This window comes from Methylobacterium radiodurans (genome assembly GCF_003173735.1).
Classification (GTDB): domain Bacteria; phylum Pseudomonadota; class Alphaproteobacteria; order Rhizobiales; family Beijerinckiaceae; genus Methylobacterium; species Methylobacterium radiodurans.
This window is the reverse complement of sequence record NZ_CP029551.1, coordinates 5,393,146-5,450,816: the sequence shown is the minus strand read 5'-3', so window position 1 is coordinate 5,450,816 and position 57,671 is coordinate 5,393,146. Positions and strand designations below refer to the sequence as shown.

General features: G+C 70.5%; 44 protein-coding genes (1 of these 44 running past the window's edge). 24 read left to right on the top strand and 20 right to left on the bottom strand.

Features of this window, described 5'->3' with window-relative positions; translation table 11 throughout:
* The 4 genes from DK427_RS25505 to DK427_RS25490 form a co-directional block, all read right to left on the bottom strand.
* Positions 1–353, bottom strand: partial view of an ankyrin repeat domain-containing protein gene (locus DK427_RS25505; RefSeq protein WP_109953829.1) — the 5' portion only. The gene continues 172 nt to the left of window position 1, outside the view; 353 of the gene's 525 nt are visible here — the first part of the coding sequence; the start codon lies at positions 351–353; its stop codon lies beyond the left edge, outside the window.
* 79 nt (positions 354–432) lie between these two features.
* The gene (locus tag DK427_RS25500; protein WP_109953828.1) at positions 433–1,158 is read right to left on the bottom strand and encodes a di-trans,poly-cis-decaprenylcistransferase; all 726 of its coding nucleotides are present in this window, start codon (positions 1,156–1,158) and stop codon (positions 433–435) included.
* A 48-nt stretch (positions 1,159–1,206) separates the two neighbouring features.
* Complete coding sequence (locus tag DK427_RS25495) at positions 1,207–1,569, bottom strand: transcriptional regulator (RefSeq protein WP_109953827.1); 363 nt, start codon at positions 1,567–1,569, stop codon at positions 1,207–1,209.
* On the bottom strand, positions 1,556–2,173 hold the full coding sequence (locus DK427_RS25490; protein ID WP_109953826.1) for a hypothetical protein: 618 nt from the start codon (positions 2,171–2,173) through the stop codon (positions 1,556–1,558). Before DK427_RS25490 ends, DK427_RS25495 begins: the two co-directional genes overlap by 14 nt.
* A 248-nt stretch (positions 2,174–2,421) precedes the next feature.
* On the opposite strand from DK427_RS25490, the gene DK427_RS25485 reads away from it, so the two are divergent.
* The 4 genes from DK427_RS25485 (at position 2,422) to gyrA (ending at position 6,771) form a co-directional block, all read left to right on the top strand.
* Positions 2,422–2,727 carry a hypothetical protein gene (locus DK427_RS25485; protein ID WP_245930719.1) on the top strand — a complete coding sequence of 102 codons (306 nt, stop codon included), beginning with the start codon at positions 2,422–2,424 and terminating at the stop codon, positions 2,725–2,727.
* A gap of 178 nt (positions 2,728–2,905) precedes the next feature.
* Complete coding sequence (locus DK427_RS25480; protein WP_109953825.1) at positions 2,906–3,577, top strand: trna delta -isopentenylpyrophosphate transferase; 672 nt, start codon at positions 2,906–2,908, stop codon at positions 3,575–3,577.
* A 43-nt stretch (positions 3,578–3,620) separates the two neighbouring features.
* Positions 3,621–3,917 (top strand): hypothetical protein, encoded by a 297-nt coding sequence (locus tag DK427_RS25475; RefSeq protein WP_109953824.1) that lies wholly within the window; start codon positions 3,621–3,623, stop codon positions 3,915–3,917.
* Positions 3,918–4,050: 133 nt separating this feature from the next.
* Complete coding sequence (gyrA, locus tag DK427_RS25470; protein ID WP_109953823.1) at positions 4,051–6,771, top strand: DNA gyrase subunit A; 2,721 nt, start codon at positions 4,051–4,053, stop codon at positions 6,769–6,771.
* 293 nt (positions 6,772–7,064) lie between these two features.
* On the opposite strand, the gene DK427_RS25465 is transcribed toward gyrA, so the two are convergent.
* Positions 7,065–7,445: a DUF6180 family protein gene (locus DK427_RS25465; RefSeq protein ID WP_109953822.1), complete on the bottom strand. Its 381-nt coding sequence runs from the start codon at positions 7,443–7,445 to the stop codon at positions 7,065–7,067.
* Between the two features lie 224 nt (positions 7,446–7,669).
* Here DK427_RS25465 and coaD point away from each other — a divergent pair, with 224 nt between their 5' ends.
* From coaD to DK427_RS25445, 4 genes are all read left to right on the top strand, one after another.
* Positions 7,670–8,173, top strand: coding sequence for a pantetheine-phosphate adenylyltransferase (gene coaD / locus DK427_RS25460; RefSeq protein ID WP_109953821.1), 504 nt, complete (start codon positions 7,670–7,672; stop codon positions 8,171–8,173).
* 44 nt (positions 8,174–8,217) lie between these two features.
* Positions 8,218–8,766: a peptidylprolyl isomerase gene (locus DK427_RS25455; protein ID WP_109953820.1), complete on the top strand. Its 549-nt coding sequence runs from the start codon at positions 8,218–8,220 to the stop codon at positions 8,764–8,766.
* Between the two features lie 142 nt (positions 8,767–8,908).
* Positions 8,909–9,238 carry a hypothetical protein gene (locus tag DK427_RS25450; RefSeq protein WP_342772538.1) on the top strand — a complete coding sequence of 110 codons (330 nt, stop codon included), beginning with the start codon at positions 8,909–8,911 and terminating at the stop codon, positions 9,236–9,238.
* Between the two features lie 94 nt (positions 9,239–9,332).
* Complete coding sequence (locus DK427_RS25445; RefSeq protein ID WP_066923421.1) at positions 9,333–9,791, top strand: peptidylprolyl isomerase; 459 nt, start codon at positions 9,333–9,335, stop codon at positions 9,789–9,791.
* 289 nt (positions 9,792–10,080) lie between these two features.
* On the opposite strand, the gene mobA is transcribed toward DK427_RS25445, so the two are convergent.
* The 3 genes from mobA to DK427_RS25430 all read right to left on the bottom strand — a co-directional run bounded on the left by mobA (position 10,081) and on the right by DK427_RS25430 (position 12,214).
* Positions 10,081–10,698, bottom strand: a complete 618-nt coding sequence (mobA, locus tag DK427_RS25440; RefSeq protein WP_109953818.1) for a molybdenum cofactor guanylyltransferase MobA — start codon at positions 10,696–10,698, stop codon at positions 10,081–10,083.
* Positions 10,695–11,828: an Mrp/NBP35 family ATP-binding protein gene (locus DK427_RS25435; RefSeq protein ID WP_109953817.1), complete on the bottom strand. Its 1,134-nt coding sequence runs from the start codon at positions 11,826–11,828 to the stop codon at positions 10,695–10,697. Before DK427_RS25435 ends, mobA begins: the two co-directional genes overlap by 4 nt.
* A gap of 107 nt (positions 11,829–11,935) precedes the next feature.
* Positions 11,936–12,214, bottom strand: a complete 279-nt coding sequence (locus DK427_RS25430) for a hypothetical protein (protein ID WP_109953816.1) — start codon at positions 12,212–12,214, stop codon at positions 11,936–11,938.
* Between the two features lie 157 nt (positions 12,215–12,371).
* Here DK427_RS25430 and DK427_RS25425 point away from each other — a divergent pair, with 157 nt between their 5' ends.
* From DK427_RS25425 to DK427_RS25390, 8 genes are all read left to right on the top strand, one after another.
* On the top strand, positions 12,372–12,875 hold the full coding sequence (locus DK427_RS25425) for a pyridoxamine 5'-phosphate oxidase family protein (protein WP_109953815.1): 504 nt from the start codon (positions 12,372–12,374) through the stop codon (positions 12,873–12,875).
* Between the two features lie 146 nt (positions 12,876–13,021).
* On the top strand, positions 13,022–14,314 hold the full coding sequence (gene pncB / locus DK427_RS25420; protein WP_109953814.1) for a nicotinate phosphoribosyltransferase: 1,293 nt from the start codon (positions 13,022–13,024) through the stop codon (positions 14,312–14,314).
* Between the two features lie 100 nt (positions 14,315–14,414).
* Positions 14,415–15,173 carry a LamB/YcsF family protein gene (locus tag DK427_RS25415; RefSeq protein WP_109953813.1) on the top strand — a complete coding sequence of 253 codons (759 nt, stop codon included), beginning with the start codon at positions 14,415–14,417 and terminating at the stop codon, positions 15,171–15,173.
* 138 nt (positions 15,174–15,311) lie between these two features.
* Positions 15,312–17,279, top strand: coding sequence for an AI-2E family transporter (locus DK427_RS25410; protein WP_109953812.1), 1,968 nt, complete (start codon positions 15,312–15,314; stop codon positions 17,277–17,279).
* An 83-nt stretch (positions 17,280–17,362) separates the two neighbouring features.
* Complete coding sequence (gene hisN / locus DK427_RS25405) at positions 17,363–18,151, top strand: histidinol-phosphatase (protein WP_109953811.1); 789 nt, start codon at positions 17,363–17,365, stop codon at positions 18,149–18,151.
* 72 nt (positions 18,152–18,223) lie between these two features.
* Positions 18,224–19,375 (top strand): hypothetical protein, encoded by a 1,152-nt coding sequence (locus DK427_RS25400; protein ID WP_109953810.1) that lies wholly within the window; start codon positions 18,224–18,226, stop codon positions 19,373–19,375.
* Positions 19,376–19,511: 136 nt separating this feature from the next.
* The gene (locus DK427_RS25395; protein WP_109953809.1) at positions 19,512–20,918 is read left to right on the top strand and encodes a YcjX family GTP-binding protein; all 1,407 of its coding nucleotides are present in this window, start codon (positions 19,512–19,514) and stop codon (positions 20,916–20,918) included.
* A 20-nt stretch (positions 20,919–20,938) separates the two neighbouring features.
* Entirely contained in the window at positions 20,939–21,970 is a 1,032-nt protein-coding gene (locus DK427_RS25390; protein WP_109953808.1) for a YcjF family protein, read from the top strand.
* A gap of 69 nt (positions 21,971–22,039) precedes the next feature.
* Here DK427_RS25390 and DK427_RS25385 read toward each other — a convergent pair whose 3' ends face one another.
* From DK427_RS25385 to DK427_RS25355, 7 genes are all read right to left on the bottom strand, one after another.
* The gene (locus DK427_RS25385) at positions 22,040–22,270 is read right to left on the bottom strand and encodes a hypothetical protein (protein ID WP_245930718.1); all 231 of its coding nucleotides are present in this window, start codon (positions 22,268–22,270) and stop codon (positions 22,040–22,042) included.
* A gap of 83 nt (positions 22,271–22,353) precedes the next feature.
* Complete coding sequence (locus tag DK427_RS25380; protein ID WP_109953807.1) at positions 22,354–22,905, bottom strand: RBBP9/YdeN family alpha/beta hydrolase; 552 nt, start codon at positions 22,903–22,905, stop codon at positions 22,354–22,356.
* A gap of 38 nt (positions 22,906–22,943) precedes the next feature.
* Complete coding sequence (locus DK427_RS25375) at positions 22,944–24,083, bottom strand: apurinic/apyrimidinic endonuclease family protein (protein WP_109953806.1); 1,140 nt, start codon at positions 24,081–24,083, stop codon at positions 22,944–22,946.
* A gap of 135 nt (positions 24,084–24,218) precedes the next feature.
* Positions 24,219–25,034: a hypothetical protein gene (locus DK427_RS25370; protein ID WP_109953805.1), complete on the bottom strand. Its 816-nt coding sequence runs from the start codon at positions 25,032–25,034 to the stop codon at positions 24,219–24,221.
* A 54-nt stretch (positions 25,035–25,088) separates the two neighbouring features.
* On the bottom strand, positions 25,089–25,469 hold the full coding sequence (locus tag DK427_RS25365) for a DUF3618 domain-containing protein (protein WP_109953804.1): 381 nt from the start codon (positions 25,467–25,469) through the stop codon (positions 25,089–25,091).
* Positions 25,470–25,474: 5 nt separating this feature from the next.
* On the bottom strand, positions 25,475–25,885 hold the full coding sequence (locus DK427_RS25360; RefSeq protein ID WP_109953803.1) for a phage holin family protein: 411 nt from the start codon (positions 25,883–25,885) through the stop codon (positions 25,475–25,477).
* A 4-nt stretch (positions 25,886–25,889) separates the two neighbouring features.
* On the bottom strand, positions 25,890–26,390 hold the full coding sequence (locus DK427_RS25355; protein WP_109953802.1) for a hypothetical protein: 501 nt from the start codon (positions 26,388–26,390) through the stop codon (positions 25,890–25,892).
* A 322-nt stretch (positions 26,391–26,712) separates the two neighbouring features.
* On the opposite strand from DK427_RS25355, the gene DK427_RS25350 reads away from it, so the two are divergent.
* The 7 genes from DK427_RS25350 to glgB all read left to right on the top strand — a co-directional run bounded on the left by DK427_RS25350 (position 26,713) and on the right by glgB (position 46,495).
* Positions 26,713–28,134: an alpha,alpha-trehalose-phosphate synthase (UDP-forming) gene (locus DK427_RS25350; protein ID WP_109953801.1), complete on the top strand. Its 1,422-nt coding sequence runs from the start codon at positions 26,713–26,715 to the stop codon at positions 28,132–28,134.
* A 39-nt stretch (positions 28,135–28,173) separates the two neighbouring features.
* On the top strand, positions 28,174–30,270 hold the full coding sequence (glgX, locus tag DK427_RS25345; protein ID WP_109953800.1) for a glycogen debranching protein GlgX: 2,097 nt from the start codon (positions 28,174–28,176) through the stop codon (positions 30,268–30,270).
* Positions 30,271–30,587: 317 nt separating this feature from the next.
* Positions 30,588–32,393 carry a malto-oligosyltrehalose trehalohydrolase gene (treZ, locus tag DK427_RS25340; protein ID WP_109953799.1) on the top strand — a complete coding sequence of 602 codons (1,806 nt, stop codon included), beginning with the start codon at positions 30,588–30,590 and terminating at the stop codon, positions 32,391–32,393.
* Positions 32,390–37,288 (top strand): malto-oligosyltrehalose synthase, encoded by a 4,899-nt coding sequence (locus DK427_RS25335; RefSeq protein ID WP_109953798.1) that lies wholly within the window; start codon positions 32,390–32,392, stop codon positions 37,286–37,288. The genes treZ and DK427_RS25335 overlap by 4 nt, the downstream gene beginning before the upstream one ends.
* A 140-nt stretch (positions 37,289–37,428) precedes the next feature.
* Positions 37,429–40,806 carry a maltotransferase domain-containing protein gene (locus DK427_RS25330; RefSeq protein ID WP_109953797.1) on the top strand — a complete coding sequence of 1,126 codons (3,378 nt, stop codon included), beginning with the start codon at positions 37,429–37,431 and terminating at the stop codon, positions 40,804–40,806.
* A gap of 151 nt (positions 40,807–40,957) precedes the next feature.
* Entirely contained in the window at positions 40,958–44,218 is a 3,261-nt protein-coding gene (gene treS, locus DK427_RS25325; RefSeq protein ID WP_109953796.1) for a maltose alpha-D-glucosyltransferase, read from the top strand.
* Positions 44,219–46,495, top strand: a complete 2,277-nt coding sequence (gene glgB, locus DK427_RS25320) for a 1,4-alpha-glucan branching protein GlgB (protein WP_109953795.1) — start codon at positions 44,219–44,221, stop codon at positions 46,493–46,495.
* A gap of 168 nt (positions 46,496–46,663) precedes the next feature.
* Here glgB and glgA read toward each other — a convergent pair whose 3' ends face one another.
* Complete coding sequence (gene glgA, locus DK427_RS25315; RefSeq protein WP_109953794.1) at positions 46,664–48,190, bottom strand: glycogen synthase GlgA; 1,527 nt, start codon at positions 48,188–48,190, stop codon at positions 46,664–46,666.
* A 208-nt stretch (positions 48,191–48,398) separates the two neighbouring features.
* The gene (locus DK427_RS25310) at positions 48,399–49,985 is read right to left on the bottom strand and encodes an alpha-amylase family glycosyl hydrolase (protein ID WP_109953793.1); all 1,587 of its coding nucleotides are present in this window, start codon (positions 49,983–49,985) and stop codon (positions 48,399–48,401) included.
* A 320-nt stretch (positions 49,986–50,305) separates the two neighbouring features.
* On the opposite strand from DK427_RS25310, the gene DK427_RS25305 reads away from it, so the two are divergent.
* Positions 50,306–52,852 carry a glycogen/starch/alpha-glucan phosphorylase gene (locus tag DK427_RS25305; protein WP_109953792.1) on the top strand — a complete coding sequence of 849 codons (2,547 nt, stop codon included), beginning with the start codon at positions 50,306–50,308 and terminating at the stop codon, positions 52,850–52,852.
* A 290-nt stretch (positions 52,853–53,142) separates the two neighbouring features.
* Here DK427_RS25305 and DK427_RS25295 read toward each other — a convergent pair whose 3' ends face one another.
* The 3 genes from DK427_RS25295 to DK427_RS25285 form a co-directional block, all read right to left on the bottom strand.
* The gene (locus DK427_RS25295; protein ID WP_109953790.1) at positions 53,143–54,072 is read right to left on the bottom strand and encodes a ferredoxin reductase domain-containing protein; all 930 of its coding nucleotides are present in this window, start codon (positions 54,070–54,072) and stop codon (positions 53,143–53,145) included.
* 30 nt (positions 54,073–54,102) lie between these two features.
* Positions 54,103–54,411, bottom strand: a complete 309-nt coding sequence (locus DK427_RS25290; RefSeq protein WP_245930717.1) for a hypothetical protein — start codon at positions 54,409–54,411, stop codon at positions 54,103–54,105.
* A gap of 200 nt (positions 54,412–54,611) precedes the next feature.
* Positions 54,612–57,485, bottom strand: a complete 2,874-nt coding sequence (locus DK427_RS25285) for a sensor domain-containing phosphodiesterase (RefSeq protein ID WP_109953788.1) — start codon at positions 57,483–57,485, stop codon at positions 54,612–54,614.
* Positions 57,486–57,671 lie beyond the last annotated feature (186 nt).

Genomic DNA, 57,671 nt, shown 5'->3' with positions numbered 1-57,671 from the left:
GTGCGGCTGCCGTCGCCGGTGCCGTCCACCTGCGCGCCGTGGTCGAGCAGCATCCGGGCGATCTCGATCTCGCCTTTGAAGGCGGCTCCCGCGAGCGGGGTCTGGCCGCGATCGTTGGCGAGTTCCGGGTCGCCGCCGGCCTCCAGGATCACCCGTACGGTCTCGGGCTGCCCGTTATAGGCGGCGAGCATCAGGAGGCTGTCGCCCTTGTCGTTGCGCAGGTTCGCCGGAAGGCCCTGGCCGAACAGCTCGGCTAGCTCCGCGGCGTGGCCCATGCGGGCGTACTGGAAAACGCGTCCCGCGAAGGCGAGCGTGGCGTCGTCGAGGGGGGGCGGCGGCTGGTCGGCGGACATCGGGGCCCTCGCGGGTCTGATCGGATGCCCGCGGATCTGGCGTCCGACCCGTCCGCTGTCCAGGCGTTTCCGCCCCGCCTCAGGCCGCGGTCGCCACCTTCGGCGGATTCAGGCCGCCGTAGCGGCGGTCGCGCCGGGCGAACTCGGCGATCGCCTCGGCGAGGTCGGCCCCTCCGAAATCCGGCCACATCCGATCGGTGAAGTGCAGCTCCGCGTAAGCCGCCTCCCAGAGCAGGAAGTCCGAGAGCCGCTTCTCGCCGCCGGTGCGGATCAGCAGGTCCACTTCGACCGGCGAGCCGTGCATCTCGCCCGCGACCAAGCGCCCGAACGCCTCCCGGGAGGTCTCCGGGTCGGCGAGCCTTGCGGCGGCCGCGATGATCGCGTCGCGGGCCGAGTAGTCGACCGCGATGCGCAGGTGCAGCCGCGTGCCGGCGGCGGTTGCCGCCTCGGCCGCCGCGATCGCCTCCGGGATGCCCCCGGGCAGCCGGTCGCGCCGGCCGATCACGCTGAGCCGCGTGCCGGTGCGGGCAAGGTGCGCGGTCTCGTTGCGCAGGTAGGAGCGCAGCAGGCGCATGAGCGCGCCGACCTCGTCGGCCGGGCGCTGCCAGTTGTCGCTGGAGAAGGCGTAGAGGGTGAGCGTGCCGATGCCGAGATCGGGACAGGCTTCCGCCGTCGCCCGGATCGCCTCGACGCCGCGGCGATGGCCGGCGAAGCGCGGCAGGCCGCGCGCCGTCGCCCAGCGCCCGTTGCCGTCCATGATGATCGCCGCGTGCAGGCCAGGTCGCGGTTCGGCCGGGCTGGGCATCGTCGGGGTCTCTCCGGTCGTGAGGGGGCGGCGGGTTCGGTCTTGGGTTCAGGCGGTCCTGAGATCGGGGGCCGGCCCCGCGGCCTCGGCCGCGTCGCGCACCACCTGTTCCAGCACCGCGAGGTATTCGAGGAAGCGCGCGCGCCCGGCCGGCGTCAGCCGGCAGAGCGTCTGCGGCCGGTTGTGGGCGTGGCCCTTCTCCAGGCTCACCAGCCCGGCTTCCTGCAGCACCGCGAGGTGGCGGCTGAGATTGCCGTCGGTCAGGTTGCAGAGCCGCTTCAGGTCCGGGAAGGGCAGGCCCTTCGGATGCCCCACCAGCGAGGTCAGCACGCCGAGCCGCGCCTTCTCGTGGATCGTCCGGTCGAGGCCCTCGTAGGAGAACCGGCCGTCCTCGTCGTCAGAGAGCGGCATCGTCGCCCCGCGTCGCCCGATGGAGGATCACGGCGAGCCAGCCCTGGCCCACGAGGTAGGGCAGGCCCATCAGCCAGGGGGAGAGGGCGTGGCTGGTGCTGGCGAGCGCGAGCCCGCCGAGGCCGGCGAGCAGGTACCACGCCGCCACGCTCTGCACGCTGCGCGGCAGGATCCGGGCGGAGGCGAACAGGCCGAGCCCCGTGAGCACCTGCCAGAGGCCCGGCAGCATCCAGGCCGCCTCCGGCGCGAAGCGCCCGATCACCAAGCCCAGGCAGGCGCCGGCACCGGCAGTCGGCAGGAACACCTCGATGGCGTTCCAGATCATCGCGTCGGCGAGACCCGAATGGATCCGGCGCGAGCGCCGCACCGTCTCGATGCCGACGAGCGCGAAGGCGACGAGCGCCGCGCCGACCCAGATGGTGAAGAACATCAGAGGCCGGGCATCCGGATCGCCGAGCCAGAGAGCCTGGGCGCCCGCCACCAGCAGGGCGACGAACCCTGTCGCCGCCACGGTCGCGGCGCCGAGGCCGCGGAAGGCCTCCTCGCGCGCGAGCTGGCTGCGGATCGCCACGATGTCCGCCAGAGCCCTGTCGAGGTCGCGCATGAGCCATACCCCCGGTGCGGCCTGCTTTGCATCGCAAAGTATGTCGCTGGCCGCGCGCTGGCAAGTGTATGCCCGCATACGCCCGGACGGGTTGCGGGATGAAGCCCTCTTCCGGGTTACGCCGCCCGGCGCGGACCCCGCCCGTGCTCGCGTCCATATTTACCGCGGCGTCGGCGAGGCTATGTATTCACGCGCCGCCGACGTGCGAAAATGGTGAATAAGAACATAAGAAGATTGGAGGACGACTGATGAAGTGCCTGTTTCGCTCTGTTCTCGTCGCGGCCGCGATGCTCCCGGTCGCCGCTCAAGCGGCCGCCCGGCTCAAGCTCGACGACAAGGCCTCGCTCTGGCCACGGGCCGGCATGGAGGAGAAGATCGACTTCACCAACCGGATGGGCAAGTCGATGACGCAGCTCTCCCCCGACCTCAGCAACCACTACTTCATGCGCTGCCTGGAGGAGACGGCCAATGTCGGCGACACGAAGGGGCTGACTCGGGGCGACCTCGTGCGGACCTGCGTCTCACTGCACATGGGCCGCGACGGGCAGAACTAGCGGGCCGGCCTCCGAGCGTGCGGCCGGGGTCCTGCGGCCGCCGCACCCGTGCGGAGACGCTCGCAACGCGCCCGCGGAGCCCCTTGCAAGCCTGTGGATAACACCCCATAACGGTGAGAACAAAAGAGGAACATATGGCCACGCTTCCGCGGCGTGGCCGGCCCCGAGGTGAGAGCCCATGCGAACCGCCGACAAGCAGATCGCCGACACTCTGGTGCGCTACGGCGAGCCCTTCGCCGGCAACGTCTGGCGGGTGCAGGGCACGGCGGTGATCTACCACAAGACATTGGAGCGCATCGCCGCGCAGGCGGGCATCCGCTTCGACCCGCCGACGATCATTCGCGCCGAGCGCGACGAGGCGGTTGTGCTGGTCACCGGGCGCCTGCCGGGCGCCAAGGCCGGGACCGAGCGGGTCGAGTGGTCGATCGGCGAGGCGCTGGTGAACGTGAACTACCGCGTCTCGGGCAAGCAGGCCGCCTACGTCTACGCCATGGCCGAGAAGCGGGGGAAGGACCGCGTCATCCTCAAGCTGATCGAGCTGCACGGCCTCGTCTATTCCGAGGAGGAGGCCGACGAGTTCCGCGGCGGGCGGCTCGCCGAGGTGCAGGTGGTCGGCGACGATTTCGAGGCCCCTGCCTTCGACGAGGTGACGGAGGCCGAGGCCGACCTGAAGCGGGCGATCGACGCCACCGACACCATCAACGCCGTCACCGACCTGATGCTGGCCGGCGAGACGCAACAGATCCTCGCCGGCATGCCGCAGGGCACCCGCGACGAGGTGCGCGACTACGCCAAGGCCCGCCTCGTGGCGCTGGGCTGGCCCGGCACCAAGGGCCGCCGCGCCGCCTGATCCCGTCTTCCCGAAACCCGATTTCGCACAAGAGGAGCACCCGATGCGCCGCGCCGCCGACCGTCGTCAGGACCGCTACGCGATCGAGACCCTGAGCTACAGCCCGACCCGGCTGGTCAAGCTCGGCCGCCGCAAGGTGGCGATGCTGTTCCAGCCCGCGGAAGCGGGCGCGCCCTGGCAGCTCTACCCGAATCCCGATGCTTTCCCGGGCCTCGGCTTCGAGGGGCTGCCGGCGCCGCTGCGGCCCGAGTTCATGAGCTTTCCGGACCTCGCGGCGGTCGAGGATTTCCTCGGGATCAGAGGGAGTTCGAGTGGGGCGGCGATGCCGCTCGCCGCCTGAAGCCGCGCTTGCGCGGGGGCTCCGTGAGCCTTATTTAACCATTTGATATCACGGATCTTCCCGCGCCCCCGTCCGGGCGGGCGCGACGCGATCCCGAGGAGCCTCGTGCTCCGCGTTCTGGACAGGTAGCTCTTTGGCCGAGACCAACGATCCGGGGGCCGGCGCGCCGCCGCCCGCCACCGACATCCGCCCCGTCTCCATCACCGACGAGATGCGCCGCTCCTACCTCGATTACGCGATGAGCGTGATCGTGAGCCGCGCGCTCCCCGACGCGCGCGACGGGCTCAAGCCCGTGCACCGGCGCATCCTCTACTCGGCCTTCGAGTCGGGGCACCTGCCGGAGCGCAAATACGTCAAGTCGGCGCGCATCGTCGGCGACGTGATCGGTCTCTACCACCCGCACGGCGACCAATCGATCTACGACGCCCTCGTGCGGATGGCGCAGGACTTCTCCATGCGCCTGATGCTCATCGACGGGCAGGGCAATTTCGGCTCGGTCGACGGCGATCCGCCGGCGGCCATGCGCTACACCGAGTCGAGGCTGGCCAAGCCCGCGACCGCGCTGCTCACCGACATCGACAAGAACACCGTCGATTTCGGCCCGAACTACGACGAGTCGCGCGAAGAGCCGACCGTCCTGCCGGCGCGCTTCCCGAACCTGCTCGCCAACGGCGCGGGCGGCATCGCGGTCGGCATGGCGACCAACATCCCGCCGCACAATCTCGGCGAGCTGATCGACGCCTGCGTCGCGCTCATCGACGATCCGGGGCTGACGATCGAGCAACTCATCGAGATCGTGCCCGGTCCCGACTTCCCGACCGGCGGCCTGATCCTCGGTCGCGCCGGCACGCGCCAAGCCTACAACACCGGCCGCGGCTCCATCATCATGCGGGCGAAGTCCCACGTCGAGGAGCTGCGCAAGGAGCGCGAGGCCCTGATCTTCACCGAGATCCCGTTCCAGGTGAACAAGGCGACCTTGATCGAGAAGATCGCCGAGCTGGTGAAGGAGAAGCGCGTCGAGGGCATCTCGGACCTGCGCGACGAGTCCGACCGCTCCGGCATGCGGATCGTGGTCGAGATCAAGCGCGACGCGATGGCCGACGTCGTGCTGAACCAGCTCTACCGCTACACGCCGCTGCAATCCTCCTTCGGCTGCAACATGGTGGCGCTGAACGGCGGCCGCCCCGAGCTGATGAACCTGAAGGACCTGCTCCAGGCCTTCAACGATTTCCGCGAGGAGGTCGTCTCCCGGCGCACCAAGTTCCTGCTCGGCAAGGCTAGAGAGCGCGCCCACGTGTTGTGCGGCCTCGCCATCGCGGTCGCCAACATCGACGAGGTGATTCGCCTGATCCGCACCGCGCCGGATCCGAACGCCGCCCGCGAGGCGTTGATGGGCCGCGACTGGCCGGCCCACGACATCGCGCCGCTGATCGCGCTCGTGGACGACCCGCGCCACCGCGTCTCCGAGGACGGCACCTACCGGCTCTCCGAGACCCAGGCCCGCGCCATCCTGGATCTGCGCCTGCAGCGGCTCACCGCGCTCGGCCGCGACGAGGTCGGGGACGAGTTGAAGACGCTCGCCGACGAGATCGCCGACTACCTCGACATCCTGCGCTCGCGCGCCCGCATCCAGGGCATCGTGAAACAGGAACTCGCCGAGGTGCGCGCTCAGTTCGCCACGCCGCGCCGGACCGAGATCGTCGACTTCGACTCGAACGTCGAGGACGAGGATCTGATCGCCCGCGAGGACATGGTGGTGACCGTCAGCCACGCCGGCTACGTCAAGCGCGTGCCGCTCTCGACCTACCGGTCGCAGCGCCGCGGCGGCAAGGGCCGCTCGGGGATGAGCACCCGCGACGAGGATTTCGTCACCCGGCTGTTCGTCGCCAACACCCACACGCCGGTGCTGTTCTTCTCCGACCAGGGCCAGGCCTACAAGGAGAAGGTCTGGCGCCTGCCGGTCGCCGCCCCGAACGCCCGCGGCAAGGCGCTCGTCAACATCCTGCAACTGCAGCAGGAGGGCGAGCGCATCACAACGATCATGCCGCTCCCCGAGGACGAGGCCTCCTGGGAGACGCTCGACGTGATGTTCGCGACCGCCTCCGGCAACGTCCGGCGCAACAAGCTCTCGGACTTCGTGCAGGTGAACCGCAACGGCAAGATCGCGATGAAGCTCGATCCGGGCGACCACATCGTTCACGTCGAGATCTGCCGGCCGGACCAGAACGTGCTGCTGACGACGGCGGAAGGCCAGTGCATCCGCTTCCCCGTCGAGGACGTGCGCGTGTTCAAGGGCCGCGATTCGACGGGCGTGCGCGGCATCAACCTGGGCTCGGGTGACCGCGTGATCTCGATGGCGATCCTCAACCACTTCGAGGCGAGCCCCGAGGAGCGCGCCGGCTACCTGAAGATGCGCCGCGCCGTGATCGGTGATGGCGAGGATGCCGGAGACAACGGCGAGGCCGAGGAGGCGAGCGCCGCCGCGATCTCGACCGAGCGCTACTCCGAGATGGGCGGAGCGGAGCAGTTCGTGCTGACGCTCTCCGAGAACGGCTTCGGCAAGCGCTCGTCCTCCTTCGAGTACCGGACCTCGAACCGCGGCGGAAAGGGCATCACGGCGATGCGGGTCAACGCCCGCAACGGCAAGCTGGTCGCCTCCTTCCCCGTCGAGAGCACCGACCAGATCATGCTGGTGACGAATGCCGGCCAGCTCATCCGCGTGCCGGTGGACGACATCCGCATCGTCGGCCGCGCCTCGCAGGGCGTGACGGTGTTCAACACCGACAAGGCCGAGCGCGTGGTCTCGGTCGAGCACATCGTCGGCGAGGAGGGCGCCGAGGAGGACGAGGCCTGAGGGCCGGGGCCGCGCCACCCTGCGGGGCGGCGCGGCCGCTCGCGGCGGGTGGCTCTCGGCCCCGCGAAAACCTTCGCGGCGTACGCTTCGGGGCGCCCCGTCTCGCCGATCCGCCCGGGATGTTTCTCCTGCCCATCCTGTTTTGGCTGGTCCTGGCCCACGGTCGGAACGAACCGCCGGTCATGGTGTGCCCGCGGTAGAACTCCGTTGGATCGCGTGGCCCGACCCGCTTGGCGACGTGATCCGCGGATTCTCAGCTGCCGAACGACCTGTCGCTCGATCTCGATCAGCCTTTACTGACTCGCCTTGAGTAGATCCGCATGCGCCTTGTCGGCGAACGCTGTTGCAGCAGTGCCGGCTCTGTAGCCGATCCCTTGCACCACGTAGACGGTCTTGTCTCCCGCTGCGATGCAGTAGGCGATGATCGCGCCTTTGCCGTCCCGTGGGCCGCCCGAGATAACGACCGCCTCATCCCGAGGATCCGACACCGCGACAGGAATGCTGTTCTCCTGTGCTGTCCGTCGCAGAGTCTCCGTGCATCGGCCGACGCTCAACCTGCCGGCATCGATCCGCTCGATACGATACTCTAACTTGAAGTCGTCGTTCGCGCGGGCGCCGATTGTTGAAGCCGCGATGAGGGTGATCACTCCGCCGACGGTCGACATCATCTTCATTCGGGTTCTTCCTGTCTGCATCATCCGCGCCTGGACCTCTATAGGCCGAGGCTTGAAAAGCCCAGATCCTTCTCCGTCCGTCGTCGGCCCGGGCCGGCGTTGCGCGGCCTCGCACGGCTGACCACCGCGCCACACCGTCTCCCGTCGTGCATCGGATCCTGTGTTCGGCGCTGGTCCGGCCGCCGCGGTTCCGTTTCCCGAAAAAATGCTCTAGGGCGGTCGCGATGACTCGCACCGCCCTCTACGCCGGCTCCTTCGATCCGGTGACGAACGGCCACCTCGACGTCGTGCGCCAGGCCTGCCGGCTGGTGTCGCGCCTCGTGATCGCCATCGGCGTGCATCCGGGCAAGACGCCGCTGTTCACGGCCGAGGAGCGCGCCGCGTTGCTGCGCGAGACCTGCGGGCCGCTGGCGCGGGCCGAGGGCGCGGAGCTGGAGATCGCCAGCTTCGACGACCTCGCGGTCTCGGCGGCGCGGCGCTGCGGCGCCACCCTGTTCATCCGCGGTCTGCGCGACGGCACCGACCTCGACTACGAGATGCAGCTCGCCGGCATGAACGGCGCGATGGCCCCCGAGGTCCAGACCGTGTTCCTGCCGGCCTCCTCCCCCGTCCGGCCGATCACCGCGACCCTCGTCCGGCAGATCGCCCAGATGGGCGGCGACGTCGCCCCCTTCGTGCCCGGGCCCGTGGCGGCGCGCCTCGCCGCGCGCTTCGCCGAGAGGTCCTGATTTCCAAACTCCCGATTTCCCAAGACGAACCGGAGATGCCACGCATGAACCGTCGCACCGCCCTCGGCGCGCTCGCGCTCGCCGCCACCCTCGGCCTCGGCTCCGCCGCCCAGGCCGCCGGGCCGGACACCGTCTACCTCGACACCAAGGATGGGCGCGTCACCATCGAGCTGCGGCCGGATCTGGCGCCCAAGCACGTCAAGCAGATCAAGACGCTCGTTTCCCAGGGCTTCTACAACGGCCTGAAGTTCCACCGCGTCATCGACGGCTTCATGGCTCAGACGGGTGACCCGAACGGCAACGGCACCGGCGGCTCGAAGCTTCCGAACATCCCAGCCGAGTTCACGCAGACGCCCTTCCTGCGCGGCACGGTGGGCATGGCCCGCTCGCAGGACCCGAACTCCGCCAATTCCCAGTTCTTCATCTGCCTCGCGCCCGCGACCTTCCTGAACAACAACTACACGGTGGTCGGCGTGGTGACGGACGGGATGGACGTCGTCGACAAGATCAAGAAGGGCTCCAAGAGCGAGAACGGCTCGGTGAAGGACCCGGACAAGATCGTGAAGATGGAGCTGGCCACGAAGGCCCGGTAGGCCGATCGCCGGGCTCGATCCCAGGCGCACGGCCCTCGCGCTCGCGCTGCTGGCCGCGCTTCCGGGCACGGCCGCTGCCTCCTATTACGGAGCGCCGGGGCCGCCGCTCAGCCTGCCGCAGACGCTGCGCGGCACCGTCGCGGTGCCGCTCGCCGAGGCTCCGGCGGCGCCGGCCGGGACGCTGCCCCAGCTCTTTCCGGTGCTCGCCGCCTGCTGGCGGCCGCCCGCCGGGCTCGGCGACGGCGAGGTTCAGGTCACCGCACGCTTCGCCCTGCGGCGGGACGGCAGCCTGATCTCGGCGCCGCGCATCGTCTACGCGAGCGGGGTGACGGGCGAGGGCCGCGCCCGGCTCGCCCGGACGACGGTGCGGGCGCTCGAGGCCTGCACCCCGGCGCGGATCACGCCGGATCTCGGCCGCTCCATCGCGGGCCGGCCGATCGGCCTGCGCCTCGTTCGCCGGAGCGACCGATGACCCTCCCGATTTGCCGCGACCCCGCGGATCGGGTTAGGCCGTGGCAGGACACGGCCACACGATCGGGACTATTTTCCACTAGGAGAGCAACGACATGGCAGACAACGAGACGATCGTCCTCGAGACCACCAAGGGCCGCGTGGTGATCGCCCTGCGCCCCGACCTGGCGCCCAACCACGTCGAGCGCATCAAGACGCTCGCCGGCCAGGGCTTCTACGACGGCGTGCCGTTCCACCGGGTGATCGACGGCTTCATGGCCCAGACCGGCGACCCGACCGGCACGGGCTCCGGCGGCTCGGACCTCCCCGATCTCAACGCCGAGTTCAACGCCGAGCCGCACGTGCGCGGCACCTGCTCGATGGCCCGCACGAACTTCCCGCACTCGGCCAACTCGCAGTTCTTCATCTGCTTCGACGACGCCCGCTTCCTCGACCGTCAGTACACGGTCTGGGGCAAGGTCATCGAGGGCATGGACGTGGTCGACACGATCAACAAGGGCGAGCCCCCGCGCTCGCCGGACAAGATCGTGAAGGCGACGGTCGGGGCGGCGTAGGCCGCGTCCTTATCTGATGCCGTCTGTCATTGAGATGATCTGTTCGGATCCGCGGCTTCCCCTCTCCCTGCTTGCGGGGAGAGGGGCGGCCCCCCCTCGTCGGGGGCGAGCCGAGCGATCAATCCCGCAGGGATCGACGCGGGGGTGAGAGGGCGGTTCAGGTAGAATCTCTTTCGGACAAGCCCCCTCACCCTCGGGTCGATCCCTGCGGGATCGATGCGCCGCCTTGCCACGCTCCCCGCAAGCGGGGAGAGGGGATTCGGATCCGCTGTCGGTCGAGGGGGCCGTCTCATTTCGAACGCGGAGCGGACATGGCCAGCGCGGCTTCCGCCGCCGCCAGATCCTCCGGCGTGTTGATGTTGAGGAAGGGGTCCAGTGGCTCGACCGGCCAGGAGGCCGCCTCCGCCGGGTGGCGGGCGATGAAGCCGCCGACTCGGCGCTCGCCGCTTCCCAGATAGGACTGGAGGTTGTCCCGCAGCGCCGCCGGCCAGAGGGCGATCGTGTAGTGCCGCCGCTCGCCCGAAGCCGCCAGCGCGATGCCGACCTCCGGGCGCACCGCCATCAGCCGCGCCACCAGATCCTCCGGCAGGAGCGGTGCGTCGCCCGAGACGCTGACGACAGCCTCGATCCCCCGCGCGGCAGCGTGCTCCAATCCCGCCAGGATGCCGGCGAGCGGGCCCGGCTGGTCCGCTACCGTGTCCGGCAGGACCGGGCCCGGGAAGCCGGCGAAGCGCGCCGGGTCGCCATTGGCGCTGAGCGCCAGCCCGGCCCCGCACTGGTCCCCGAGCCGCTCGGCCACCCGCGCGAGCAGCGTGCGCCCGCCGAGTTCGAGCAGGGGCTTGTCGCCCCCACCCATCCGCCGCGCCCGGCCCCCGGCCAGGATCAGGCCGAGGACGGACGCGCTCACTCGATCACGATCTTCGGAGCCGCCCGGCCGGGGGCTGCGCCCGAGAGGTTCTGCCAGAGCTTGGCGGCGATCTCGCGGTAGACACGGGCCTGCGGCCCGTCCGGATCCGTCGCCACCACGGGGCGGCCGGAATCGGAGGTCTCGCGGATCGTCATGTTGAGCGGCACCTCGCCGAGGAACGGCACGCCGAGGCGCTCGGCCTCCTGGCGGGCGCCGCCATGGCCGAAGATGTGCGAGGCGTGGCCGCAATTCGGGCAGACGAAGGTCGCCATGTTCTCGATCACGCCGAGGATCGGCACCGCGACCTTCTTGAACATGGTGACGCCCCGGCGCGCGTCGATCAGCGCGAGGTCCTGGGGTGTCGAGACGATGACGGCGCCCGACAACGGCGTGGCCTGCGCCATGGTGAGCTGCGCGTCGCCGGTGCCGGGCGGCATGTCGACGAGCAGCACGTCGAGTTCACCCCAGAGCACGTCGCGCAGCATCTGGGTGATGGCCGACTGCACCATCGGCCCGCGCCAGATCATCGCCGTCTCGGGCTCGATCAGGAAGCCGATCGACATGACCTTGAGCCCGTAGCCCTCCATCGGCTCCATGGAGCGGTTGTCGACCACGTTCGGCTTGCCGGAGAGACCGAAGAGCTTCGGCACCGAGGGACCGTAGATGTCGGCATCAAGCAGGCCGACCTTCAGCCCCTGCGCCTTGAGCGCCAGCGCGAGGTTGCAGGCGGTGGTCGACTTGCCGACGCCGCCCTTGCCGGAGGCCACCGCCACGATGTGGCGAACGCCGGGTAGCTGCGGGCCCTGGTTCGGGGGCGCGCCGGGGCGCGGCGGCTGAACGGGCCGGGGCGCGGCGCCGCTCTGCGCCTGATGGTTCGGGCCGCGCTCCGAGGTGAGGCTCGCGAACACGCCCGAGACGCCGGGGATCGACAGGACCTTGCCCTCGGCGGCGCGGCGCACCGGCTCGAACCGCTCGGCCTCGCTCGGATCGATCAGGATCGAGAACATCACGCGGTTGTTCGCGTCGACCACCACCTGCGAGAGGCGGCCGGAGCCAGTGAGCGTGGTGCCGGCGGCGTCCACCGCCACGCCGGTCAGCGCCTTCATCACGTCGTCGCGGCTGATCGCCAAGGTCGTTCTCCCGATGGAGCGGGCAGGTATGCCACCTGCAAGGTCCCCTGCATGTAACCGAGCGCGCCCGGAACACCAGACCCCCCGGCGCCTTGGGGGCGGCGGGTTCAGCGCCGATGCGGCGGGATCGCCACGAGGTTGCAGCGCTCCATCGGCCCGCGCACCACGCTCCCGTCCCCGCGCCGGTAGAACCCGTTCCGGACGTGGCGGCAGCCGGGCGGCCCCGGCAGGCGCCGCACCCGCTCGATGTGGACGCTGCGGTAGCGGCGGTTCGAGACATCGTGCCCGCCGATGCGCACGCCGGGGCCGAAGCGCACCTCGGCGGCGGCCGGACCTGCTGCGAGGGACAGTGCGGCGAGGACGAGAACCTGGGCTGAGCGCCGCATGCGGATATCCTCTTCCCTTCTCGCGCCGGAGCTGAACCAAGCCGGCACTTGTCCGTTGTCGGGGCAGCCTTCAGGCGGGGGTGCCGCGGCGCGCAGACCGGCGCGTGCGATCCTTCCGCCCGGACCGACCGAAGCGACGTGTAGGAGACGGGATTCCATGCATCAGGGCAACCACCGCGACCACGAGGGCGCGAAGAAGCTCTTCGACCTGATCAAGGACGTGAAGATCGCGATGATGACCACCGTCGATTCCGACGGCACGCTCAACAGCCGGCCGATGTGGAACAACGACGCCGACGAGAACGGCGACCTGTGGTTCTTCACCAAGCTGCACTCGCCCAAGACGACCGAGATCAGCCGCGACAACCAGATCAACCTCGCCTACTCGGACCCATCGAGCCAGAACTACGTCTCGGTCGCCGGCAAGGCGGAGATCGTGCGCGACCGGGCCAAGATCGACGAGAAGTGGCAAGAGAGCCTGAAGACCTGGTTCCCCAACGGCAAGGACGACCCCGAGGTCGCGCTGATCCGCGTCCATCCGGAGAAGGGCGAGTACTGGGACAGCCCGAACAGCACGATGGTGCACCTCTACGGCTACCTGAAGGCCACGCTCACCGGCGAGAGCCCGAAGACAGAGGTGAAGAAGGTCGATCTGGCTTAAGTCCGATCGCGGGCCGGGCAAAGCCGTCGCGGTTCTGGCGAACCTGTACAGGTTCGCGCCCGCAGGCCCATTGACTCCTGTGCCGCCCGCGTGCGCCCTGCGCCCGCGGGCGTTCCCATGCCCGCGGACGGAGCCGATCCCGACCGATGTCCGATCTCGCGACGCGGGTCTACAACCACAATTTCCGCATCGACCCGATCGTCCGGTCGCTGCTCGATACGGATTTCTACAAGCTGCTGATGGCGCAGATGATCCTGCGCCGGCACGCCGACGTCTCCGTCACCTTCGGCATCCACAACCGCACGAGCCGGGTCCGCCTCGCGGAGGCGGTCGATGCGGGGGAACTGCGCGAGCAGCTCGACCACGCCCGCTCGCTCCGCCTCGGGCGCGGCGAGGCGACGTGGCTGCGCGGCAATGCCTTCTACGGCACGCGCCGCATCCTCTCGGCCGAGTTCATCGCCTGGTTCGAGGATTTCCGCCTCCCCGAATACGAACTCGCGGTCCGCGACGGGCAGTACGAGCTGAGCTTCCACGGCTCCTGGCTCGAGACCACGATGTGGGAGGTGCCGGCCCTCGCGATCCTCAACGAGCTGCGCTCGCGCGCGACGTTGCGCGGCATGGGCCGCTTCGACCTCCAGGTGCTCTACGCCCGCGCCATGTCCCGGGTCTGGGAGAAGATCGAGCGCCTGCGCCGCTTGCCCGATCTCTCGATCGCCGATTTCGGCACCCGGCGGCGCCACGGCTTCCTCTGGCAGGATTGGTGCGTGCAGGCGATGCAGGAGGGGCTCGGGCCCCACTTCACCGGCACCTCGAACTGCCTCATCGCCATGCGGCGCGAGCTGGAGGCGGTGGGCACCAACGCCCACGAGCTGCCGATGGTCTACGCGGCGCTGAGTCCCGACGACGCGTCTCTGGCCCAGGCGCCCTACGCGGTGCTGCGCGACTGGCAGCAGGATTACGAGGGCAACCTGCTGGTGGCGCTGCCCGACACTTACGGCACCACCGGCTTCCTGAAGGATGCGCCCGACTGGATCAGCGCCTGGACCGGCATCCGCATCGACTCGAAGGACCCGATCGAGGGCGGCGAGGAGGTCATCGCCTTCTGGCGCTCCCGCGGCTGCGACCCGCGCGAGAAGCTGGCGATCTTCTCCGACGGGCTCGACATCGGCACGATCGAGGCGATCCACGCCCATTTCCACGGGCGCATGCGCATCGGCTACGGCTGGGGCACGCTGCTGACGAACGATTTCCGCGGCCTCGTCCCGGACGGCCGCCTCGACCCGATCTCGATCGTCTGCAAGGTCTCGGAGGCGAACGGCTACCCAACCGTGAAGATCTCCGACAACCCGAGCAAGGCGCAGGGACCGGCGGCGCAGGTAGACCGTTACAAGCGCGTCTTCGGCGTGGCGGAGCAGGCCGAGCTGCCGGTGGTGGTCTGAGCGGGCTGGCGCACAGACCCGTCGCGGATCCGGTGCGGGCCCTGCGGTCTTGTTTACCGGCGCCGTTCGGCCGCGAGGATCCTCGATACGGAGCCCGGTGATGCACATCGACCTCAACGCGGATCTCGGGGAGGGATTCGGACCCTGGCGCATGGGCGACGACGCGGCGATTCTCGACGTCGTCACCTCGGCCAACGTCGCCTGCGGACTACATGCGGGCGATCCCGACATCATGGTGGCGACGGCGCGAGCGGCGCTGGCGCGCGGCGTCGCGCTCGGCGCCCATCCGGGCTTCGCCGACCTTCAGGGCTTCGGACGCCGGGTGGTGCGCCTCGGCGAGCGCGCGATCGAGAACCTCGTCGCCTATCAGGTCGGCGCGCTCCAGGCCTGCGCGGCACTCGGCGGGCACCGCGTCACCTATGTCAAGGCGCACGGAGCCCTGAACAACCTCCAGAACGCGGAAGACGAGGTCGCCGCCGCGGTGGCGCGCGGCGTGCATGGGGTCGATCCGCGCCTCGTCCTCGTGGTGATGCCGGGCCTGCCCTCGGAGCGGGCGGCACTGGATGTGGGGCTCGCCGTCGCCCGCGAGGTCTTCGCCGACCGCGCCTACGCCGATGATGGGCAGCTCGCGTCCCGGGCGCTCCCCGGCGCCGTGATCGAGGATCCGGAGGAAGCCGCCGACCGCGTCGCCGCGATGGTGGGGGAGGAGGCGGTCACCACGGTCTCGGGCAAGCGCCTGCCCGTCGCGATCGACACGGTCTGCGTCCACGGCGACACCCCGGGCGCGGTCGCCACGGCCCGCGCGGTCCGCCGCGCGCTGGAGGCGGCCGGACACGCCCTGAAACCCTTCGCTCCCTGACCCTCAGGCCTTTCGCACTCACGCCCGCGTGAGCTTTGCCGTCTCCGGAGGGATCGTTTCGGCGGCGTTCGGGGTTCCCCGTGCGGCGCGACCGGAGCCCGCGCCCAGGCGTCGCGTTTTCCGGGGCAGGCACACGGCATGGCGAGCATGACACGAGAGGGGCCGCTGATCCCGCCGCGGCCGACCCGCATCGCCGCGGCCGAGACCCCGCGCGCGGCGATGGCCTCGCCGGTGGTCATCGCCGCGGTGATCATCGCGGGACTGTATTTCGGCCGCGAGATCCTCATCCCGATCGCGATCGCACTGCTGCTTTCCTTCGTGCTCGGGCCCCTCGTCCACTTCCTGCGCCGGATCCGATTCCCCCGGCTCGTCGCCGTTGGGCTGACGGTGCTGCTGACGATGGGCGTCGTGGCCGCGCTCGCCACCCTGATCGGCGTGCAGGTCGCCGACCTCGCGGGCGACGTGCCGCGCTATCGCGCCACGATCGAGCGCAAGGTCGAGGGCCTGCGCGAGAGTCCGGTCGGCCGGATCACCGAGTACGTCGCCGGGATCGGGCGCGCGATCCACGAGGCGGGCGCGCCCGCTCACGGCGACAAGCAGGCGGACAACCCGGCCGCGGATCCGGGCGCCGAGCCCGCGCCGAAGCCCGTCGTGGTCGAGACGCGCCAGCCGATGCCGGGCCCGCTGGAGACCGCCGAGAAGCTCCTCTCGCCCGCCCTTCAGCCGCTGGCCACCGCCGGCATCGTCGTGGTGGTGCTGATCTTCGTGCTGATGCAGCGGGAGGATCTGCGCGACCGCATGATCCGGCTCGCCGGTTCCAGCGACCTGCACCGCACCACGGTGGCGATGGACGACGCCGCGCGCCGTTTGAGCCGCTACTTCGTCGCCCAGCTCGCGCTGAATGCCGGCTTCGGCATCGCGATCGGCGTCGGGCTCTACCTCATCGGCGTGCCGAGCCCCGTGCTCTGGGGCATCTTCGCCGCGCTGATGCGCTTCGTTCCCTATATCGGGGCGTTTCTCTGTGCCCTGTTCCCAATGGCGCTGGCGGCGGCGGTCGATCCCGGCTGGAACATGCTGATCGCCACGGGGCTGCTCTTCGTGGTGCTGGAGCCCCTGGTCGGCCAGCTCTTCGAGCCGATGCTCTACGGGCACTCGACCGGGCTCTCGCCGCTGGCCGTGCTGGTCTCGGCCCTGTTCTGGACCTGGCTCTGGGGGCCGATCGGCCTCCTGCTGTCGACGCCGCTCACCGTCTGCCTCGTCGTACTCGGCCGCCACGTCGACAAGCTCGAATTCCTCGACGTGCTGTTCGGCAACACCCCGGCTCTCACCCCGGTCGAGAACTTCTACCAGCGCATCCTCGCCGACGACCCGGAGGAGGCGCAGGAGCACGCCGACCTGATCCTCGCCGGGTGCTCGCTCTCGGCCTACTACGACAGCGTGGTGGTGAAGGGGCTGGAGCTCGCGGCCCGGGACGCCGCGCGCGGCGTGCTCACCGTCCAGCAGAAATCGGCCATCCGCGAGAGCGTGACCGAGCTGATCGACGAACTCGCCGACCGCGACGACGCGGCGCCGGAGGATGCGCCGAAGGGGAGCGGGGACGGCGTCTGTGATCGCCAGGACGGCGCCCCGTTCGCGCCGAAGCCCGCGACGCTGCCCGAGGCCTGGACCAGGCCCGGCGCGGTGCTGTGTGTGGCCGGCCGCGGCTTCCTCGACGAGGCCGCCGCCGCGATCCTGGCGCAGCTCCTGGCGAAGCGCGGGATGGGCACCCGCGTCGTGTCCTTCTCCGACCTGGCCCGCGCGAAGATCGACGCCTTCGAGCCGGGTCCGGCCTGCCTCGTCTGCATCGTCTCGCTGGCCATCGCGGGCGAGCCGACGCATCTGCGCCGTCTGGCGCGGCGGCTGCGGCAGCGCCTGCCGGACGTGCCGCTCCTCGTCGGCCTCTGGCAGACGGACGACGTCGCCACCGCGCCGACTGCGATTCCCGCCGAGATGCACGTCGCCACCCTGCGCGGTGCGGTCGAGGCGGTGGTCGGCATGGTGCGGGAGGACGGAGCGCCCGAGCGGCCCGAGCGGGATGCGCCGGCCCTCGCGACCGCGCAGGCCTGACTGGGCTCCGACGGGGACTTGACGGCGCGGGCCCGGACCGGCTTCGTCTAGTCCACGCGTGTGGCCGTCAGGCGGAGGAACCGATGAGCGTCGTCGAACTCGGCCGGTTCATGCACGACCTCGCCGACGCCTCGGGCCGGGCGATCCTGCCCTTCTTCCGGGCGCAGTTCGGGCTGGACGACAAGGCCCGCGGCGGCGCGCCCTTCGATCCCGTCACCGAGGCCGACCGCGCCGCCGAGGTGGTGATGCGCCGGATGATCCGCGACGCCTTCCCGGGCCACGGGATCCTCGGCGAGGAGTTCGGCTCGGAGCGGCTCGACGCCGAGTGTGTCTGGGTGCTCGACCCGATCGACGGGACCCGCGCCTTCATCAGCGGCCTGCCGACCTGGGGCACGCTGATCGGCCTCAAGAAGGGCGAGACGGCCGTGCGCGGCCTGATGCACCAGCCCTTCCTGGCTGAGCGCTTCACCGGCGACGGGCACAGCGCGAAGCTGCGCGGCCCGGCGGGCGAGCGCACCTTGCGCACACGCCGCTGCGCCGACCTCTCGGCGGCGCTGCTCGCCACTACGGATCCGCGCCTCTTCGCCGAGGGCGAGGAGGCCGAGCGCTTCCGCGCGGTGCAGGATCAGGTCCGCATGACCCGCTACGGCACCGATTGCTACGCCTACTGCATGCTCGCCGCCGGCCAGATCGACCTCGTGGTCGAGGCCGGGCTGAAACCCTACGACATCGTCGCGCTGATCCCGATCGTGGAGGGCGCGGGCGGGGTGGTCACGAACTGGGACGGCGGTCCGGCAACGGAGGGCGGCCGCATCGTCGCGGCCGGCGACCCGCGGCTGCACGAGGCGGCGCTGAGGCGGCTCGGAGCGTAGGGCGCGCCCATCTGAACCGTTGCGGCAACTCGGCCGTTTCCCCGCTACCCGCCGCCGAGATCCCGCCCGCCCGTGCTGCTCACCGCCCTCATGGTCCTGACCACGCTCGTGCCGCGGATCGAGGCCGGCGCCGAGCGGCTGACCACCGGGGCGGCGCTGCCGGCTCCCGTGACCGCCGAGGCCCCGCGCTACGAGGCCGCCGCCCGCGCGGTCACGAACTGGCGCAGCCAGACGGGCGAGTCGCTGTTGCCGGCCTCGCTCGCCCTGGTCGCCCGGCTCTCGGCGAGCGACCCCGCCTTCGTCGCCCGCTGCGTGAAGCTCAACAATTACTGGTGCATCAAGCGCGCCCGCTGGCCGGGCGAGATCGGCGGCGATGCCGAGGGCCATACGGGGTTCGCCAGCGCCGCCGACGGGGCGGACGCCGCCGCCAACCTCCTGCGGCGCTATTACCGGACCTACGACCGCCGCACCGCGCTCGCGATCGTGCGCCGCTGGGCGCCGGCCGAGTGCGGGCCGGCGCCGGTGGCCGCGCGCGCTCCGGCGGCCAGGTCGCCGGCCGCGACCGCGCCCGGCCTGACGACACGCGGGCTGGGACAGACGCTGCGCGCCCGCTATCTCGCCCGCCACCTGCGCGGCGGCGCCCCGCGAAAGGCGGTCGCCGCGCGCCGCCCCGTCGCCGCAGGCCGCATCGCCGCTCGCCCGGCCCTGCGGGTGCAGCCCTGGTCGCCGCTCGCCCGCATGGCCGGCCATCCGGGGCGCCGACCGGGCGCGGCACCCGGGCCGATCCGGGACGTGGCCGTCAGCCTGGCCGCCGCTCCGAAACCGACCCCGCCCCCGTTTCGCGGCGCCGACGACCCGGCCGCGCTGCTGGCTCGGCGCACGCCGCCGCCGACCCAGCTCGTCGCCGAATCCGCCACCCTGCCGCTGCTCGCGCCGGGCTTCGCCCTCTCCGATCTACGGGCGCCCGCCCCGATCTGTTCGGGCGACACCGCGCGCATCGGCAACTACGCGGCGGCCATCGCGGGCAGCGTCGGGCTCAAGGCCGACGACGACCTGAAGCTCTTCGACGCCGAGGGCCGTCCCGGCCCGAACCTCGAACCCGTCATGCTGGCGATGTCGAAGGTGGAGCTCGGCACGATGCGGGCCTCCGCCGAACTGGTGCGCTCGGCAATCGCCCGGCTCCCGCAGGCGCCCGCCACAGCGACTGCCGAGGCCGCGAACTGAGCGCAGGCCGCGCGGCCGGGCCTTGCGCCTACCCGGACGCCGCGCCACCTCAGCGCGTCCAAGGTCCCCACCCACACCGCTCGACCCGGGAGTCTCCGTGTCCCTGACCGACCTCGCCGCCCGTGCCGGATCCGCCATGCGGGCTTTCGCCGAGGCGTCGGGCGATCTCCTGGTCCAGCCGACGCTGCGGCTCGGCGTGACCGGGCTGGCGCGCTCGGGCAAGACGGTCTTCACGACCGCGCTGATCCACCACCTCACCGAGACCCACGCGCTGCCGGCCTTCGCGCCTGCGCAGGAGGGGCGGCTGCGCCGCGCCCGGCTCGTGCCCCAGCCCGACGACGACGTGCCGCGCTTCCCCTTCGAGGACCATTTCGCCGCCCTGACCGAACGCCGGCTCTGGCCGCGCTCGACCGACCGGATCAGCCAGTTCCGCCTCGCCATCGAGTACGAGCGGGCGGGAAGCTGGCGCTCGGGCCCCGGCACCCTGATGCTCGACGTGGTGGACTACCCGGGCGAGTGGCTGCTCGACCTCGCGCTGATCGAGCAGGACTACACCGCTTGGTCGCGCGCCACGATCAACGGCACCCGCCGGGCCGGCCGTGCCGAGATCGCCGCGCCCTGGCTCGCCCTGCTCGCGACCCTCGACCCGAACGCGCCGCTCGACGAGGTTCTGGCCGAGCGGGCGAGCGACGCGTTCAAGGCCTATCTGGCGGCGCTCCGCAACGGGCCGGAGGCGGTGGCCACCACGCCGCCGGGCCGATTCCTGATGCCGGGCGACCTCGCGGGCTCGCCCGCGCTTACCTTCGCGCCGATCGACAACCTGCCGGAGACGATCGCGCCCGACAGCCTCGCCGGGCTGATGCAGCGTCGCTTCGAGGCCTACAAGGCGAAGGTGGTGGTGCCGTTCTTCCGCGACCATTTCCAGCGGGTCGATCGGCAGATCGTGCTGGTCGACGTGCTGGCCGCGGTCGATGCCGGCCCGACCGCGGTCGCCGAGCTGGAGGAGGCGTTGGACGCAGTGCTGCTCAGCCTCAACATCGGGCGCAACACCCTGTTCTCCCGCCTCTTCGCGCCGCGGGCCGACCGGATCCTGTTCGCCGCCACCAAGGCCGACCATCTCCACCAGACGAGCCACGACCGGCTCGACGCGCTGCTGCGCCTGCTCGTCTCGCGCGCCATGCGCCGGACCGAGGCCGCGGGCGCGCGGGTCGGTACCGTGGCGCTCGCTTCCGTGCGGGCGACCCGGGAGACCACGGTCCACGACGGCTCTGAGAGCCTGCGCGCGGTCGCCGGCGTGCCAGAGGCCGGCGAGGTGGTGGACGGCGAGGTCTTCGACGGGACGAGCGAGGCCGCGGTCTTCCCGGGCGAGTTGCCGGCCCGGCCGGAGGCGGTGCTGGAGGGCGCGGTCGATCCGGGCTCGCTCCGCTTCCCCCGCTTCCGCCCGCCGCTCATCCGCCCGGACGCTCTCGGGCGACCGGGGCAGCTGCCGCAGATCCGGCTGGACCGGGCTATGCAGTTCCTGTTCGGCGACAGGCTGGCGTGACGGTTTTCGGGATCTGAACCATGTCGAACCCGCGGCGCCCGCGCGCCTTCCGCATCCCCTCCGACCAGCCGGCGCCGGAAGGCGTCGCGCCCGAACCGGTCGCGCCGTCCCAGGTCCGGATCGTCGAGGAGCCGTTCGAGATCGTGGACGCGGCCGACGGCACGCCCGTTCCGGTCGCGGTGAAGCGCCGGTCGCCCTGGGGGGCATTGCTGCTCTCCTCGGTCAGCGGCCTCGTGGCGATCGCGGTCGGGCTCTCGGTCGAGCGCCTGATCGCGGACCTGTTCGCGACCGCGCCCTGGCTCGGCTGGGTGGCGCTGGCGCTGCTCGGCCTCGCGCTGCTTGCCCTGCTGGCGATCGTCGCGCGGGAACTCTCCGGCCTCTGGCGCGAGCGCAAGATCGAGCATCTGCGCCAGGCTGCGATCGATGCCCTGGCGACGCGCGACCACACGGCGGCGCAGGGGGTGGTGCGCGATCTCTCGGCCTTCTACGCAGACCGCGCGGCCTTGGCGCCGGGCCGCGAGCGGCTGGCGACCTTGGGAGACGCGATCCTCGACGTGGACGACCGCATCGGCATCGCTGAGCACGAGTTGCTGGCGCCGCTCGACCGACAGGCCCGAAACGCCATCGCGACGGCGGCCAAGCAGGTCTCGGCGGTGACGGCGCTCAGTCCGCGGGCGATCGTGGACGTGGCCTTCGTGGTCTTTGCAGCGGTGCGGCTGCTGCGCCGGATCGCGGCGATCTACGGCGGGCGCCCGGGCTTTCTCGGCTTCATCCGGCTCGCCCGCGCGGCGGTCGCCCATCTCACGGTGACGGGCGGCATGGCGGTCGGCGAGAGCATGCTGCAGCAGGTGCTGGGGCTGGGGGTCGCCGCGCGCATCTCGGCCAAGCTCGGGGAAGGCGTGCTGAACGGCCTGATGACCGCCCGCTTCGGCCTCGCCGCGCTCGCGGTCTGCCGCCCGCTGCCCTTCACCCGCGAGGCCCCGCCGAAGCTCACCGACGTAGCGGGCGAACTCCTCAAGGCGACCCAGCCGGACCCCGACGCCTCCCGTTGAGGCGCGGGTCGTCATGGTTTCGAAAGGTCCGAGACCTTTGGCGGGTCCAGGGCGGAGCCCTGGAACACCCTACTTGGCGCCGGCCGCCCGGCGGTTGGCGATGCGCGAGAACATGTTGCCGGTGTAGTCGGCGACCTTCGGCTTCTCGGCCACGTTGATCTGAGCCTCGAAGGCCTCGATCCGCTTGAGGAGGGCGGCGTCGCCGAAGAGCGAGCTGTTGAAGTTCGTGGGCGCCCGCGGCCCGAGGGCTGCGATGGCCGTATCGAGGCGTTCCAGAAGCTCTCTGCGCGTCACATCCATCTCCCGCGGGCGGGCTGGCCCGGCTTTCCGGACCATCCAGACCCCCACAGGGTAAACAGGGCCTTAACGGCCGCGCTCGGACGTCAGAGTGTCTTCATGAAGCCGGCGAACCGCATCAGCCCCTCGGGCCAGGGCCCGTGCCCGCTCGCGACGTTGATGTGGCCGGAATCCCCCGCATCCACGATCGCGGCACCCCACGCATAGGCGAAGTCCTCGGCCCGGGCGTAGTCGCAGTGCGGGTCGGTCCGGCTCGCCACCACCAGCGACGGGAAGGGCAGGGGATCGCGCGGCAGCGGCGCGAAGGCGCGCACGCTGTCGGGCAGGTTCGGGGCGTTCTCGACGTCAGGCAGCGCCACGAAGACGGCGCCGCGCACGATGCCGGGTTTCAGATCCGGTACCGCCTCGACGCAGGCGACCACGCCGAGGCTGTGGGCGATGAGGATGACGGGCCGGGTCGCGGCGGCGACCGCCTCGACGATCCGGGCGCGCCAGGGGCTGGGCTCCGGATTGTGCCAGTCGTCCTGCTCGACGAGGCGGGCGGTCGGCAGGCGGCTAGCCCAGCGGGCCTGCCAGTGCTCCTCCTCCGAGCCCCTGAGCCCCGGCACGATGAGGATGTCGCAATCGGCGGTTTTCATGGCCGTTGCCTAGCCTCTGGCGGACAAGGCGTCGAGATTCATTCCGCTGCGATCAGCCCGCTCTTGGTCCCGGTCGGCCCGAGCCCGGCGCGGACCTGATCGGCGAGGCCGACCGAGGCGAGGTTCTTGGACTTCGCCTCCACCTCGAAATCCGCCCAGGCGAGATGGCGGGCCACCAGGGCGTTGACGGCGCGGTTCCACATCATGTCCGAGTGGGCGGCGAGTTCCCGCACCGGCACGCCGGCTGCGCGCAGGGCCGCGAAGTCCGGCAGCACGTCCGGATCGTGGTCGGGCAGCATGGCCTCGCGCGAGACGCTGATATGCGCGATCGGACGCACGCCGCGCCAGGATTGGCGGATGCGGGCGATGCGCGGATCGTCCGGCTCCATGTACTCGCCGCCGCTCAGGACCCAGTGGTGGTGCAGGTCGAGCACGATCGGCACCACGTCGGCGAGTTCGAGCAGCTCGTCGGTGCTGAAGCCGAAATCGTCGTTCTCGATGGTCAGGAGGTTGCGGGCGGTCTCGCTCGCCCGCGGTAGCGTCGCGCGGAAGCCCTCGAGGCCCGGGTCGCGGGCCCCGATATGGATGTTGATGTGCGCGCCGTGGGGGTGCCAGCCGGAGCCGTAGCCCATCATTTCGAAGATGCGGGCATGGTATTCCAGCTCGCCGAGCCCGTTGGCGATGGCGGCCGGGTTGCGGCTCGCCAGCAGGCAGAACGGCCCCGGATGGAAGCTGAGGCGCACGCCCAGCGCCCGCGCCCGCTCGCCGATCCGCGCGAGACCAGTCTCAATGACCTGCGCGAAGGCCGGATCCGCGTAGAGTGGCTCGGCGATCGGGTGGGTGTAGCCCGGCAGCACGTTGCTGGCGATGCGCAGCAGGCGTTCCAGGGGCGGGCGGGCGCCGACCCAGTCGATCTGCCGCTCCAACGCCGCGAGGTTGTGCGTGACGATACCGGAAAGCTTCGCGGCCCGTGGAGCGGGTTCGAGCTTCGTCAGATAGGCCATGGTCGCGCTGGTCAGGTTCATCACGAGCGCGGCGTCCTTCGCGGCCTTCAGGGTCGCGTGGGTGCCGGGCGGCGTGTCGGGGATGAACTTGCAGCAGAAGCCGAGACGGGGTGCCTCGGTGGGAGCGGGCTTGAGAGCGGGCTTGAGAGCGGGCTTGAGAGCGGGCTTGGGCATGCGGGGACAACGCGGGCGGGCCGGATTCGACGCATGCGGCAGAGCGGACCGGATCCGGCCTTCCCCAGGAACAAACGATAACGACAAAGGGCGGCGCTCGGCGCCGCCCTCCTCGAACGTCCGATCCTGCCTCGCTCAGAGCGTGTGGCGCACCGGGTCGTCCGGCGTCCGGCTCTGCGCGTCGTCGTGCCCGGCCGCCTTGCGGGCAGCCGCGTTGACGGTCTCCGGGTCCAGAGCGGTCTGCACGAATTCCCGTCCGCGATTGGTGAACTCGCGGGCGTAGCGTAGCCCCTGGTCGCGCACCTCGTCGGCGTAGGGGCCGAGATTGCGGTCCTCCTGGCGGGTGCGCGGCAGCAGCGCGCCGAGCAGCAGGCCCGCCGCGAGGCCGACCACGCCGACCAGCAGCGGGTTCTCGCCGACGAAGTCCTCCACCGCGTTGCGCCCGCGCTGCAGGCCCTCGCGCCCGCGGTCGGTCAGGTCGTCGATGCGGCGCAGATGGCCCTCGCTCGCCTCCGAGACGTAGGAGCGGGCGTCGCCGTAGGCCGATCGGATGCGGCTGCCGGCCTCGTCGGCCGCCTGGCCGATCCGGTCCTGGATCGCGCCCGCCTGCTCGCGGGCCTGGGCACCGACGCCCTCGACCTTGTCGCGCAGGTCACCGCCCGATCCAGCGCCGCCCGAGTTGGTGTTCGAGAAATCCGCCGTCCGGCCGTGCGGGTCGAGCCCCGCGCGCGGCAGGGGATCGTGTGCGCCGGTCGGGTCCGCCTGCAGGGTGTGGTCGGCGGAGCGGCCGTGGGGATCGTGGTCGGCGCGGCCGAGCGGGTCGCGCGTTCCCTCGGGATCCGGCTTCAGGGTGTAGTCGGCCGCGCGGGCATGCGGGTCGAGCTGGGACGCCTCGCCCGCGCTGCGGGCCGCGGCGTCGTTCGGCGCCTTCTGTCCAGCACCTTCACTCATCGGATACTCCTTCGAACTCGGGGCGCGCCGGCCGTGGCCGCGCTGCTGCGGTACTCAGACGTGCGTGGTGTCGACGATGTCGTTGGCGGGCACCGCCGTGGGCTTGGCCGTCGGGCGGTCGGGGTCGTAGGCGCGCGCGGCTCCGGTGTTGAGGACGGGCACGCGCGCGGCCTGCACCTCGGTCCGGCGGCGGTTGGCCTCCTGCGACATGCGGTGCATCAGCCAGCCAACGCCCGCCGCGATCATCAGAACCGGCACGGGGTTGCGCCGTACCGCCTCCAGCGCGCCGTCGTAGACGCTGTTCAGAGGCGTGCGCCTGGCACTGCCCAGCATCTCGTCCACGATGCTCGACGCATTGAGGCGGCCCTGGATGCGGTCGATCGTCTGGTCGAGCCGCGCGCGGCTCTCCTCGATATCGCGCTCCAACTCGTTCATGCCACTCATCCGGATACGCGCTCCGACAATGCACGGGCGTCCTGGCGGACCTGGCGGGTGGTGCGGGTCGGCGCGAGCGTCGACAGCGAGAGCGCGCTGCGCGCCCAGAGGGCGAGCCCGACCGCGACGAGGAGGAGGACGCCGCCCACGATCAGCGCCGAGAGCCACTCGGAGCCCACGATCGTGGCGAGCCACTTCACGAAGGCGCCGATCAGCACGATCAGCGCCACCACCGCAAAGACGGCCGAGGCCGCCATGCAGGCGAGCCCGATGATCAGCGAGCGCAGGTTCGACGCCATCTCGGCGCGGAACAGTGCGATCTCCTTGCGGGCGAGGTCGTTCGTCTCGCGCAGGGCCTCGCCGAGGAGACCCTGGATGCTCGACCCGTTCGGTGGGGGTGCGGAGCCCTGCGCCATCGCCTCAGCCCCGGAACGTGTCGCGGGCGTCGCCCTCGGGCGGCAGGCTCGACGACTTGATGAAGCGGGCGGCGAGCAGGCCCGCCACGAAGGTGCCGACAGCCACCGCGACCGGCGCGCGGCGGGCGAAGGACTCGGCCTCGGCGTAGAAGTCGCCGAAGCTGCGGTTCTCGATCGAGGAGCCGAGCTGCTCCAACCCGTCGGCGGCGCTGTCGAAGAAGGCCTTAATGTTGGGCTTGTCGTCGAAATCCTTGGACGACGAGCGAATGGTGCGGGCAAGGTCGTTGACCTGGCCCGCCGCGTCGTTCTTGCGCTGCTCGACGTAATCCTGCGCCTGGACGCGCACCGCGTCGAGAAGGCCGCGGCCCTGCTGGGCGGCCACGTCGGCGAGACCCTCGACGTCGCCTTTCAGGCCGCGCCAATCCGCCTGCTGCCGCGCCCCCGGGGAGACGTGGTCCGCCGAGGCGTCGCCCGGTGCCGGTTGTGGGAACTCGCTCGCGGCCATCGGTCACTCCTCACGCAGGGCGTCGCTGAACTCGGCTGAGTAACCGCTTCGGCCCCACGCGGTTCCGGAGCATCCGCGCCGACGGCAGAGCTCGCGAACCGGGCGCATCCAGCCGGGGAGGGGGCCCGGTAACCGGGCCGGACACGCATGGTGAATCGTCGGGATAGGCAACGGGCCGGCCCTTGACCCGGCGGGCGGTTCCGCGCTTGGTTCAGGCCATCGACGGGATCGCGCCTCGCTTCCGCGCGTTCTGGCTAGCAGGTGTTGGGCGGACGCCGCGTCTCTGGCGCCCGCACGCTTTGAGGGAACGGGAGCCGACTGCGTGGCACGCCTCGTCATCGTATCGAACCGCGTGGCGGTTCCCGAGGAAGGCAGCAAGGCGGTGGCCGCGGGCGGCCTCGCCGTCGCGGTGAAGGAAGCGTTCTCCTCCTACGAGGGCCTCTGGTTCGGCTGGAGCGGCACGATCAGCGAGACACCCTCGGAGGAGCCGACGCTGATCGACCGCGGCAGGGTGCAGTATGCCGTGGTCGACCTCTCGCCGCAGGACCACAAGGAGTACTACGCCGGCTTCGCCAACCGGGCGCTCTGGCCGATCATGCACTACCGGCTCGGGCTCGGCGCCTTCTCGCGCTCGGACTACGCGGGCTACAGCCGCGTCAATCGCACCTTCGCGCGTGCGCTCGCCAAGCTGGTCGAGCCCGACGACATCATCTGGGTGCACGACTATCACCTGCTGCCGCTGGCCTCGGAGCTGCGCGGCCTGGGCCTCGCCAACCCGATCGGCTACTTCCACCACATCCCGTGGCCGGCCGCAGACGTATTCAACTCGCTGCCCGCGAGTGGCGACCTGCTCCGCGCCATCGCCGACTACGACCTGATCGGCTTGCAGACCGATCCGGACGTCCAGAACCTCTCCCGCAATCTCATCGACAGCCTGCGGGCGATCCCGCTCGGCGGCGGCTCGCTGATGGTCGACGGGCGCCGCACGCGCATCCGCAGCTTCCCGATCGGCATCGACGTCGAGGGCTTCAAGGACGCGGCCGAGAAGGCCTCGTCCAACAAGGTGGTGCGCGAGACCATGGCGGGCCTGCGCACCCGCAAGCTCATCATCGGCGTCGACCGGCTCGACTACTCGAAGGGCGTGCCCGAGCGGATGGAGGCGGTGTCGAGCTTCCTCGCCTCAAATCCCGATCAGCGCGGCAACGTCACCTACATCCAGATCACGCCGAAATCCCGCAGCGAGGTGCCGGAATACGAGCAGCTCGCCCGCGAGGTGAACGAGACGGTGGGCGAGATCAACGGCTCGCTCGGCGACCCGGCCTGGACCCCGATCCAGTACGTCACCAAGGCCTATCCGCGCCCGGTTCTCGCCGGCCTCTACCGGGCGGCCCGCGTCGGCCTCGTCACGCCGATGCGCGACGGCATGAACCTCGTGGCCAAGGAATACGTGGTCGCGCAGAGCGAGGAGGACCCCGGCGTCCTCGTCCTGTCGAAGTTCGCGGGTGCGGCCCGGCAATTGCCGGAGGCGCTCCTCGTCAATCCCTACGACCGCTTCGAGGTGGCCGAGGCGATCCGCACGGCGCTCTACATGTCGCGCAGCGAGCGCCTGGAGCGCTGGAGGCCGATGGCCGAGCGGATGACCCGCGAGGACGTGGACTGGTGGGCGCGCAACTTCCTGACCGAGCTCGAGCACTTCCGCACGGTCGAGCGCGAGCCGCCGACCGCGGCCGAGGCCGCCGAGTAATCCCAGTCGCCCACTCGAACTCTCTGGACGGACTCCCGCATGATCGGCGTCGATGATGGCGTGCCGGCCCCGCTCGGCGCGCATTTCGACGGGCGCGGGGTCAATTTCGCCCTGTTCTCCGAGCACGCGACGGCGGTCGATCTCTGCCTGTTCGAGCCGGGCGAGCGCCACGAGACACACCGGATCCGGCTGCCGGCTCGCACCGACGATATCTGGCACGGGTATCTGCGCGGCGTGCTGCCGGGCCAGCTCTACGGCTACCGGGTGCACGGGCCCTGGGCGCCGGAGCGCGGCCACCGCTTCAACGCCTCGAAGCTCGTGCTCGACCCCTACGCCCGGGAGATCGCGGGGCGCATTCGCTGGCACGACGCGCTCTACGGCCACCGGCGCCTCGTCGGCCGCGACGACCGCATCGACCGGCGCGACAGCGCGGCCTACATGCCGAAGGCGGTCGTCACCGCGCCCGAGGTGCCCGACCTCGCCCTGAGACCGGTGCGCCGGCCGCTCCACGAGACGGTGATCTACGAGGCGCATGTCCGGGGTCTGACCATGACCCACCCGGCGATCCCCGAGGCCGAGCGCGGCACCTACGAGGCGCTGGCGCACCCCGCGATCATCGAGCATCTGTGGAAGCTCGGCATCACGGCCCTCGAACTGCTGCCGATCCAGGCATTCGCCGACGACCGCTTCCTCGTCGAGAAGGGCCTAGTGAACTACTGGGGCTACTCGCCGCTCGGCTATTTCGCGCCCGATCCCCGCTTCCTCGGGCATGGCGGGACCGGCGGGCTCAAAGCGGCGATCCGAGAACTGAATGCCGCCGGGATCGAGGTCTTCCTCGACGTCGTCTACAACCACACCTGCGAGGCGGGACAGGACGGCCCGACGCTATCGTTCCGGGGCATCGACAACGCGAGCTACTACAAGCACGACCCGGCCCAGCCGCAGCGCGGGATCGATTGCACCGGCTGCGGCAACACCCTCGACGTCGCCCATCCGCGGGTGATGCAGCTGGTGATGGATTCGCTGCGCCACTGGGTGACCGCCTACGGCATCGCGGGCTTCCGCTTCGATCTGGCCTCGTCGCTCGGCCGCGCGCCGATGGACTTCTCGCCCAAGGCCGCCTTCTTCCAGGCAGTCGCGCAGGACCCGGTGCTGGCCGGCGTGAAGATGATCGCCGAGCCCTGGGATATCGGGGCGGGCGGCTATCAGCTCGGCGGCTATCCGCGCGGCTGGAGCGAGTGGAACGACCAGTTCCGCGACGCTGCGCGCGGCTTCTGGCGCGGCGACCGCGGCACCCTGCCGAAGCTGACGCAGGGCCTCTCCGGCTCGCGCGAGGTCTTCGCGCCGTCCGGCCGCTCGCCGCTCGCCAGCATCAACTTCGCGGCGAGCCACGACGGCTACACGCTGGCCGACGTCGTGGCCTACGAGGAGAAGCACAACGAGGCCAACGGCGAGGGTAACCGGGATGGCCACGGCCACAACGTCTCGCGCAACTACGGCGTCGAGGGCGACACGGACAATTTCGAGATCCTGACGGTGCGGGCGCGCCAGAAGCGCAACCTGCTCGCCACCGTGATGCTGGCTCAGGGCGTGCCGATGCTGCTGATGGGCGACGAGCGCTCGCGCAGCCAGGGCGGCAACAACAACGCCTACTGCCAGGACAACGCGGTGAGCTGGATGGACTGGACCTCCGATCCGGATCCGACGCTGGCGACCTTCGTGGCCAACCTCCTGCGCCTGCGCCGCGAGGAGCCTGGGTTGCGCCGCCGCCGCTTCTTCGACGGAGTCGCGATCGACCCGGAGGAGCCCCTGCGCGACGTGCACTGGCTTGCGCCCGACGGCACCGAGATGGACGGCGACGATTGGGGCGACGACGGCCGGCAGGCCTTCGGCATGCAGATCGGCAACGATGGAGACGCGGGCCAGCGCCTGCTCATCCTGTTCAACGCGGCGGAAGCGCCTTGCCCGTTCCGCCTCGCGCCGGGCGTCGGCGGTCCCTGGCGCGTGGTGTTCGATACGACGCGCGAGACCGGCTCCGTGCTGTTCGGCCCCTCGGCGCTCGCGGAGGGCGGCAGCCTGAATCTGCCGGCCCGCTCGCTGCTCGTGCTCGCCGCGCGCACGGACGAGGCGGCCTGAGGCGTCTCGCGGGCCTGCCCGGAACGGCCCCGCATCGCCGTTCGGGCCCGAACTTTGAGGTTCGCCGATGTTCCAGCCGGATCCGCGGGAATCCGCCCCGTGACACCGTTGCCGGGCTGACCCGCCGCCTTAGTTGCAGCGCGGGAACAAGATGCTCCGCCCCGCCTTCTGATGAGGAAGCGGAGCCGGAAAACGCCCGCACGCTCCCGAGACGTCCATCGACGCGTCGCCGGCCGACGCCGCTGGGCGTGCCAGGACACGGTTTGACGGCCCGCCCGCTCCCCGGCGATCGGCCTTCGCGACGAGGATCAGGCCCGATGCGGCGCGCCCACAGCATGGATTTCGGTGCCGAGTTCGTCGACGGGGGCGTGCGCTTCGCGCTCTGGGCGCCCACAGCGCAGGACGTCACCCTGGTCGTCGACGGGCAGGACCATGCGCTGCCCGCTGCCGAGCACGGCTGGCGCCGAGCCGTGGTGCCGGGCGTCAAGGCCGGCGCCCGCTACGGCTTCCGCATCGACGGCGACCTCGTGGTGCCCGACCCCGCCTCGCGCTTCCAGCCGGAGGACGTCTCCGGCCCGAGCGAGGTGATCGACCCGAACGCCTTCGGGTGGACGGACGAGACCTGGACAGGCCGCCCCTTCGAGGAGGCGGTGATCTACGAGACCCATGTGGGCACCGCGACGCCCGAGGGCACCTATGCGGGGCTGGCGGGTAAGCTCGAATATCTCCGCGATCTCGGCGTCACCGCGATCGAGCTGCTGCCGCTCGCCGACTTCAAGGGTACGCGCAACTGGGGCTACGACGGCGTGCTGCCCTACGCGCCCGATTCCGCTTACGGCCGGCCCGACGACCTGAAGCGCCTGATCGACCGGGCGCACGCGCTGGGGCTGATGGTCTATATCGACGCCGTCTACAATCACTTCGGCCCGGCCGGAAACTATCTCCACGCCTACGCCAAGACCTTCTTCACCGAGCGGCACCAGACGCCCTGGGGCGCGGGGATCAATTTCGACGGCAAGGAGAGCGGCCACACGGTGCGTCAGTACTTCATCCAGAACGCGCTCTACTGGCTGGAGGAGTACCATTTCGACGGCATCCGCTTCGATGCCGTGCACGCGATCCTGGACGATTCCGAGAAGCACTTCCTGGCCGAGCTCGGCGAGACGGTCCGCCAGAAATTCCCGGCTCGCCAGATCCACCTGATGCTCGAGAACGAGGCGAACCAGGCCAAGTGGCTGAAACGCGATGCGGGCGGCAAGCCGAAGCAGCACGACGCGCAGTGGGCGGACGACCTGCACCATTGCTGGCACGTGCTGCTCACGGGTGAGGATGCCGGCTACTACGAGAGCTTCGCGGACAAGCCGGTCGAGCGCCTCGCCCGCTGCCTGTCGGAGGGCTTCGCCTATCAGGGCGAACCCTTCCGGACCCTCGACAACCACCCGCGCGGCGAGCCCTCGGCCCACCTGCCGCCCTCCGCCTTCGTTACCTTTCTGCAGAACCACGATCAGGTCGGCAACCGGGCGCTCGGCGAGCGGCTGAGCCACCTCTCCGACCCAAGGAAGCTCGACCTCGCCCGCGGCGGATTCCTGCTGGCGCCCCAGATCCCGATGCTCTGGATGGGCGAGGAGTGGTCGGCCTCGACGCCGTTCCTGTTCTTCGTCGATTTCGCGCCGGACGAGGAGCTGAACAAGGCCGTGCGCGAGGGCCGGCGGCGCGAGTTCAAGAGCTTCGCGGCCTTCGCCGACGACACCTCGAAGATCCCAGACCCAACCGAGAAGAAGACCTTCGACGATTCGAAGCTCGACTGGTCCGAGTTGGAGCGCGCCCCGCACAAGGACGTGCTCGCCGAGACCCGGCGCCTGCTTAAGATCCGCCGCGACGTCGTCGTACCGCTCGCCAAGTCCGGCTATCGCGGCGCCAACGCGACGCTCCCGCGTCCGGACGTGGTGGACTGCACCTGGCGCTTCGACGCCGGGACGCTGCGCTTCGTCGCCAACGTGGGCGACGCGGAGTTCAAGCCCGATGACCTCTCCGGCGAGGTGATCTGGACCAATGCGCCCGATGGTCGGGGTGCGAGCCTGGCCGGCTGGACCGGCGTTTTCGTGACGGAAAAGAACTCGTGAGCGGCACCCTCGAACGTCTCGCCGACCTCGTCGGCGTCGCCGGCGGCTACACGGACGCCTTCGGCAAACCCGTCGAGACGTCGCTGGAGGTCCGCAAGGGTCTGCTCGCCGCCCTCGGCTTCCGGGTCGGCTCGGAGGACGAGGCCGCCGAATCGCTCCGCGCGGTCGAGGCCCTGCGCCGCGGCCTGATCCCGCCGCTGCTGCCCGTCGAGGCCCGCCGCCACGCCCGCGTGCCGGTGCGCGCCGAGTCCGGCACCCTGGCCTGGCGCGTCGAGGACGAGCGCGGCAACGCCCGCGAGGGCCGGGCCGCAATCTCCGGCAGCGAGGCGGGCTTCGAGTTGCCGCCGCTGACGCCGGGCTACCACCACCTCACCGCGACGCTCGGCGACCGGAAGGCCGAGGCTTGGGTGATCGCGGCGCCGCAGCGCTGCTGGCGCCCGCGCGCCTACGCCGACGAGGGCGCGGCGGATTGGGGCCTCGCGGCCCAACTCTACGGCCTGCGCTCGGCCGACAATATCGGCATCGGCACCTACGCGGATGCGGGGCAGGCGGCGCACGATGCCGGCCTGCGCGGCGCCTCCTTCCTGGGGCTCAGCCCGGTCCACGCCCTGTTCGGCGCCGACCGCACAAAGATCTCGCCCTACTCGCCCTCGTCGCGCCTCTTCCTCGAGACGCTGTTCATCGCTCCCGAGGCGCTGCCGGGTTTCGCCGGCTCGCGGGCCGAGGCGCTGCTGCGTGAGAGCGGTCGTGCGGTCGAGGCGCTGCGTGCCGCATCGCTCGTCGATCACCAGGGCGTCTGGGACGTGCTGGCGCCCGTGCTGGACGCCCTGTGGCAGGATTCGCCCGCCCGAAGCGGCGAGGATCCCGCCTTCCAGACCTTCCGCCAGGAGGGCGGCGAGGATCTCCAGTCCCACGCCGTGTTCGAGGCGCTGTCGGCGCATTTCAAGCAGAAGGGCGCGCACTGGCTCGGGGACTGGCCGGAGGCGTATCGCCGCGCCGGGACGGAGGCCGTGCGCGCCTTCGAGGCCGAGCACGCCGAGGCCGTGAGCTTCCACGCCTGGCTCCAGTACCTCGCCGACATCCAGCTCGCGGCCGCCTCGACGCGCGCCCACGAGGCCGGCATGCGCATCGGCCTCTACCGCGACCTCGCGGTCGGCGCCGACCGCGGCGGCTCCGAGATCTGGTCGCATCCCGAGCGCTTCGCCAACGGCGTCTCGATCGGCGCGCCGCCGGACCTCCTCGCCCCGAAGGGCCAGGATTGGGGCCTGCCGGCCTTCGACCCGCTGGAGATGGAGCGCGACGGCCTCGCGGCCTTCCGGGCGCTCGTTCAGGCCAACATGCGCCATGCCGGCGCGATCCGCATCGACCACGCCTTCCAGCTCGCGCGGCTCTTCCTGATTCCCCTCGGCGGCTCGGCCCATGACGGCGCCTACGTGGCGATGCCGTTCGAGCCGATGCTGGCCGTGCTGCGGTTGGAGAGCCACCGCAATAAGTGCATCGTGATCGCCGAGGACCTCGGCACCGCGCCCGAAGGCTTCTCCGACGCGCTGATGCGCACCGGCATCCTGAGCTACCGCATCCTCGCCTTCGAGCGCGAGGGCGACGGCCGCTTCAAGGCGCCAGGCGCCTACCCGCGCGACGCGCTCACCGCCATCACCACCCACGACCTGCCGACCTTCGTCGGCTGGTGGCGCGGGGTCGATACCGATACGCGCCAAGCCCTCGGCCTCTACGATCAGGAGCGGGCCGAGGCCGAACGGGCTGAGCGCGTCACCGAGCGCCGCCGCCTCACCGAAGCCTTGGCGGGCGAGCAGCTCCTGCCGAGCTGGGATCCGCCGGAGGCCGCACCCTTCGAGGCCGCCGCGCGCTACCTCGCCCGCGCGCCCTCGATCCTCACGGCCGTCCAGTACGAGGACGTGATCTCGGAACTCTCCCAGGCCAACGTGCCGGGCTCGACCGAGGGCTACCCGAACTGGCGGCGCAAGCTCGACCGCGACCTCACCGCCATCGCCGAGCCCGGCGGCCCGCTGGCCAAGCTCGCGGCCTCCCTTTCGGCCGAGGAGCGCGGGCCGCATTCGGGCGCGGCGCGCCTCAACGCGCCGCCGCCGCGAGCGACTTACCGGCTGCAGTTCCACAAGGACTTCACCTTCGCGGACGCGGAGAGGATCGTCCCGTATCTGGCCAAGCTCGGCATCAGCCACGTCTACGCCTCGCCGCTCCAGAAGGCGCGGCCCGGCTCGACCCACGGCTACGACATCGTCGACCACGGCGCGATCAACTCGGAGCTCGGCGGCGAAGAGGGCTTCGTCCGGCTCTCCGACCGGCTGCGGGAGCACGGCCTGAAGCTCCTGCTCGACATCGTGCCGAACCACATGGGCGTCGGCGGAGCCGATAACCCCTGGTGGCTCTCGGTCCTCGAATGGGGTCCGCTGTCCCCGTTCGCGCACGCCTTCGACATCGACTGGGAGCGGATGGGGGCGAACCGCAACCTCGTCATCCCGTTCCTGGGCGACCGCTACGGCGAGGCCCTGGAGAAGGGCACGCTGGAGCTGAAGTTCGACCCGCAGGCCGGCGCCTTCAGCGTCTGGCACTACGAGCACCAGTTCCCGATCCGGCCGCTGAACTACCCGACCATCCTCAACCGGGTGCTGGCCGCCCTCGGCGAAGTCGGCGACGACGCATCGGCCGAGCTGATGGCGATCTCCGAGCGCCTGCGCACCATGGGCGAGGAGACCAACCCCGAGCGCCGCCGCGCCTTCCCGGAGGAGGCCGAGGGGCTGAAGCAGCGGCTCGCCGCCGTCTACGCCGCGGCGCCCGCGATCCGCGAGGCGATGGAGCGGGGCCTGAAGCTCCTCAACGGCTTCAAGGGCCACCCGGACAGCTTCGGCCCGCTCCACCGTCTGCTGGAGAGCCAGGCCTACCGCCTCGCCCACTGGCGCATCGCGTCGAGCGACATCAACTATCGCCGCTTCTTCGACGTGAACTCGCTGGCGGGCCTCAGGGTGGAGAAGACCGACATCTTCCACCGCTCGCACGAGACCGTGTTCCGCCACGTGCGCGACGGCCGCATCGACGGCCTGCGCATCGACCACATCGACGGGCTCGCCGATCCGCTGGGCTACGCCCGCGCACTCCAGGCCGCGGTGGGGCCGGGCTTCTACGTGGTGGTCGAGAAGATCCTGGAGCCCGGCGAGAAGCTGCGGCCCTGGCCGGTGGCCGGCACCACCGGCTACGACGTGCTGAACCAGCTCGACGGCATCCTGGTCGACAAGGAGAAGCGGGCCAAGGTCCGCCGGATCTACGAGTGGGCCTCCGGGATGGACGAGCCCTACGGCTTCCAGCTCCGCGCCGCGAAGGCCGAGATCCTCGAGATCAGCTTCGCGAGCGAGCTGGAGGTGCTGACCGCCGACCTGAAGGAGGTGGCCGACGCCGACCGGCGCACCCGCGACTTCTCGGTCAACGCCATCCGCCGGGCGCTGATCGAGATCATCGCGCGCTTCCCCACCTACCGCAGCTACCTGCCGCCGGAGTTGGAGGATGCAGAGATCGAGGTCGAGGACGTGCGGCTGATCGAGGGCGCGGTCGCCAAGGCCAAGCGCTGGTCGGGCCTGCCGGACCGCTCGGTGCACGACTTCGCGCAGGACGTGCTGCTCGGGCGCGTCGAGACTGCGGGGCCGGGCCGTCCGGACCCGCGCACCGTGCTGCGCTTCCGCCGCCGCTTCCAGCAGCTCACCGGCCCGGTCATGGCCAAGAGCCTGGAGGACACGCTGTTCTACCGCTACGCAATGCTGCTCGGCCTCAACGAGGTCGGGGGCGATCCGGGCGAGTACGGCATCGACGCGGAGCATTTCCACGCGCTCCAGGCGGCGCGCGCCCGCGACTGGCCGAACGCCATGATCACCACGGCGACGCACGACACCAAGCGCGGCGAGGACGCCCGCACGCGCCTGCTCGCGCTCTCCGAGATGCCGGACGCCTGGGCCCGCGCCTGGGATCTCTGGCGCTCGACCGCCGGCCCGCACCTCGCCACGATCGACGACGAGCCCGCGCCCGACGCGAACGACCAGTGGATGTTCTTCCAGGCGATCCTCGGCGCCTGGCCGCTCGAACTCCTCGAGACGGACGACCCGGCCGCGATCGAGGATTTCCGCGACCGCCTGATCGCCTACGGCGAGAAGGCGATGCGCGAGGGCAAGCGCCGTTCGAGCTGGGTCAACGTGGACGAGGCTTACGAGGGCGCGGTCAAGCGCCTGTTCGAGGCGATCGTCGCGCCGGGCTCGGACTTCCTGCGGGAGCTGCGCCCCTTCGCGCAGCGCCTCGCGCATCTCGGCATGCTGGCGGGCCTCGGCCGCACCGTCCTCAAGGCGACCCTGCCGGGCCTGCCCGACACCTATCAGGGCACGGAGTTCTGGGACTTCTCCTTCGTGGATCCCGACAACCGCCGCCCGGTCGACTACCCGGCTCTGGAGCGGTCGCTGGAGGAGGGACGCCCCGCGGCCGAGCTGATCGGCACGTGGTGGGACGGGCGGGTAAAGCAGGCGGTGCTAGCCAAGCTCCTGGCGGAGCGCGCCGAGCGGCCGGGCTTCTACGCCGATGCCGATTACCGGGCTCTCCCGGCCGAGGGGGCGCAGGCGGCCCACGTCCTCGCCTTCCAGCGGGCGGATGGCGCGGGCGGCGACGACGACCTCGTCGTGGCCGTGCCGCGGCTGGTCTCCAAGCTCGTGCCCGAGGGGCAGGTCTGGTCCGGCGAGGGCTTCGCCGGCACCGCGCTCGACCTCGGTGCGGGCACGCGCTGGCGCGACCTCGTCACCGGCGAGACCCGTGCGGGTGGCCGCACCGACTGCGCCGAGCTGTTCCGGCACCTGCCCTTCGCGGTGCTGCGACGGCAGGACTAACGTGAAGGCACTGACATGAAGGCCGCTTAAGCAGAGCGGCCCCGGAGCCTGCGAACGGCACATGCATTCGCGGGCGGCACGCCCGGAGCGGGCCGGACGCTCGGGCGTTACCCCACACGCGAGACGACGAAGAGGCCCGCATGAACGCACCGACCACCGCGACGAGGGCTGCCCCGGCGACCGGCGTCGAGGCCCTGCCGGCCGCCTTCGCGCCGCGGGCCGAGGGGCCGCGGATCTACAACCTGTTCCCGCTGCTGGTTGGCCGCGTCTCCGACTGGACGCGCGAGCTGCCGCGCATCGCGGATCTCGGCTTCGACTGGGTCTACCTCAACCCGTTCCATCAGACCGGTGGCTCGGGCAGCCTCTACGCGGTGGCCGACCCCGATCGGCTGGACGAGCGCTTCCGCGACCTGGACGGCCGCTCGGACGACGACCAGATCCGCGATTTCTGCGCGGCGGCCGAGGCCTCCGGCCTCAAGGTGATGACCGACCTCGTCATCAACCACACGGCCAACGACGGGACGCTCGCCCGCGAGCGGCCCGACCTCTTCCTGAAGGACGCGGACGGGACCATCGCGAGCCCCTTCGCGGTCGATCCGGACGATCCGACCAAGCGCACGGTCTGGGGGGATCTGGCCGAGCTCGACTACCACGCCGAGCACGCCCGGCACGAGCTGACCCGGATCTGGGGTGCCTACGTCGCCAAGCTCCAGGGCTTCGGCGTGCGCGGCTTCCGGTGCGACGCCGCCTACATGGTCCCGGCCGAGACGTGGCGCGCGCTGATCGGCGAGGCGAAGCGGCGCGATCCCGAGTGCCTGTTCGCCGCCGAGACGCTCGGCTGCACCTTCGAGCAGGCTCGCGAGACGGCCGGCGCAGGGTTCGACTACCTGTTCAACTCCTTCGCGTGGTGGGACCTGAAGAAGGGCTGGGCGCTGGAGCAGTACGAGCGCCTGCGGGTGCTCGCACCCTCCATCGCCTTCCCGGAGAACCACGACATGGGCCGCCTCGCGGCCGAGGTGGTGGGCGGCGCGGCCGAGATCGCCGCGCATCTGAGCGCCCGCTACGCGCTCGCCGCCTTCTTCTCGGCAGGCGTCCTGATGCCGGTGGGCTACGAGTGGGGCTACCGCCGCCGCCTGCACGTGGTCGAGACGACGCCGTCCTCGCGCGAGCACGACACCGGCATCGACATCTCGGCCTCGGTCGCGGCGATCAACCGGCTGCGCGCCGAGATCCCGGCCGCCAACGTCGAGGGCGCGCAACAGCGCATCTCGGCGCCCGATTCCGACCTTGTGGCGCTCGCCCGCTACGACACCGGCCACCACGCCTCGGCGCACAACGCCGTGATCGTGCTCTACAACCCGACCGAGCGCCCGCTGCCCGTCGATGCCGGCACGCTGATCGCCCGCACCGGCGGCATGCTCGGGCCCTGGACCGACCGCACGCCGGAGGCCGAGCCGATCGCCTTCCACCCGGGCAGCGCGATCGACCTCGCACCGGGGGAACTCCGCATCATCACGGCGGACGCCGCCAAGGTCGCGCGCTTGGCCCTGCACGACCGGCCGGAGGGCAGGGGCCGCGTCGTCATCGAGGCGGTGACGCCGGAACTCGACGGCGGCCGCTCGGCCGTCAAGCGCGTCGTCGGCGAGTCGCTCCACGTCGAGGCCGACATCTTCTCGGACGGCCACGAGATCATCGACGCGGCCGTGCTCTCCCGCGTCGCCGGCACCGAGACGTGGCGGCGCGACCCGATGGTCTTCATCGACAACGACCGCTGGGGCGGCAGCGTCCCGCTGGAGAAGAACGCCCGCTACGAGGTCACGATCGAGGCGTGGCGCGACGGATTCTCGTCCTGGATGCGCGACACCCTGAAGAAGCGCGACGCGGGCGTCGACGTGCGCCTGGAGACGATCGAGGGCGTGGCCCTGGTCCAGACCGCGGCCGATCTCGCCACGGGTCGCGACAAGGACCGGCTCGCCGCGCTCGTCGCGGCGCTCGGCGCCGAGGCGAGCGGTTCCGCCGCCCAGCTCGACCGCATCCTCCAGCCCGATTCGGTGAAGCTGGTGCGGGCGCATGCCGAGCGGGTCAACCTCTCGCGCTACCCCGTCGTGCTGCCAGTGATCGTGGATCGCCTCGCGGCCCGGTTCTCCGCCTGGTACGAGATCTTCCCGCGCTCGCAGTCGATGGACGTCAACCGCCACGGCACCTTCCAGGACGTGATCCGGCGGCTGCCCGAGATCCGCGAGCTCGGCTTCGACGTGCTCTACTTCACGCCGATCCACCCGGTCGGCCGCACCAATCGCAAGGGCAAGAACAACACCCTGAAGGCCCTGCCGGGCGATGTCGGCTCGGTCTACGCGGTCGGCGCGGAGGAGGGCGGCCACGAGGCCGTGCATCCGGATCTCGGCACGCTGGAGGATTTCGAGCAGCTGGTGGCGGCGAGCCACGCCTACGGCATGGAGATCGCGCTCGACTTCGCGATCCAGTGCTCGCCCGACCATCCCTGGATCAAGAACCACCCGGAATGGTTCGAGTGGCGGCCCGACGGCACGCTCAAGTTCGCCGAGAACCCGCCGAAGAAGTACGAGGACATCTCGAACGTCCACTTCTACGGCGGCGCGCTGCCCTCGCTCTGGATCGAGCTGCGCGACATCCTGCTCGGCTGGTGCGCGCGCGGCGTGCGCATCTTCCGGGTCGATAACCCGCACACCAAGCCGATCCCGTTCTGGGAATGGGTGATCGCCGAGGTCAACGGCCAGTATCCGGACGCGATCTTCCTCGCAGAGGCCTTCACCCGGCCGAAGATGATGAAGAAGCTCGCCAAGGCCGGCTACCAGCAGAGCTACACCTACTTCACGTGGCGCAACACGAAGGCGGAGCTGACCGAGTACGCTCTCGAACTCGCCGGCGAGATGGGTGAGTACTACCGCCCGAACTTCTTCGCGAACACGCCCGACATCAACCCGTACTACCTCCAGACCAGCGGCCGGCCGGGCTTCGTCGTCCGCGCGACGCTCGCCGCCACGCTCTCCTCGGTCTACGGCATCTACAACGGTTTCGAGATGTGCGAGGCCGCGCCCTATCCCGGCAAGGAGGAGTACCTGAACTCGGAGAAGTACGAGCTGAAGGCCTGGGATTATCACCGGCCCGGCAACATCCGCGAGCACATCATCAAGCTCAACCAGATCCGGCGCGATAACCCGGCACTCTGGGATTTTCGCAACGTGCACTTCTGCGGCGCCTTCAACGACGAGATCATCGCCTACGCCAAGATGACGCCCGAGCGCGACAACTGCGTCTTCGTGATGGTCAACCTCGATCCGAAAAACCGCCAGGAATGCACCTACGAGGTGCCGCTCTGGCTGTTCGGCCTGCCGGACGACGGCGCGGTCGAGGTCGAGGACCTGCTCCAGGGCTACACCTTCGAGCTGCGCGGCAAATCCCACCGCATCGCCCTCGATCCGGCCGAGCGCTCCTGCGTGATCTGGCGCCTGCGCGTGCCGCGCCGCCTTGCCGGATGAGCTCCCGCGTGCGACCAGACACCCGATTTGGCGCGGTCCGCCGCGCTGTTGCCGCGATGATGCGGTGGAGCCGCATCTCGCCCGTTCACGCACCGACACCCGTCGGGCGGGACCGGTCCCGACCCGCACCGACGCATGAGGCAGCGACGCGATGATCGATCGCAGCGATCCGCAATGGTACCGTGACGCCATCATCTACCAGATCCACGTCAAGTCGTTCTTCGACTCGAACAACGACGGGATCGGCGACTTCGCGGGGCTGACCCAGCGTCTCGACTACGTGCGCGATCTCGGCGTCACCGCGATCTGGCTGATGCCGTTCTATCCCTCGCCTCTGCGCGACGATGGCTACGACATCGCCGATTACCGGGACATCAACCCGTCCTACGGCACCATGGAGGACTTCAAGGCCTTCGTGGCGGCGGCGCACGAGCGCGGCCTGCGCGTCATCACCGAACTCGTCATCAACCACACCTCGGACCAGCATCCCTGGTTCCAGCGCGCCCGCGAAGCGCCTCCCGGCAGCCCCGAGCGTGAATTCTACGTCTGGTCGGACACCGACGAGCCGTACAAGGACACCCGCATCATCTTCCTTGACACCGAGGTGTCGAACTGGACCTGGGATCCGGTCGCCAAGCAGTATTTCTGGCACCGTTTCTACTCGCACCAGCCGGACCTGAACTTCGACAACCCGGCGGTGCTGGAAGCGGTCATCGAGGTGATGCGCTACTGGCTCGACATGGGCGTCGATGGCCTGCGCCTCGACGCGATCCCCTACCTGATCGAGCGCGACGGCACGAACTGCGAGAATCTTTCCGAGACCCACGACGTCATCAAGGCGATCCGCGCGGCGCTCGACGCGAGCTACCCGGATCGCATGCTGCTGGCCGAAGCGAACCAGTGGCCGGAGGAGACGGCGCAGTATTTCGGCGACGGTGACGAATGCCACATGGCATTCCACTTCCCGCTGATGCCGCGCATGTACATGGCGATCGCCCGCGAGGACCGGCACCCGATCACCGACATCATGCGCCAGACCCCGGAGATCCCGGAGGGCTGCCAGTGGGCCATCTTCCTGCGCAACCACGACGAGCTGACGCTCGAGATGGTCACCGCGGAGGAGCGCGATTACCTCTGGTCGTTCTACGCCGCCGAGCGGCGCGCCCGCATCAATCTCGGCATCCGCCGCCGCCTCGCGCCCTTGCTGGAGAACGACCGGCGCAAGATCGAGCTGATGAAGTCCCTCGTCCTGTCGATGCCCGGCACGCCAGTACTGTATTACGGCGACGAGATCGGCATGGGCGACAACATCTATCTGGGTGACCGCGACGGCGTGCGGACCCCGATGCAGTGGTCGCCCGACCGCAACGGCGGCTTCTCGCGCGCCAACCCGCAGAAGCTGTTCCTGCCCTCGGTGCAGGACCCGATCTACGGCTTCGACGCGATCAACGTCGAGGCGCAGACCCAGTCGCAGACGAGCCTGCTGAACTGGACGCGCCGTATGATCGCGATCCGCAACAACTCCGTCGCGCTCGGTCGCGGCGCGATCCAGTTCCTCTATCCGTCGAATCGCAAGGTGCTGGCCTGGATCCGCGAGTTCGAGGGCGAGCGCATCCTGTGCGTCGCGAACCTCTCGCGCGCGCCGCAGGCCGTGCAACTCGATCTGTCGGAGCTGCGCAGCGCCGTCCCGATCGAGCTGACCGGCGGCACGGAATTCCCGGCGATCGGCGAGCTGCCCTACCTGCTGACGCTGCCCGCCTACGGCTTCTACTGGTTCTCGCTCTCCTCGGCGAACACCGGCGCGGTCGGCCCGCAGCGCGAAGCGCCGGAGCTGTTCACTCTGGTGCTCACCGGCGGCATCGAGTCTCTGGTCGCGGGCCGCGAGCGCACCGCCTTCGAGCGAACCGTGATCCCGCCCTTCCTGGCGAGCCGCCGCTGGTTCGGTGCCAAGGGATCGCGCATCAAAGGCGTGCAGATCATCGATTGCGCGGTGCTGAAGGAGGGCGACGGCGAGGCGCGGTTCCTGCTGCCGCGCATCACGGTCAGCCTCCAGAACGGCGACCGGCATGATTACTTCGTGCCCGTCGGCGTGGACGAGGGCCGCGAGGACGAGACGCTGATGTCCTACGCGGTGGCGCGCGTGCGCCGCGGCCCGCGCACCGGCCTGCTCTACGGCGCGGCCGGCTCCAGCGACTTCGCGATCAGCCTGATCGACGGCATGCGCGACGGCCGCGAGATCCCGACCGAGCAGGGCAAGTTAGTCTTCTCGAAGACCTCCGCCTTCGATCCGGAGATCGCCTACGAGGCCGGCGAGGTGCGCCGCCTCTCGGCCGAGCAGAGCAACACCTCGATCGCCATCGGCTCGAAGATGATGCTGAAGCTGCTGCGCCGCCTGCAGCCGGGCACGCATCCCGAGGTCGAGGTCGGGCGCTTCCTCACCGAGGTCGCGCACTTCACCAACACCCCGGCGCTGCTGGGCACGCTGGAGCACGTCGCCGAGGACGGCACCCGCACCGCGCTCGCCGTGCTGCAGGGCTACGTCCTCAACCAGGGCGATGCCTGGACGGTGATGCTGGAGGGTCTGCGCCGCGATTTCGAGACCGTGGTGCTCGCCCCCGAGAGCGAGGCGCCCCAGCCCGAGGAGGCCTTCAGCGCGCATCTGCGCTGGGCCGACCTCCTCGGTCGCCGGACCGCCGAGCTGCACCGGGCGCTGGCGACCGACAGCGACGACGCGGCCTTTCAACCGGAGACCTTCGGCGAGGACGATCTCGCAGTGCTGGCCCGGGACGCTCGGCTCCAGGCCGAGCGCGCCTTCGCGGGCATGAAGACCGTGGTGGAGCGCGGGCTCGACCGGCCGAACGTCGTCGAACTCTACGATCGCCGCCGCGAGGTCGAATCGCTGATCGCCGCGCTCACCCAGGCAACGCCGCGCGGCGCCAACAAGACGCGGATCCACGGCGACTACCATCTGGGCCAGGTGCTGGTCTCCGAGGGCGATCTCGTCATCGTGGACTTCGAGGGCGAGCCATCGCGGCCCGCCGAGGAGCGCCGCGCCAAGTCGACGCCGCTGCGCGACGTCGCCGGCATGCTGCGCTCCTTCGCCTACGGCGCCGAGACGGTGATCCGCGAGATCGCGAGCCGCTTCGCCGACTCGGAGGGGCGCGGCCGCAGCGCCGCTGTCGCTTGGCTCGGCATGATCAACGAGGCGTTTCTGGCCGGCTACGCGGATGCCGTGCGGGAGAGCCCCGCCGCGGTGACCGACGCGGAGACGCAGGACGCTCTTCTTCGCCTCTGCCTCCTGATCAAGGCGCTCTACGAGATCGACTACGAGGCCAACAACCGTCCGGACTGGATCGAAATCCCGGCGCGCGGGGTTCTCAACATTCTGGACGAACGCACGAAAGGCGCTTGAATGACGGCGATCGACGACAGCTTCGCGAGCGGAACCGAGAGCGGATCTGCGCCGCCCCGGGCCGCCGAGGCGCCGCCGCCCGCCGCGCGTCCGAGCCTGCACCCGGACGCGATCAAGGCGGTTATGGCCGCCGACCACGGCGACCCCTTCGGGATCCTCGGTGCGCATCAGGTCGGGCCGGGCGCCTGGGAGATCCGGGCGGTCCTGCCCGAGGCACGCGCCGCGTCGCTGCTGACCACCGGCCGGAGCATCCCGTTCGAGCGACGCCACCCGGACGGTTTCTTCGTCGCCCCAGTGAAGAGCGAGGGCCGTCCGCTCTACGAGATCGAGGTCGAGCTCTGGGACGGGACGCGACGCAAGCGCTACGACCCCTACAGCTTCGGCTCATCGATCGAGCAGCACGACGTCAACGCCCTGCGCGAGGTTGGCACCAACGTCGTCTACCGCGTGCTTGGCGCGCAGCTCGGCAACCTCGACGGCATCGACGGCTTCCGCTTCGCCGTCTGGGCGCCGAACGCCCGGCGCGTCAGCGTCGTCGGCGACTTCAACGAGTGGGACGGCCGCCGCCACCCGATGCGGCAGTGGCAGGACGGCGGTGTCTGGGAGCTGTTCGTGCCGGGCCTCAAGGTGGGCCAGGCCTACAAGTTCGAGATCCGCGGCCCCGACGGTTCCCTGCTGCCGCTGAAGGCCGACCCGGTCGCCTTCCGGGCCCAGCACCCGCCGGAGACGGCCTCCGTCCTTAATGGCTCCACCCGCTACGAGTGGCAGGACAAGGGTTGGATGGAGACGCGGGGCGCGCGCGACCCCCGCCACAGCGCCATCTCGATCTACGAGGTGCATCTCGGCTCGTGGGCGCGGGTGCCGGACGAGGGCAACCGCTATCTGACCTACAAGGAGATGACCGAGCGGCTCATCCCCTACGTCAAGGAGATGGGCTTCACCCATATCGAGCTGCTGCCGATCACCGAGTACCCGTTCGACGGGTCGTGGGGCTACCAGCCGGTCTCGCTCTTCGCGCCGACGAGCCGCTTCGGCACGCCCGAGGAGTTCGCGGCCTTCGTGGATGCGGCGCACGAGGCCGGCATCGGCATCCTGCTGGACTGGGTGCCGGGCCACTTCCCGCTCGACGCGCACGGTCTCGGCCTGTTCGACGGCACGCATCTCTACGAGCACGCCGACCCGCGCCAGGGCTTCCACCAGGATTGGGGCACCTACATCTACAATTTCGGGCGCACCGAGGTCGCGACCTTCCTGGCCGCCAACGCCCGGTTCTGGCTGGAGCACTACCACCTCGACGGCCTGCGCGTGGATGCGGTCGCGTCGATGCTCTACTTGGATTACTCGCGCCGCGCGGGTGAGTGGATCCCGAACCAGTACGGCGGCAACGAGAACCTCGACGCGATCAACTTCTTGCGCGCGACCAACGAGGCGACCTACAGCCACGCGCCCGGCACCATCACGGTGGCGGAGGAATCGACCTCCTGGCCCGGCGTCTCGCACCCGACCTACACGGGTGGCCTCGGCTTCGGCTTCAAGTGGAACATGGGGTGGATGCACGACACCCTGCAGTTCATCTCGAAGGAGCCGATCCACCGGCGCTACCACCACCACGACTTGACCTTCGGCCTGCTCTACGCCTTCTCCGAGAACTTCGTGCTGCCGCTCTCCCACGACGAGGTGGTGCACGGGAAGGGCTCGCTGCTCGGCAAGATGCCGGGCGACCGCTGGCAGAAATTCGCGAATCTCCGCGCGTATTTCGGCTTCATGTGGGGGCACCCGGGCAAGAAGCTGCTCTTCATGGGCGGCGAGTTCGGCCAGGAGCGCGAGTGGAACCACAACCAGTCCCTCGACTGGCACCTGCTCGACGATCCGCTGCACCGGGGCGTCAAGGACGCGATCCGCGACCTGAACCGGCTCTACACCTCGACCCCGGCCCTCTACAGCCGCGACGTTGAGGCCGCCGGCTTCCAGTGGCTGGTGGCCGACGACCAGGACAACAGCGTCATCGCCTGGGCCCGTAAGGGGAAGGAGCCGGGCGAGATCGCGATCGTGGTCTCGAACTTCACGCCCGTGCCCCGCGAGGGCTACCGCATCGGCGTGCCGGAGGCAGGCTTCTACCGTGAGGCCTTCAATTCGGACGCCGAAATCTATGGCGGCTCGAATGTCGGAAACCAGGGCGGCCTGCACAGCGACGACAGCCCGAGCCACGGCCAGGCGCAGTCCCTGAACCTGACCCTGCCGCCGCTCGCCACCACGATCTTCGTGTTGCAGCGCTGAGAACGCGAAAGGCGCGCGGGTGGGCCCCGCGCGCCTTTCGAAGTCATGGTTTCGAAAGGTCTACGACCTTTCGCGGGCCCAGGGCGGAGCCCTGGTGCTCGGCTTCGCCATTCGGGGCGCCCCCCCGAACCCCGCCAGAGGGCCTGAGGCCCTCTGGACTTCCCTCTATCAGGCCGCGCGCCAGCGCGAGGCGGCGTTGCCGAAGGCGCGGGCGTAAAGGGCGGCGTAGTGAGCCGCCGAGTTGTCCCAGCCGAAGCTGCGGCCCATCGCGGTCCGGCGCATCGTGTTGAGGCGCTTCTTCTGTCCGAACGTGTCGAGCGCCCGGCGTACCGCGCCACCGAGGCCGCCCTCGTCCCGCTCGGCGAAGCTGAAGCCCGTCACCCCATCCTCGACCGTGTCGGCGAGGCCGCCGGTGCGTCGCACGATCGGCAGCGAGCCGAAACGCTGGGCGTACATCTGGGCGAGGCCGCAGGGCTCGAAGCGCGAGGGCATCAGCAGGAAATCGCTGCCGGCGAACATCCGGCGCGCATCCGCCTCGTCGAAGCCCACATGCACGCCGACCGCCTCCGGATACCGGCGGGCGAGGTTGCGCAGGGCGTTCTCGAAGCGGCCCTCGCCCTGGCCGATCACCACCATCTGGCCGCCCTCGGCCACGATGGTCTCGGCGGCCTGGATCGAGAGGTCGATACCCTTCTGGTGCACCAGCCGCGACACGATGGCGAAGAGCGGTCCGCGCGAGACCGCGAGGCCGAAATGCTGGCGCACGGCCTCGGCGTTGGCGCGCTTGCCCTTCCAGTCGTCGGCCTCGAAACGGGTGGCGAGGTGCGGGTCGGTGCGCGGGTCCCAGCTCTCGTCGATGCCGTTGAGGATGCCGGCGAGCCGGCCCTGGCTCGCCCGCGTCCGCAGCAGGCCGTCGAGGCCGCATCCCATGTCGGGCGTCTGGATCTCGCGGGCGTAGGTCTCGCTCACGGTGGTGACGTAGGAGGCGTAGTAGATCCCGGCCTTCAGGAAGGAGAGCTGCCCGTAGAACTCGACGCCGTTCACCTGGAAGGCGGAGTCCGGCATGCCGAGCCGGCCGAGATTGGCTTGGGGGAACAGGCCCTGGTAGGCGAGATTGTGGATCGTCAGCACGCTCGGCACGCGCAGGCCGCGCCACGCCAGGTAGGCCGGGGCCAGCGCCGCCTGCCAGTCGTTGAGATGGAGGAGGTCGGCGCGCCAGGCCGGGTCGGAACCGACCGCGATCTCGGCCGCCGCGAGGCTGAGCCGGGCGAAGCGCAGGTCGTTGTCGCCGAAATCACCGCCCGCATCGCCGTAGGGTGTGCCCTCGCGCTCGAACAGGTCGGCGTTGAGGAGAACGTAGATCTGCAGCCCGTCATCGGTCTCGATCAGGCCTAGGTCGCAGGCGGGTACGCCCGCATATCCGTTGAGGCGGGCCACGACCGGTATGTCGGGATGCGCCGCGCGCACCTGCCGGTAGCCCGGGATCAGGACACGGACGTCGAAGTCGCGGCGCAATGCACGCGGCAGCGCACCCGCGACTTCGCCGAGGCCGCCGGTCTTAACGAAGTCTGCCATCTCGGGCGTCGCGAACAGCACGCGCGGCTGGAGCGACGTTCGAGAATCGAGGGGTGGATCGGATGCAGGGGAACGCTGCGGCTCGTGGCTCTCATCGCCCGAACAACCCCAGAAACTCATTGCAGCGTTCTCGATACGGGCGGATCGCCCGGGACGGGCTGAGGCGCCCGCGGCCAAGTTCGACATGCCAACGCCCCCGAACCGTACCGGTTCCTGTGCGTCGCACAAAATAGGCCATGATTGTGAGCGCCTGCTGACGTGGGTTGCCGCGACGCAACAATACGGTCGCTTAGCGTCGATCTGACGCAGATGATCACACGGCCGGCGCTCAGCCGCGCTGCAAGATCAGACCCTCGGCGCCGCCGAGGGACAGCTCGGCCGCCGCCCGCTCGCCCCGCCGTCCCGGCCGGCTGGACAGAAGCACCCGCCACGTCTCGTCCGCCGGCATCGGGATCGTTCGCGCGGCGTCGCCGAGGTTCAGGATCACCCGCAGCAGCGTGTCACCGTCCGCCCGGTCGTAGGCGAAGAGATCGGGCAATCCGAGCGGAACCGTGCGGTAGCTGCCCACCGCGAGGGCAGGGTGCTCGCGGCGCAGCGCCAGCAGATGGCGGTAGAGCGTCAGGATGGAGCCCGGCACGTCCTGCAGGCACTCGACATTGCGCGTCTCGTGGTCGGCGGAGAGCGGCAGCCAGGGCTCGGCCGTGCTGAATCCGGCCTGCGGCGCCGCCTCCCACTGCATCGGCGTCCGCTCCGGGTCGCGGCCGTGGCCCGGCTCGTTGATCTCCCAGGGGTCGCGCACACGGTCGGGCGGGATCGGGACGTGACCGAGGCCGATCTCGTCGCCGTAATAGAGGGTCGGGGTGCCGCGCAGGGTCAGGAGCAGCATCGCGGCGATGCGGGCCTGATCCGCGCCGATGCGGGCCGCGATGCGGGGCTGGTCGTGGTTGCCGAGCACCCAGTTCGGCCAGCCGCCCTCGGGCAATCCAGCCTCGTAGTTCTCCACCAGTTCCTGCACCGCGTCCGCGCGCCAGGGCGTCTGGATGAGCTGGAAGTTGAAGGGCATGTCGGCGCCCGAGAGGTCGGGGCCGTAATAGGCCATCAGCCGCTCCAGCGGCAGGTAGATCTCGCCGATCAGCACCCGCTCCCCGTAGGCGCGCAGCACGGCGCGCATCTCGGCGATGACGTCGAGCACCTCCGGCCGGTCGGCGGAGTAGACCTGATGGAAGCGGTTGATCTCCGGCAGGTGCTCGGCGAAGTGCGGATTGGCCGGGTTGTCGCGGAACGCCTCGTCCTTCATCAGGTGCCAGATCACGTCGACCCGGAACCCGTCGACGCCCCGCTCCAGCCAGAAGCGCAGGGCGTCGTACATCGCCGCCCGCACGGCGGGGTTGCGCCAGTTCAGGTCCGGCTGCTCGCGCAGGAAGGCGTGGTAGTAGTACTGGCCGGTCGTGGGATCGAGTGTCCAGGCCGGGCCGCCGAAATTCGAGAGCCAGTTGTTGGGCGGCCCGCCGTCGGGCGCGGGATCGCGCCAGATGTACCAGTCGCGCCGCGGGTTGTCCCGCGAGGCCCGCGCCTCCGCGAACCACGGATGGGCGATCGAGGAGTGGTTCGGCACGAAGTCGAGGATCACCTTCAGCTTGCGCCGATGGGCCTCCGACACCAGTTCGTCGAAATCGGTGAGCGATCCGAACAGGGGATCGATGCCGCAATAATCCGCCACGTCGTAGCCGAAATCGGCCATCGGCGACGGGTAGACCGGGGAGATCCAGACTGCGTCGACGCCGAGCCAGGCGAGGTAGTCGAGCCGGCGCGTGATGCCCTTGAGGTCGCCGACGCCGTCGCCGTCGCTGTCCTGGAACGAGCGGGGATAGACCTGATAGACGGTGCCGCGCTTCCACCAGACGGTCTCGGTCATGTCGGCCCTCGCGATTCGCGCCGACAGGGTTAGCCCCTCGGCGCAGCCGAGGCGACCCAAGAAAACGATCCTCGGATGGATCCGTCGCCGGCATTCAGCATTGCTTCAACCGGGCTGATGAACACTGGGACCCGGTCGAACGATTTGTGTCGTCGGCGTCACACCGGAGGCGGCACATCGTTTGCAGAGGCAGAATCATGCCTCAGACACGCCTTCACACCGCCGCAACGCGGCTTCAGGATCATCAGCCCCGTTCAACGGGCCGATCGACCTGGGACATCCCGGGCGCGGCACCGGGAGCGCACAGACGCTACGGGGCCATGAATGGGGGATTTGACGTGCTCAACGAAGTTCTATCTCCGCCCTCGGCGGGCGTCGACAAGGCGGACGAGCGGACCGTGACGGCCGCGACCGCCGTGAAGCCGGCCGCGCGGCCCGTCCTTCCGAGCAGCGGCGACGCGGTGGTCGATCTGCGCGAGGCGATCCGCGCCAAGCTCGCCTACGTGATCGGCCGCACGCCGGAGACGGCGCGGGAGCGCGACTGGTTCGCCGCCACCGCGCTGGCGCTGCGCGACCGGATCGTCGAGGCCTGCATGGCGGCCGAGAGGCAGGTCCCGAACAAGCGCGTCTACTACCTGTCCCTGGAATTCCTGATCGGGCGCCTCCTGTCCGACGCGATGAACAATCTCGGCCTCGTCGAGACCACCCGGAAGGCGCTGGCCGAGCTCGGCGTCGAACTCGGCACGGTCGAGGGCGCGGAGCCGGACGCCGCGCTCGGCAACGGCGGCCTCGGGCGGCTCGCCGCCTGCTTCATGGAGAGCATGGCCTCCATCGGCATTCCGGCCTTCGGCTACGGCATCCGCTACGACCACGGCCTGTTCCGGCAATCCTTCGAGGACGGCTGGCAGCGCGAGGCACCCGAGACCTGGCTCGCCGAGGGCAACCCTTGGGAGTTCGCCCGGCCGGCCGCGACCTACACGATCGGCTTCGGCGGCACCGTCACCATGTCGATGGTGAGCGAGGGCGTGATCCGTCGCACCTGGCATCCGGCCGAGACCGTCCGGGCGGTTGCGCACGACGTGCCGGTGGTCGGCTGGCGGGGGAAGACCGTCAACACCCTGCGCCTGTGGAAGGCGGAATCCGAGAGCCCGGTCGATCTGGGCCAGTTCAACGGCGGCGACCACGTGGGCGCGGTCGCGAGCCGCATGCGCGCCGAGGCAATCTCGCGGGTGCTCTACCCGAGCGATTCGTCGACTGCCGGCCAGGAGCTGCGCCTGCGCCAGGAATACTTCTTCACCTCGGCCTCGCTGCAGGACCTCGTGCTGCGCCACGTGGCCGAGCGCGGCGACGTGCGCTCGCTGCCCGACCACGCCGCGATCCAGCTCAACGACACGCACCCGGCGATCGCGGTGCCGGAGCTGATGCGCATCCTGCTGGAGGACCACGGCCTCACCTGGGAGGATGCGTGGCATGTCACGACCAACACGTTGAACTACACCAACCACACCCTCCTGCCCGAGGCGCTCGAGACCTGGCCGGTCGAGCTGATGGAGCGGCTCCTGCCGCGCCACATGCAGATCATCTACCTGATCAACTGGATGCACCTCGAGCAGCAGGGCAAGAGCGGCAAGAGCGACGCGGCCCATCTCGCCTCGGTCTCGCTGATCGACGAGTCGCACGGCCGGCGCGTGCGCATGGGGCACCTCGCCTTCCACGGCTCGCGCCGGGTGAACGGCGTCTCGGCGCTTCACACCGAGCTGATGCGCGAGACGGTCTTCGCGGACCTGCACGCCCTGGAGCCGGAGAAGATCGTCAACAAGACCAACGGCATCACCTTCCGGCGCTGGCTGCACAACGCCAATCCGGGCCTGACCAAGCTCGCGGTCGAGACCCTCGGTGAGGGCGTCCTCGACAACCCCGAGCTGCTCAAGGGGCTCGATGCCTACGCCGAGGATCCGGCCTTCGTGGCGCGCTACGCCTCCGTGCGGCGCGGCCGCAAGGAGGCGCTGGCGGAGGTGATCTACGACCGCACCGGCGTCACGGTCGATCCGTCCGCCCTGTTCGACGTGCAGATCAAGCGCATCCACGAGTACAAGCGCCAGCTACTCAACGTGGTCGAGACGGTCGCGCTCTATCAGGCGATCAAGTCCGAGCCGCACCGGGACTGGACGCCGCGGGTGAAGATCTTCGGCGGCAAGGCGGCGCCGAGCTACACGCAGGCCAAGCTCATCATCAAGCTCGCGGCGGACGTGGCCCGCGCGGTCAACGACGACCCGGATGTCGCCGACCGGCTCAAGGTGGTGTTCCTGCCGAACTACTCGGTGAGCCTCGCCGAGGTGATCATCCCGGCGGCCGACCTGTCGGAGCAGATCTCGACGGCCGGCATGGAGGCGTCGGGCACCGGCAACATGAAGCTGGCGCTCAATGGCGCGCTCACCGTGGGCACGCTCGACGGGGCGAACATCGAGATCCGCGACCATGTGGGTCCGGAGAACATCTTCATCTTCGGCCTCGACGCGGCGGGCGTGCGCGCCCGCTCGGCCCAGCCCCACTACGCCCGCGACGCGATCTGGAACTCGCCGCGGCTCGCCGCCGCGCTCGACATGATCGCGTCGGGCCGGTTCTCGCCCGAGGAGCCCAACCGCTTCCGGCCGCTGACCGACGACCTGCGCCACCGCGACCAGTACCTGCTCACCTGCGACTTCGACGATTACTGGCGGGCGCAACGCGAGATCGACGCCGCCTGGAACGACCCGAAGGGCTGGTGGAAGCGGGCGATCCACAACACCGCCCGGATGGCGTGGTTCTCCTCCGACCGCTCGATGCGGGAATATGCCGAGGAGATCTGGCGGGTGAAGACCGCCTGAGGCGGGTTCGAGACCGGCGCCCCGTTCCGAGAGGAACGGGGCGTTTTCTTTTGGCCAGCCATGCTGCGAAGGTCTGATGCGCGGATCCCCTCTCCCCGCGCGCGGGGAGAGGGCCACGTCTCCCCCTTGTCGGAGAGCGTGGCGAGGCGGCAGCCGACGGTGAGGGGGCGGTTCCGGAAGAGCCTCTCCCGGAGCCGCCCCCTCACCATCGGTACCGCGCGCCCCATACACGACAAGCTACCTGGGGCCCTCTACCCGCAGGTGGGGAGAGGGGGAGCCCCCTCGGGAAGTCAGCCCAGATCCACCGGGATCGGATAGCAGCGCGCGCCGACCGACGCGGCCAGCACCTGCACGGCGCCCACCGTCGAGGCGCAGCCCGCCACATGCACCACGTCGGTGGCGCGCAACGTCGGCAGGTGGGCGGTGAGCGGGCCCGGCCGGACGTCCGGCGGCCGCTGGCGGCCGCGGTCGGCGATGAGAACGAGGCGGGCGACGCCCGTGCGGCGCAGCCAGTCGAGGCTGTCGCGCATATAGAGGTCGAGCGCGTCGCGCGCGCCGACGATCAGGTGCATCTCGCGGGCGGGCTCGATGTAGCGGGCCGCGTGGGCGATCGACCAGATCGGCGCGAAGCCTGTGCCGGAGGCCACGAGGACGAGCCGCCCGCCGCCGGGACGGTACTGGCCGCGCCCGACCGGGCCCTTGAGCTTCACGGCGGCGTTCGGGGCCAGCGCCTCGATGAGGCTGCCGTCCCGCTCGCAGCGCGGCAGGTGGAAGACCAAATCGTTGAGTTCCGTCGTGCCGTCGATCCGCAGGGTCGGCGCGAGCGTCAGCGGCCCCAGCCCTTCGAAGCTCACCGCGACCTGATGGCCGGGCTCCAGGTCGATCCGCTTGGTCAGGGTTACCACCGCCTCCACGACATGCGGACTCAGCACCCGCACCTCGGTCAGCGAGCCCTTGCGGCTGGCCTGCGGCAAGGTACGCGCCTCCGCCGGCTCGATTCGCTGCCCGGGTAGGGCAGCGGACACGAGGGCGTCGGGCCGGCTGCGCCGGGCTCGCATCCGGCGCGCGGCCGGGCCCGGGCCCTGCCCGAGCAGGGCGGTGCCGTGCAGGGCCTGCACCGAACCGATCATGCCCTCGGCCAAAGCGGCCTCGACGGGCGTGTCGCCGGTTGAGACGCGCACGGCCTTGCCGTTGACGATGAGCGAGCAGCGCGCGCTCATGGGCGTCTCCTGGTCAATGGGGTGAGAGAATCAGCGCAGGCGCAGCAGCAACTCGTCGACCAAGGCGGCCCAGCGCTCGCGCACGGCGAGGCCGTCCGCCGGGTCGGACCCGGCAGCGGGATCCGCGAGACGGGCGCGGAGGCTCGCCGCCTCGCGGCGCTCCGCATCGAGCACCGCCTTAAGCAGAGCGAGTTCCGCCTCCAGCGCCGCGACGTCGCGGACCTCGTCCGCCTCGCCGTCCGGAGCGGGCTCGTCGGCTACGGCCTCCGGCGGCGCCTCTTCGGCCAAGTGCTGGGAGTATTCCAGGCGGATCGGACGGGCGATAAGCCGACGCACCACGTCGGGCTCGCCGGCTTGATCCAGTCGCCGCGCCGCATCGCCCATACGCCCCTCCACTCGACAGGGCACCCGCCGCGCGAGCCTGCGCACCGAGGGCCGTCCTTCCACAGGATCGTGCCGCAACATGGTTAAGGCAGGTTTAAGTGAGCCTGTCGACTTGGCCCGAACGGATCTGAGCTTGCGGGAACTGGCAGGATGGCTCAGGCGGCCTCTGGCGCCGCGCCGCAGAGCTGGCGGGCCTGGAGCATCGTCATCGGCTCGCCGAAGGCGTAGCCCTCGGCGTACTCGCAGCCGAGTTCGGCCAGCGCCTGCGCGTCTCTTTCCGATTCCGTGCCTTCCGCCACGATGGCGAGGTCGAGCTCGGTCGCCATCTTGACGATCGAGCGCAGGATCGCGGTCTTGCCGGTGGCCATCTGGCGCACGAAGGACTGATCGACCTTGATCGTGTCGAAGGGGAAACGCTGGAGGTAGGAGAGGGCGGAGTAGCCGGTGCCGAAATCGGCGAGGCACAGGCCCGCCCCGAGGTCGCGGATGCGGGCGAGCATCTGCGCTGCGTATTCGGGGTTCTCCATCACGAGGCTCTCGGAGAATTCGAGCTTGAGCGAGCCCGGCAGCACGCCGGAGCGGGCCAGCACCGTCTTCACGTCGTGCAGCAGGTCGTGGCGCAGGAGCTGGCGCGAGGAGGCGTCGACCAGGGCGAAGATCGGCGGCTCGACCTCGAGCGCCCGCTGCCAGGCGGCGAGTTCGAGCGCGGTGCGCTCCAGGGCGAAGATGCCGAGATTGACGACGAAGCCGGTCTCCTCGGCCACCGGCATGAAGGTCGCGGACGGGATGCGCCCAAGCTTCGGGTGATCCCAGCGCAGCACGGTCTCGAAGCCCGCGACGGTGCGGTCCTCCAGCCGGACGATCGGCTGGAACAGGACCTTCATCTCGTTGCGCTCGAGTGAGCGGCGCAGGTCCGCCTCCAGCATCAGCTTGTCCGAGCGCTCGGCGCGCATGTTGGCCCGGAAGACCTCGATGCGGTCGCCCCCGCCGCGCTTGGCCTGGATCATCGCGATCTCGGCGCTCTGGTAGACGTCGTCGCGCTTCGGGTGCGCGCCCGTCTCGTGGAGCGCGAGGCCGATCGAGACGGTCAGGAAGATCTCGCGGTCGGCGTAGGTGATCGGCGTGGCGATGGCGCGTCGGATCATCTCGGCGAAGGCCAGAACCCGGTCGGGCTCGCGCTCCGAGAGCAGGATGACCGCGAAGGCGTCGCCCGCCACCCGCGCCAGGGTGTCCTGGGGCCGGAGCAGGCGCCCGAGACGGCGCGAGAGCGTCAGCAGGATCGAGTCGCCGGCCGAGAGCCCGATCGCGTCGTTGATGCCCTTGAACCGGTCGATGTCGAGGACGATCACGGTCGGCTTCAGGCGCGCGTCCTGGCTCGCGAAGGCGAGGGCCGCGTCGAGGCGGTCGCCGAACAGCTCGCGGTTCGGCAGGCCCGTGAGGCTGTCGTGCACGGCGTCGTGCAGCAGGCGCTCCTCGGCGGTCTTCACCTCGGTCACGTCCGCGATGGTGCCGACGACGCGGATCACCTCGCCATCCGAGCCGATCACGGGCCGCGCCTTCAGACGGTACCAGTAATAGGCACCGCCGGATGAGCGCAGGCGAAAATCGTGGACGATGCGCCCACGCCGCTCCTCAATGACGGCGTCGAGGGCGGCCGAGTAGCGCTCCACGTCGAAGGGATGGAGGAGCGCGAGCCAGTTGGCCGCCGGCCCTTCGAGGGCACCGCGGGCGAGGCCGAGCTGGCTCTCGATCTCCTGGCCGGCGAAGACGCGGTCGCCCGGCACGTCCCAGTCGAACACGATGTCGCCGGCCCCCGTCAGCGCCAGCGCCCGCCGCTCCGTGTCCGAGACCAGGGCGTGCGAGAGGCCACCGCCCGCGAAGGCGTGCTGCATCACCGTGAAGCCGATCAGCATCACGATCAGCACGAGGCCGCCGATCAACGCCGGCTGCACCAGCTCGCTGCCGATCTGGCCGGTCACCGCGAACCCAGCTGCCACGACCCAGACCACGAGGAGCGTCCAGGTGGGCACGAGCAGGATGGCGCGGTCGTAGCCGTTATGCGTGGCGAGGTAGAGGATAAGGAGGAGGCCCACCCCCGCCACCGCGCCGATCGAGATGCGGGCGACGCCCGCCGCCACCGGCGGATCGAACACCGCGAGACCGACGAGCCCCGCCAGGAAGGCCAGCCAGAAGAAGGCGACGTGGCTGTAGCGCACGTGCCAGCGGGACAGATTCAGGTAGGCGAACAGGAAGACCAGGAGGGTGGCGCCGAGCACCGCCTCGGCGGAGGCGCGGTAGACCCGCTCGGCGAGTTCGGTCACGGGGAAGACCCGCTGCAGGAAGCCGAAATCGATGCACGCATAGGCGAGCACCGACCAGGCGAGCGCGGCGGCCGCCGGAAAGATGATCGCGCCCTTCACCACGAACACGATGGTGAGGAAGAGCGCGAGCAGGCCCGCGATGCCGATGATGATGCCCTTGTAGAGGGTCAGCCCCGCGGCCTTCTTGCGATAGGCGTCCTGGTCCCAGAGATGGACCTGCGGGATGTTCGGCCCGCGCAGCTCCGCCACGTAGGTGACGGTCGTCCCGGGGTCGAGCGTGATGACGAACTGGTCGGCTTCCGGGTTCTCGTCGCGCTCGGGCCGGATGCCCTGGCTCGCGGTGATCGCCGCGATGCGCGAGCCGCCGAGATCGGGCCAGACCACGCCGGAATCGACCAGACGGAAATGGGGCGCGACGAGGATGCGGTCGATCTGCTCGTCGGTGTCGTTGGTGAGCGCGAACACCATCCAGTCCGGCCGCGCGCCCGCGTCGCGCGCCTTCACGACGATGCGACGGACGATGCCGTCCTTGCCCGGCGCGGTCGAGATCTGAATCAGGTCGCCGTCCGAGCGGTAGCGCTCGATCGCCTGGGTCAGGTCGATGACCGGCGCGTCCAACGTGACGCGCACCGCCTCGACCGCGCTCGCGGGCGTGCTCGCCGCGACGGCGCCGACGAGGAACGCGAGGAGGAGGGCGAGGATGCGCAACGAGACGGGTTCCGGCCGGGCGGGCGAGCGCGTGAACGGCTCAGGTTCGCTTTTGGTAAAGTCGGGGTTGATCCCGGGCAAGCCGACGTGAGGCGGAGGGCGCGAGCGACCCACCGCTTCCTGCCGACAGGCGACCTGGGACGGATCGCCCGCGTTTGCGGCCAAAACAAGTTGGGGACGGATCGG

Bases quoted from the DNA above. Each gene is read 5' to 3' on its own strand.
- DK427_RS25500 (WP_109953828.1), bottom strand. From the start codon at position 1,158: ATGCCCAGCCCGGCCGAACCGCGACCTGGCCTGCACGCGGCGATCATC.
- DK427_RS25495 (WP_109953827.1), bottom strand. From the start codon at position 1,569: ATGCCGCTCTCTGACGACGAGGACGGCCGGTTCTCCTACGAGGGCCTC.
- DK427_RS25490 (WP_109953826.1), bottom strand. From the start codon at position 2,173: ATGCGCGACCTCGACAGGGCTCTGGCGGACATCGTGGCGATCCGCAGC.
- DK427_RS25485 (WP_245930719.1), top strand. From the start codon at position 2,422: ATGAAGTGCCTGTTTCGCTCTGTTCTCGTCGCGGCCGCGATGCTCCCG.
- DK427_RS25480 (WP_109953825.1), top strand. From the start codon at position 2,906: ATGCGAACCGCCGACAAGCAGATCGCCGACACTCTGGTGCGCTACGGC.
- DK427_RS25475 (WP_109953824.1), top strand. From the start codon at position 3,621: ATGCGCCGCGCCGCCGACCGTCGTCAGGACCGCTACGCGATCGAGACC.
- DK427_RS25465 (WP_109953822.1), bottom strand. From the start codon at position 7,445: ATGAAGATGATGTCGACCGTCGGCGGAGTGATCACCCTCATCGCGGCT.
- coaD (WP_109953821.1), top strand. From the start codon at position 7,670: ATGACTCGCACCGCCCTCTACGCCGGCTCCTTCGATCCGGTGACGAAC.
- DK427_RS25455 (WP_109953820.1), top strand. From the start codon at position 8,218: ATGAACCGTCGCACCGCCCTCGGCGCGCTCGCGCTCGCCGCCACCCTC.
- DK427_RS25445 (WP_066923421.1), top strand. From the start codon at position 9,333: ATGGCAGACAACGAGACGATCGTCCTCGAGACCACCAAGGGCCGCGTG.
- DK427_RS25430 (WP_109953816.1), bottom strand. From the start codon at position 12,214: ATGCGGCGCTCAGCCCAGGTTCTCGTCCTCGCCGCACTGTCCCTCGCA.
- DK427_RS25425 (WP_109953815.1), top strand. From the start codon at position 12,372: ATGCATCAGGGCAACCACCGCGACCACGAGGGCGCGAAGAAGCTCTTC.
- pncB (WP_109953814.1), top strand. From the start codon at position 13,022: ATGTCCGATCTCGCGACGCGGGTCTACAACCACAATTTCCGCATCGAC.
- DK427_RS25415 (WP_109953813.1), top strand. From the start codon at position 14,415: ATGCACATCGACCTCAACGCGGATCTCGGGGAGGGATTCGGACCCTGG.
- DK427_RS25410 (WP_109953812.1), top strand. From the start codon at position 15,312: ATGGCGAGCATGACACGAGAGGGGCCGCTGATCCCGCCGCGGCCGACC.
- hisN (WP_109953811.1), top strand. From the start codon at position 17,363: ATGAGCGTCGTCGAACTCGGCCGGTTCATGCACGACCTCGCCGACGCC.
- DK427_RS25395 (WP_109953809.1), top strand. From the start codon at position 19,512: ATGCGGGCTTTCGCCGAGGCGTCGGGCGATCTCCTGGTCCAGCCGACG.
- DK427_RS25390 (WP_109953808.1), top strand. From the start codon at position 20,939: ATGTCGAACCCGCGGCGCCCGCGCGCCTTCCGCATCCCCTCCGACCAG.
- DK427_RS25385 (WP_245930718.1), bottom strand. From the start codon at position 22,270: ATGGATGTGACGCGCAGAGAGCTTCTGGAACGCCTCGATACGGCCATC.
- DK427_RS25380 (WP_109953807.1), bottom strand. From the start codon at position 22,905: ATGAAAACCGCCGATTGCGACATCCTCATCGTGCCGGGGCTCAGGGGC.
- DK427_RS25375 (WP_109953806.1), bottom strand. From the start codon at position 24,083: ATGCCCAAGCCCGCTCTCAAGCCCGCTCTCAAGCCCGCTCTCAAGCCC.
- DK427_RS25370 (WP_109953805.1), bottom strand. From the start codon at position 25,034: ATGAGTGAAGGTGCTGGACAGAAGGCGCCGAACGACGCCGCGGCCCGC.
- DK427_RS25365 (WP_109953804.1), bottom strand. From the start codon at position 25,469: ATGAACGAGTTGGAGCGCGATATCGAGGAGAGCCGCGCGCGGCTCGAC.
- DK427_RS25360 (WP_109953803.1), bottom strand. From the start codon at position 25,885: ATGGCGCAGGGCTCCGCACCCCCACCGAACGGGTCGAGCATCCAGGGT.
- DK427_RS25355 (WP_109953802.1), bottom strand. From the start codon at position 26,390: ATGGCCGCGAGCGAGTTCCCACAACCGGCACCGGGCGACGCCTCGGCG.
- glgX (WP_109953800.1), top strand. From the start codon at position 28,174: ATGATCGGCGTCGATGATGGCGTGCCGGCCCCGCTCGGCGCGCATTTC.
- treZ (WP_109953799.1), top strand. From the start codon at position 30,588: ATGCGGCGCGCCCACAGCATGGATTTCGGTGCCGAGTTCGTCGACGGG.
- DK427_RS25330 (WP_109953797.1), top strand. From the start codon at position 37,429: ATGAACGCACCGACCACCGCGACGAGGGCTGCCCCGGCGACCGGCGTC.
- treS (WP_109953796.1), top strand. From the start codon at position 40,958: ATGATCGATCGCAGCGATCCGCAATGGTACCGTGACGCCATCATCTAC.
- glgB (WP_109953795.1), top strand. From the start codon at position 44,219: ATGACGGCGATCGACGACAGCTTCGCGAGCGGAACCGAGAGCGGATCT.
- glgA (WP_109953794.1), bottom strand. From the start codon at position 48,190: ATGAGTTTCTGGGGTTGTTCGGGCGATGAGAGCCACGAGCCGCAGCGT.
- DK427_RS25310 (WP_109953793.1), bottom strand. From the start codon at position 49,985: ATGACCGAGACCGTCTGGTGGAAGCGCGGCACCGTCTATCAGGTCTAT.
- DK427_RS25305 (WP_109953792.1), top strand. From the start codon at position 50,306: ATGAATGGGGGATTTGACGTGCTCAACGAAGTTCTATCTCCGCCCTCG.
- DK427_RS25295 (WP_109953790.1), bottom strand. From the start codon at position 54,072: ATGAGCGCGCGCTGCTCGCTCATCGTCAACGGCAAGGCCGTGCGCGTC.